The 54,025-nt window shown below is 66.3% G+C and carries 60 protein-coding genes; 41 read left to right on the forward strand and 19 right to left on the reverse strand.

The window, feature by feature from the left end; translation table 11 throughout:
- The first annotated feature begins 264 nt into the window (after window positions 1-264).
- Window positions 265-1,173 (forward strand): cupin domain-containing protein, encoded by a 909-nt coding sequence (locus AC07WJ_RS19325; RefSeq protein ID WP_494936263.1) that lies wholly within the window; start codon window positions 265-267, stop codon window positions 1,171-1,173.
- A gap of 61 nt (window positions 1,174-1,234) precedes the next feature.
- Window positions 1,235-2,044, forward strand: coding sequence for an IclR family transcriptional regulator (locus AC07WJ_RS19330; RefSeq protein ID WP_494936264.1), 810 nt, complete (start codon window positions 1,235-1,237; stop codon window positions 2,042-2,044).
- Window positions 2,045-2,120: 76 nt separating this feature from the next.
- Here AC07WJ_RS19330 and AC07WJ_RS19335 read toward each other — a convergent pair whose 3' ends face one another.
- On the reverse strand, window positions 2,121-3,344 hold the full coding sequence (locus AC07WJ_RS19335) for an aminotransferase-like domain-containing protein (RefSeq protein ID WP_494936265.1): 1,224 nt from the start codon (window positions 3,342-3,344) through the stop codon (window positions 2,121-2,123).
- Between the two features lie 591 nt (window positions 3,345-3,935).
- Between AC07WJ_RS19335 and AC07WJ_RS19340 the strand changes: the two genes are divergently transcribed.
- From AC07WJ_RS19340 to AC07WJ_RS19375, 8 genes are all read left to right on the forward strand, one after another.
- Window positions 3,936-4,931, forward strand: coding sequence for a TRAP transporter substrate-binding protein (locus AC07WJ_RS19340; RefSeq protein WP_494936266.1), 996 nt, complete (start codon window positions 3,936-3,938; stop codon window positions 4,929-4,931).
- A gap of 357 nt (window positions 4,932-5,288) precedes the next feature.
- The gene (locus tag AC07WJ_RS19345) at window positions 5,289-5,885 is read left to right on the forward strand and encodes a TRAP transporter small permease (protein ID WP_494936267.1); all 597 of its coding nucleotides are present in this window, start codon (window positions 5,289-5,291) and stop codon (window positions 5,883-5,885) included.
- 3 nt (window positions 5,886-5,888) lie between these two features.
- Window positions 5,889-7,169: a TRAP transporter large permease gene (locus AC07WJ_RS19350; RefSeq protein ID WP_494936268.1), complete on the forward strand. Its 1,281-nt coding sequence runs from the start codon at window positions 5,889-5,891 to the stop codon at window positions 7,167-7,169.
- A 34-nt stretch (window positions 7,170-7,203) separates the two neighbouring features.
- Window positions 7,204-7,986, forward strand: coding sequence for an HpcH/HpaI aldolase family protein (locus tag AC07WJ_RS19355; RefSeq protein WP_494936269.1), 783 nt, complete (start codon window positions 7,204-7,206; stop codon window positions 7,984-7,986).
- Window positions 7,987-8,020: 34 nt separating this feature from the next.
- Complete coding sequence (locus tag AC07WJ_RS19360; protein ID WP_494936270.1) at window positions 8,021-8,971, forward strand: DUF6282 family protein; 951 nt, start codon at window positions 8,021-8,023, stop codon at window positions 8,969-8,971.
- Between the two features lie 283 nt (window positions 8,972-9,254).
- The gene (locus AC07WJ_RS19365) at window positions 9,255-9,968 is read left to right on the forward strand and encodes an NAD(P)H-dependent oxidoreductase (protein WP_494936271.1); all 714 of its coding nucleotides are present in this window, start codon (window positions 9,255-9,257) and stop codon (window positions 9,966-9,968) included.
- 39 nt (window positions 9,969-10,007) lie between these two features.
- The gene (locus AC07WJ_RS19370) at window positions 10,008-10,196 is read left to right on the forward strand and encodes a hypothetical protein (protein WP_494936272.1); all 189 of its coding nucleotides are present in this window, start codon (window positions 10,008-10,010) and stop codon (window positions 10,194-10,196) included.
- Window positions 10,197-10,396: 200 nt separating this feature from the next.
- Window positions 10,397-11,245, forward strand: coding sequence for an aldo/keto reductase (locus AC07WJ_RS19375; protein ID WP_494936273.1), 849 nt, complete (start codon window positions 10,397-10,399; stop codon window positions 11,243-11,245).
- 3 nt (window positions 11,246-11,248) lie between these two features.
- Here AC07WJ_RS19375 and AC07WJ_RS19380 read toward each other — a convergent pair whose 3' ends face one another.
- Window positions 11,249-11,443 (reverse strand): hypothetical protein, encoded by a 195-nt coding sequence (locus tag AC07WJ_RS19380; protein ID WP_494936274.1) that lies wholly within the window; start codon window positions 11,441-11,443, stop codon window positions 11,249-11,251.
- Between the two features lie 346 nt (window positions 11,444-11,789).
- Between AC07WJ_RS19380 and bluB the strand changes: the two genes are divergently transcribed.
- Entirely contained in the window at window positions 11,790-12,428 is a 639-nt protein-coding gene (gene bluB / locus AC07WJ_RS19385; RefSeq protein WP_494936275.1) for a 5,6-dimethylbenzimidazole synthase, read from the forward strand.
- Window positions 12,429-12,880: 452 nt separating this feature from the next.
- Here the strand turns inward: bluB and AC07WJ_RS19390 are convergent, their stop codons facing one another.
- From AC07WJ_RS19390 to AC07WJ_RS19405, 4 genes are all read right to left on the reverse strand, one after another.
- On the reverse strand, window positions 12,881-13,750 hold the full coding sequence (locus AC07WJ_RS19390; protein ID WP_494936276.1) for an MBL fold metallo-hydrolase: 870 nt from the start codon (window positions 13,748-13,750) through the stop codon (window positions 12,881-12,883).
- A 268-nt stretch (window positions 13,751-14,018) separates the two neighbouring features.
- Window positions 14,019-14,402: a RidA family protein gene (locus AC07WJ_RS19395; RefSeq protein ID WP_494936277.1), complete on the reverse strand. Its 384-nt coding sequence runs from the start codon at window positions 14,400-14,402 to the stop codon at window positions 14,019-14,021.
- A 216-nt stretch (window positions 14,403-14,618) separates the two neighbouring features.
- The gene (locus AC07WJ_RS19400) at window positions 14,619-14,903 is read right to left on the reverse strand and encodes a hypothetical protein (RefSeq protein ID WP_494936278.1); all 285 of its coding nucleotides are present in this window, start codon (window positions 14,901-14,903) and stop codon (window positions 14,619-14,621) included.
- Window positions 14,904-15,413: 510 nt separating this feature from the next.
- Window positions 15,414-15,734 (reverse strand): hypothetical protein, encoded by a 321-nt coding sequence (locus tag AC07WJ_RS19405; protein WP_494936279.1) that lies wholly within the window; start codon window positions 15,732-15,734, stop codon window positions 15,414-15,416.
- A gap of 220 nt (window positions 15,735-15,954) precedes the next feature.
- Here AC07WJ_RS19405 and AC07WJ_RS19410 point away from each other — a divergent pair, with 220 nt between their 5' ends.
- Together AC07WJ_RS19410 and AC07WJ_RS19415 are read left to right on the forward strand one after the other, a co-directional pair.
- Entirely contained in the window at window positions 15,955-16,368 is a 414-nt protein-coding gene (locus AC07WJ_RS19410; RefSeq protein WP_494936280.1) for a VOC family protein, read from the forward strand.
- A 282-nt stretch (window positions 16,369-16,650) separates the two neighbouring features.
- On the forward strand, window positions 16,651-16,992 hold the full coding sequence (locus AC07WJ_RS19415) for a hypothetical protein (RefSeq protein WP_494936281.1): 342 nt from the start codon (window positions 16,651-16,653) through the stop codon (window positions 16,990-16,992).
- A 39-nt stretch (window positions 16,993-17,031) separates the two neighbouring features.
- Here the strand turns inward: AC07WJ_RS19415 and AC07WJ_RS19420 are convergent, their stop codons facing one another.
- Window positions 17,032-17,319 carry a hypothetical protein gene (locus tag AC07WJ_RS19420; RefSeq protein ID WP_494936282.1) on the reverse strand — a complete coding sequence of 96 codons (288 nt, stop codon included), beginning with the start codon at window positions 17,317-17,319 and terminating at the stop codon, window positions 17,032-17,034.
- Window positions 17,320-17,824: 505 nt separating this feature from the next.
- Between AC07WJ_RS19420 and AC07WJ_RS19425 the strand changes: the two genes are divergently transcribed.
- On the forward strand, window positions 17,825-18,196 hold the full coding sequence (locus AC07WJ_RS19425; protein WP_494936283.1) for a VanZ family protein: 372 nt from the start codon (window positions 17,825-17,827) through the stop codon (window positions 18,194-18,196).
- Window positions 18,197-18,259: 63 nt separating this feature from the next.
- Here AC07WJ_RS19425 and AC07WJ_RS19430 read toward each other — a convergent pair whose 3' ends face one another.
- The 6 genes from AC07WJ_RS19430 to AC07WJ_RS19455 all read right to left on the reverse strand — a co-directional run bounded on the left by AC07WJ_RS19430 (window position 18,260) and on the right by AC07WJ_RS19455 (window position 21,567).
- Entirely contained in the window at window positions 18,260-19,225 is a 966-nt protein-coding gene (locus AC07WJ_RS19430) for a helix-turn-helix transcriptional regulator (protein WP_494936284.1), read from the reverse strand.
- A gap of 219 nt (window positions 19,226-19,444) precedes the next feature.
- A complete protein-coding gene (locus AC07WJ_RS19435; RefSeq protein ID WP_494936285.1) occupies window positions 19,445-19,621 on the reverse strand; it encodes a hypothetical protein in 177 nt (58 codons plus the stop codon).
- A gap of 187 nt (window positions 19,622-19,808) precedes the next feature.
- On the reverse strand, window positions 19,809-20,366 hold the full coding sequence (locus tag AC07WJ_RS19440) for a hypothetical protein (protein WP_494936286.1): 558 nt from the start codon (window positions 20,364-20,366) through the stop codon (window positions 19,809-19,811).
- 90 nt (window positions 20,367-20,456) lie between these two features.
- The gene (locus AC07WJ_RS19445) at window positions 20,457-20,870 is read right to left on the reverse strand and encodes a LexA family protein (RefSeq protein WP_494936287.1); all 414 of its coding nucleotides are present in this window, start codon (window positions 20,868-20,870) and stop codon (window positions 20,457-20,459) included.
- Window positions 20,870-21,211: a hypothetical protein gene (locus tag AC07WJ_RS19450; protein WP_494936288.1), complete on the reverse strand. Its 342-nt coding sequence runs from the start codon at window positions 21,209-21,211 to the stop codon at window positions 20,870-20,872. The genes AC07WJ_RS19445 and AC07WJ_RS19450 overlap by 1 nt, the downstream gene beginning before the upstream one ends.
- Window positions 21,208-21,567, reverse strand: a complete 360-nt coding sequence (locus AC07WJ_RS19455) for a transcriptional regulator (RefSeq protein ID WP_494936289.1) — start codon at window positions 21,565-21,567, stop codon at window positions 21,208-21,210. The genes AC07WJ_RS19450 and AC07WJ_RS19455 overlap by 4 nt, the downstream gene beginning before the upstream one ends.
- Here AC07WJ_RS19455 and AC07WJ_RS19460 point away from each other — a divergent pair.
- The 7 genes from AC07WJ_RS19460 (at window position 21,566) to AC07WJ_RS19490 (ending at window position 25,489) form a co-directional block, all read left to right on the forward strand.
- Window positions 21,566-22,288, forward strand: a complete 723-nt coding sequence (locus AC07WJ_RS19460; RefSeq protein ID WP_494936290.1) for an XRE family transcriptional regulator — start codon at window positions 21,566-21,568, stop codon at window positions 22,286-22,288. The genes AC07WJ_RS19455 and AC07WJ_RS19460 overlap by 2 nt on opposite strands.
- A 30-nt stretch (window positions 22,289-22,318) precedes the next feature.
- A complete protein-coding gene (locus tag AC07WJ_RS19465) occupies window positions 22,319-23,083 on the forward strand; it encodes a hypothetical protein (protein ID WP_494936291.1) in 765 nt (254 codons plus the stop codon).
- Window positions 23,084-23,379: 296 nt separating this feature from the next.
- The gene (locus AC07WJ_RS19470) at window positions 23,380-23,832 is read left to right on the forward strand and encodes a hypothetical protein (protein ID WP_494936292.1); all 453 of its coding nucleotides are present in this window, start codon (window positions 23,380-23,382) and stop codon (window positions 23,830-23,832) included.
- Entirely contained in the window at window positions 23,832-24,029 is a 198-nt protein-coding gene (locus tag AC07WJ_RS19475) for a hypothetical protein (protein ID WP_494936293.1), read from the forward strand. The genes AC07WJ_RS19470 and AC07WJ_RS19475 overlap by 1 nt, the downstream gene beginning before the upstream one ends.
- Before the next feature lie 266 nt (window positions 24,030-24,295).
- The gene (locus tag AC07WJ_RS19480; protein ID WP_494936294.1) at window positions 24,296-24,604 is read left to right on the forward strand and encodes a hypothetical protein; all 309 of its coding nucleotides are present in this window, start codon (window positions 24,296-24,298) and stop codon (window positions 24,602-24,604) included.
- A gap of 233 nt (window positions 24,605-24,837) precedes the next feature.
- On the forward strand, window positions 24,838-25,182 hold the full coding sequence (locus AC07WJ_RS19485) for a hypothetical protein (protein WP_494936295.1): 345 nt from the start codon (window positions 24,838-24,840) through the stop codon (window positions 25,180-25,182).
- A 100-nt stretch (window positions 25,183-25,282) separates the two neighbouring features.
- Window positions 25,283-25,489 (forward strand): hypothetical protein, encoded by a 207-nt coding sequence (locus tag AC07WJ_RS19490; RefSeq protein ID WP_494936296.1) that lies wholly within the window; start codon window positions 25,283-25,285, stop codon window positions 25,487-25,489.
- Between the two features lie 314 nt (window positions 25,490-25,803).
- On the opposite strand, the gene AC07WJ_RS19495 is transcribed toward AC07WJ_RS19490, so the two are convergent.
- The gene (locus AC07WJ_RS19495; protein ID WP_494936297.1) at window positions 25,804-26,112 is read right to left on the reverse strand and encodes a hypothetical protein; all 309 of its coding nucleotides are present in this window, start codon (window positions 26,110-26,112) and stop codon (window positions 25,804-25,806) included.
- Window positions 26,113-26,307: 195 nt separating this feature from the next.
- Here AC07WJ_RS19495 and AC07WJ_RS19500 point away from each other — a divergent pair, with 195 nt between their 5' ends.
- The 3 genes from AC07WJ_RS19500 to AC07WJ_RS19510 all read left to right on the forward strand — a co-directional run bounded on the left by AC07WJ_RS19500 (window position 26,308) and on the right by AC07WJ_RS19510 (window position 27,515).
- Window positions 26,308-26,628, forward strand: a complete 321-nt coding sequence (locus AC07WJ_RS19500) for a hypothetical protein (RefSeq protein WP_494936298.1) — start codon at window positions 26,308-26,310, stop codon at window positions 26,626-26,628.
- Window positions 26,629-27,045: 417 nt separating this feature from the next.
- Window positions 27,046-27,198, forward strand: coding sequence for a hypothetical protein (locus tag AC07WJ_RS19505; RefSeq protein WP_494936299.1), 153 nt, complete (start codon window positions 27,046-27,048; stop codon window positions 27,196-27,198).
- 122 nt (window positions 27,199-27,320) lie between these two features.
- Window positions 27,321-27,515, forward strand: a complete 195-nt coding sequence (locus AC07WJ_RS19510) for a hypothetical protein (RefSeq protein WP_494936300.1) — start codon at window positions 27,321-27,323, stop codon at window positions 27,513-27,515.
- On the opposite strand, the gene AC07WJ_RS19515 is transcribed toward AC07WJ_RS19510, so the two are convergent.
- Together AC07WJ_RS19515 and AC07WJ_RS19520 are read right to left on the reverse strand one after the other, a co-directional pair.
- Window positions 27,512-27,823, reverse strand: a complete 312-nt coding sequence (locus AC07WJ_RS19515) for a hypothetical protein (protein ID WP_494936301.1) — start codon at window positions 27,821-27,823, stop codon at window positions 27,512-27,514. The two genes, AC07WJ_RS19510 and AC07WJ_RS19515, sit on opposite strands and share 4 nt — an antisense overlap.
- A 76-nt stretch (window positions 27,824-27,899) precedes the next feature.
- Complete coding sequence (locus tag AC07WJ_RS19520; RefSeq protein ID WP_494936302.1) at window positions 27,900-28,418, reverse strand: hypothetical protein; 519 nt, start codon at window positions 28,416-28,418, stop codon at window positions 27,900-27,902.
- A gap of 495 nt (window positions 28,419-28,913) precedes the next feature.
- Between AC07WJ_RS19520 and AC07WJ_RS19525 the strand changes: the two genes are divergently transcribed.
- The 11 genes from AC07WJ_RS19525 to AC07WJ_RS19575 all read left to right on the forward strand — a co-directional run bounded on the left by AC07WJ_RS19525 (window position 28,914) and on the right by AC07WJ_RS19575 (window position 44,239).
- Window positions 28,914-30,089, forward strand: a complete 1,176-nt coding sequence (locus AC07WJ_RS19525) for an OpgC family protein (protein WP_494936303.1) — start codon at window positions 28,914-28,916, stop codon at window positions 30,087-30,089.
- Between the two features lie 455 nt (window positions 30,090-30,544).
- Window positions 30,545-31,261: a hypothetical protein gene (locus tag AC07WJ_RS19530; protein WP_494936304.1), complete on the forward strand. Its 717-nt coding sequence runs from the start codon at window positions 30,545-30,547 to the stop codon at window positions 31,259-31,261.
- A gap of 87 nt (window positions 31,262-31,348) precedes the next feature.
- Complete coding sequence (locus tag AC07WJ_RS19535) at window positions 31,349-31,921, forward strand: hypothetical protein (protein WP_494936305.1); 573 nt, start codon at window positions 31,349-31,351, stop codon at window positions 31,919-31,921.
- 147 nt (window positions 31,922-32,068) lie between these two features.
- Complete coding sequence (locus AC07WJ_RS19540) at window positions 32,069-33,271, forward strand: MFS transporter (protein WP_494936306.1); 1,203 nt, start codon at window positions 32,069-32,071, stop codon at window positions 33,269-33,271.
- A 71-nt stretch (window positions 33,272-33,342) separates the two neighbouring features.
- Window positions 33,343-34,527, forward strand: coding sequence for a lanthionine synthetase C family protein (locus tag AC07WJ_RS19545; RefSeq protein ID WP_494936307.1), 1,185 nt, complete (start codon window positions 33,343-33,345; stop codon window positions 34,525-34,527).
- A gap of 344 nt (window positions 34,528-34,871) precedes the next feature.
- Entirely contained in the window at window positions 34,872-35,255 is a 384-nt protein-coding gene (locus tag AC07WJ_RS19550) for a very short patch repair endonuclease (RefSeq protein WP_494936817.1), read from the forward strand.
- Window positions 35,252-36,739 (forward strand): DNA cytosine methyltransferase, encoded by a 1,488-nt coding sequence (locus AC07WJ_RS19555; protein WP_494936308.1) that lies wholly within the window; start codon window positions 35,252-35,254, stop codon window positions 36,737-36,739. Before AC07WJ_RS19550 ends, AC07WJ_RS19555 begins: the two co-directional genes overlap by 4 nt.
- Complete coding sequence (locus AC07WJ_RS19560; RefSeq protein ID WP_494936309.1) at window positions 36,690-38,285, forward strand: ATP-binding protein; 1,596 nt, start codon at window positions 36,690-36,692, stop codon at window positions 38,283-38,285. The genes AC07WJ_RS19555 and AC07WJ_RS19560 overlap by 50 nt, the downstream gene beginning before the upstream one ends.
- Before the next feature lies 1 nt (window position 38,286).
- Window positions 38,287-41,181 carry a Z1 domain-containing protein gene (locus AC07WJ_RS19565; protein ID WP_494936310.1) on the forward strand — a complete coding sequence of 965 codons (2,895 nt, stop codon included), beginning with the start codon at window positions 38,287-38,289 and terminating at the stop codon, window positions 41,179-41,181.
- The gene (locus tag AC07WJ_RS19570; RefSeq protein WP_494936311.1) at window positions 41,178-42,179 is read left to right on the forward strand and encodes a PD-(D/E)XK motif protein; all 1,002 of its coding nucleotides are present in this window, start codon (window positions 41,178-41,180) and stop codon (window positions 42,177-42,179) included. Before AC07WJ_RS19565 ends, AC07WJ_RS19570 begins: the two co-directional genes overlap by 4 nt.
- Window positions 42,179-44,239, forward strand: coding sequence for an AIPR family protein (locus AC07WJ_RS19575; protein ID WP_494936312.1), 2,061 nt, complete (start codon window positions 42,179-42,181; stop codon window positions 44,237-44,239). The genes AC07WJ_RS19570 and AC07WJ_RS19575 overlap by 1 nt, the downstream gene beginning before the upstream one ends.
- 18 nt (window positions 44,240-44,257) lie before the next feature.
- On the opposite strand, the gene AC07WJ_RS19580 is transcribed toward AC07WJ_RS19575, so the two are convergent.
- Complete coding sequence (locus tag AC07WJ_RS19580; RefSeq protein WP_494936313.1) at window positions 44,258-46,972, reverse strand: hypothetical protein; 2,715 nt, start codon at window positions 46,970-46,972, stop codon at window positions 44,258-44,260.
- Window positions 46,969-47,781 (reverse strand): hypothetical protein, encoded by an 813-nt coding sequence (locus tag AC07WJ_RS19585; protein WP_494936314.1) that lies wholly within the window; start codon window positions 47,779-47,781, stop codon window positions 46,969-46,971. Before AC07WJ_RS19585 ends, AC07WJ_RS19580 begins: the two co-directional genes overlap by 4 nt.
- Before the next feature lie 452 nt (window positions 47,782-48,233).
- On the opposite strand from AC07WJ_RS19585, the gene AC07WJ_RS19590 reads away from it, so the two are divergent.
- On the forward strand, window positions 48,234-48,842 hold the full coding sequence (locus tag AC07WJ_RS19590) for a UPF0149 family protein (RefSeq protein ID WP_494936315.1): 609 nt from the start codon (window positions 48,234-48,236) through the stop codon (window positions 48,840-48,842).
- Between the two features lie 111 nt (window positions 48,843-48,953).
- On the opposite strand, the gene AC07WJ_RS19595 is transcribed toward AC07WJ_RS19590, so the two are convergent.
- The gene (locus AC07WJ_RS19595; RefSeq protein WP_494936316.1) at window positions 48,954-49,439 is read right to left on the reverse strand and encodes a hypothetical protein; all 486 of its coding nucleotides are present in this window, start codon (window positions 49,437-49,439) and stop codon (window positions 48,954-48,956) included.
- A 405-nt stretch (window positions 49,440-49,844) separates the two neighbouring features.
- Between AC07WJ_RS19595 and AC07WJ_RS19600 the strand changes: the two genes are divergently transcribed.
- From AC07WJ_RS19600 to AC07WJ_RS19620, 5 genes are all read left to right on the forward strand, one after another.
- Entirely contained in the window at window positions 49,845-50,576 is a 732-nt protein-coding gene (locus AC07WJ_RS19600; RefSeq protein ID WP_494936317.1) for an outer membrane protein, read from the forward strand.
- 259 nt (window positions 50,577-50,835) lie between these two features.
- The gene (gene queE, locus AC07WJ_RS19605; RefSeq protein ID WP_494936318.1) at window positions 50,836-51,468 is read left to right on the forward strand and encodes a 7-carboxy-7-deazaguanine synthase; all 633 of its coding nucleotides are present in this window, start codon (window positions 50,836-50,838) and stop codon (window positions 51,466-51,468) included.
- 325 nt (window positions 51,469-51,793) lie between these two features.
- On the forward strand, window positions 51,794-52,156 hold the full coding sequence (locus tag AC07WJ_RS19610) for an ArsR/SmtB family transcription factor (RefSeq protein WP_494936319.1): 363 nt from the start codon (window positions 51,794-51,796) through the stop codon (window positions 52,154-52,156).
- Window positions 52,156-52,590: an SRPBCC family protein gene (locus AC07WJ_RS19615; protein ID WP_494936320.1), complete on the forward strand. Its 435-nt coding sequence runs from the start codon at window positions 52,156-52,158 to the stop codon at window positions 52,588-52,590. The genes AC07WJ_RS19610 and AC07WJ_RS19615 overlap by 1 nt, the downstream gene beginning before the upstream one ends.
- A 229-nt stretch (window positions 52,591-52,819) precedes the next feature.
- Complete coding sequence (locus AC07WJ_RS19620) at window positions 52,820-53,926, forward strand: helix-turn-helix transcriptional regulator (protein ID WP_494936321.1); 1,107 nt, start codon at window positions 52,820-52,822, stop codon at window positions 53,924-53,926.
- Window positions 53,927-54,025: the final 99 nt, after the last annotated feature.

Here is a 54,025-nt window from a genome sequence, read left to right on the forward strand (position 1 = left end):
TCACCTCGCGTCACGGCCTCGAATATTTCCGCGCCATCGCAAAGGGCTGGACACTTAGAGACGTGTGCATGCCGTAGGCGAAGACGTGGAGGAGGGTTTGCGCGCGCCGCGCGCTTCGCTTCGTCCCCATTGGCTATTCGCCGCTCGCTATTCGCCCCTCGCCCATCCCTATCGCCGCCTTGACAAAGCGGCGGGCGGTCATGTTTCGTTGTTTCGACAACCGCTTTTTCGTTTCGCACAACAGAACATCTCGGGAGAGGACGCATGTACGACCGCAACGATCCCCGCGCCCGGCTGGCCGCCGCCACGCCGGCCGCCGCCCTGCCCGCCAGTTTCGCCGGCGGCGAATATGGCCGCTTCTACGACGACCCGCCCGGGATCGACGACACCACCGGCAAATCCTGGTTCATCCGCGGGCAGAACTTCGTGCTCGCCTTCACCGAAGCCAAGGCCGGCGCCACCTTCGCGCGCGCAACCCAGGCGGACGAATATGTCGTGCTGGTGCCGGAGCGCGGCCACGACGTCGAGATCCGCGCCGGCGAGGAGGTCAAGCGCGTCACCGGCCCCGCCCTGGTGATCGTGCCGCCGGGCCCGAGCCAGGTAAGGGCGATCGGTGCCGGTCGCATCATCCGCCTCGTCACGGCCAAGGCCGAGGACCTGGTGGCGCTCTGCCCGAACCGCGCCTCCTATGCGGAGCATCGCGGCAACATCCCGCCGTTCCAGCCCTGGCCGGCGCCGCCGGAGGGTTATCGCATCCGCGCCTATTCGCTCGATGTGGCGCCGAAGCCCGGCCGCTTCGGCCGGATCTTCCGCTGCACCACCTTCATGGTGAACATCCTGGATCCGCAGATCGGGCCGCGCGACGTCACCAAGCTGTCGCCGCACCATCACGACGATTTCGAGCAATGTTCGCTGGCGTTGGAAGGCGCCTTCATGCATCACCTGCGCTGGCCCTGGACCACCGACCTGAATGCCTGGCGCGACGACGACCATGCTCATTTCGCCTCGCCTTCGGCGCTGGTCATTCCGCCACCGGCGATCCACACCTCGCGCGGCCTGGAACAGGGCACCAACCAATTGGTCGACATCTTCTCGCCACCGCGCGTCGACTTCTCGCGCCAGGACGGCTGGGTGCTGAACGCCGCCGACTATCCCCACATTCCCGGTGAATAGTGGCGTGATCCGCCCTTCGGGGCGGCTTTCCCCACCGCCCGCAACCGCCTAGGGTCTTTGCATGCCTCGTATCTCAGGAGAATCGAGCGGGAACGGCGTGCAGGCGGTGCTGCTCGCGCTCCAGACGCTCGAGTTCATTGCCCAGGCCCAGCGCGCGGTCGGCGTCACCGAGTTGACGCGCGCCTTCGGCACGACCAAGAGCCGGATCTACCGGCATCTGCAAACGCTGGTTTCGGCCGGCTATCTGATTCAGGAAACCGAGACCGAACGCTATCGCGTATCGGCCCGGCTGATGGCGCTCGGCCAGGCGGTCAGCGAGGGTTACGAACTGGCTGGCGCGGCGCGCAGCATGATGCGGACGCTGCGCGACAAGCTCGGCCATCCCGTGGTCTTGAGCCTGCCGGAGCCGGACGGCGTGCGCATCCTGTCGCTCATTCCCGGCCGGTCCAATATCGAGATCGGCGTCAAGCCGGGCTCGATGCTGGAGTTTCACTCGAGCGCCCAAGGCAAGCTGGCGCTCGCCTTCGACGAGGTCACCTGCCAGCGCGTGCTGCGCTCGACGCTCGCCCAGTCCACGCCGGACACCCTGACCGACCCGGCGGCGCTCAAGGCCGAGATCGACCGGACACGGGCCCGCGGCTGGGCGGTGGCGCCGAATGAAGCGCTGATCGGGCTGAATGCGCTCGCTGCCCCGGTGTTCGATGCGCTCGGCGCCTTTGCCGGCTCGCTCGCCATCGTCGACTCGATCCAGCATATCGGGGCAGAGCCGACGGCCGAGCAGATCGACAGCGTGGTGGAGGCCGCGGCACGGGTGTCGGCCGATCTCGGGTTCCGGGAAGGCCGCGGCAAGGCTTTGCGGAAGGGGGCGTGAGAAGACGTAGGCGCTGATGAATCAACCCTCGCCCTCGGGGCGAGGGTCAACAGGCGGCGGCCCCCCTCGCCCCCTGCTACCCTTCCTTCATCACGTTCCCGATCAGCCGTCCAAGCCGGCCGATCCCCTCGCTGATCGCCTCGTCTCCGGCGAGCGAGAAGCTGAGCCGGATGGTGTTGCGGCCGCTGCCGTCGGCATGGAAGGCGCCGCCCGGTACGAAGGCGACACGCGCGGTCTTGATCGAGCGGGCCAGGAGTTCGGCGCCGTCCATGCCCTCCGGCAAGGTCAGCCAGACGAACATGCCGCCCTCGGGTTTCGACCAGGTCACGCCCGCGGGCATGTGGCGGGCGAGTTCGGCCAGCATGCGGTCGCGGCGGTGGCGATAGGCGGCGCGGATCTTTTCCACCTGGGCCGGAAAGGCGTTTTCGGCGACATGGTGGATCGCCATCTGATTGATGCTCGGACTATGCAGGTCGGCCGCCTGTTTCATCAGCACGAGCTTGGCGATGACCGGCTTGGCCGCGCAGATCCAGCCGACGCGCAGGCCCGGCGCCAGCGTCTTGGAGAAGCTGCCGCAATAGATCGTACGGGTCTTTTCGATGTCGCCATGCCTGGCAATATCGAGCGCCAGGATCGAGGGCACCGGCTCGCCGTCATAACGCAGCGCCTGATAGGCGGAATCCTCGATGACGGCGATGCCGAGTTCGTCGGCGAGGTCGAGCATGCGCTCGCGCGAGGCCCGGTCCATGGTCTCGCCGGTCGGATTGGCGAAATCCGGCGTCAGATAGGCAAGCTTGACCCGCCCGCCGGCCTCGGCCGCGGCGTCGGCATAGGCCTTGGGCGTGACATTGCCGAGGCCCGGGGTCAGCCGGTCGTAACGCGGCTCATAAGCGTTGAAGGCCTGCAGGGCGCCGAGATAGGTCGGCCAGGTGACCAGCGCGGTGTCCCCCGGCGACAGCAGCAGCTTGCCGAGATAGTCCAGGCCCTGCTGCGAGCCGGAGGTGATCATCACATTGTCGATGCCGCAGGGAATGCCGATCGCAGCCATCTGGCCGGCAAGCCACTGGCGCAGCGGCGGAAAGCCCTCGCTGACCGAATATTGGAGCGCGACGCCGGCGACATCCTTGGCCAGCACCGCCTGATAGGCCTCGCGGAAGGCCTCATCCGGGAACAGCGCGGGGTCGGGAATGCCGCCGGCGAACGAGATGATGTCGGGCTGCTCGAGCAGTTTCAGCAGTTCGCGGATTTCCGAAGCGCGCATCCTGTCGGCGCGGCTTGCAAACAAGGCGTCCCAGCCCATGGCATCCTCTTGAGGTTGGTTTGTTGCGCGCACCATGGGCGCGGCGACAGATTATGTCAATAATGCTGACCTAATCAGCATGCCTGCCATTCGGTGGAGGGGTGGGGTGGGCCGCGACACTCTCCGCCGATCGGGCCGGAGCCGTTCTCGGCTGTCGCCGGCAACACAACGTCACCCCCGGCCGAGGCGAAGCCGAGGGGAAGGGGTCCAGGAGTTGCAGGGCTCCACCCCAACACCGCAAAACCAGCTGAACGCATGCGTAGAGAGTGCGGTCATGCGGCCCTGGCCCCCTTCCCCCCGGCTTCGCCTCGGCCGGGGGTGACGTAGAGGTTCCTGCGCTTCCGCTCGCTTCGCTCGGCCCCGGCAAGGCAATTGCTTTGCCTTAGGGATAGCATCGAGGGCGTGCTTGCATCCCCGCACGCGTCGTCTTGCGCATTTGCCGAATGAGCCCGGCAACCCGGCTCTCCCCGCACACTTACCCCTCCTCCCGATTGTACAGCGGTTGAATGGGTCTTGACGCCTCCGATCGGCTGTAGATAATCAATTCACAGAACATCGTTTCGCCTATAAGAACACCCGCGAGGAAACTCCATGCTGACCAGACGCACTCTTTCCGCCGGGATAGCCACGGCCGCGCTTGCGAGCCCCTTCGTCGTGCGCGCCCAAAGCCCGATCCGCATGCGCCTGGCGCATGCCACCGCGGAGATCCACCCCGGCCACGTCACCGCGGTGAAATTCAAGGAAGCGCTGGAAAAGCTGGTTCCGGGCCGGGTCAACGTCCAGATCTTCGGCAACCGCCAGCTCGGCGACGACAAGCAGAACCTGGAATCGACCATCGCCGGCACCACCCAGCTGTGCATGGCGAGCGGCGTGCTGTTTCCGCTGGTCACCGGGCGCACGGCGCTCAACGCCTTCCAGCTGCCCTTCCTGCTCAAGGATTACGCCCATTTCGGCAAGATGGCGGTGAGTGACGTCGGCCAAAAAATCCTCGACGACCTCGCGCCCGCCGGCCTCGTCGGCCTGGAGGTCACCGATATCGGCCAGCGCCACTTCCTCTCGGCCACCCGCCAGGTGAAGAAGGTCGCCGATTTCTCCGGCCTCAAGACCCGCATCGTGCCGGTGCCGCTGCACAAGTCGATCTGGGAAACGGCCGGCACATCGCCGGTCGGCCTGCCCTATGGCGAGGTCTATGGCGCGCTGGAGACCAAGGTCATCGACGCCGTCGAGATCAATGTCTCCTCGATCCTCGGCGAGAACCTCTGGGAGGTCGGCAAGAACCTGACGCTGACCGGCCACTACCCCTGGCACGCGGTCATCGCCGCCAACAAGACCTTCTTCGACAAGCTGCCGGCCGAGATCCAGGCCGCCCTGCGCGAGGCCGGGCGCAGCTCGACCCAGGCCGCCCTGGACTATGCCCGCGACCAGGATCTCTCCGCCCGCGATCTCCTGAAGGCCAAGGGCGTTCAGATCTCCGAGCTCGAGGATCTTGCCGCGATGCGCGAGAAGATGCGGCCGCTGATCGCCCAATATGCCGCGCAGTCGCCGCTGATCGCCGAATTCGTCGAGAAGGCGCAAGCGGCGGCGTGAAGTAAGGGCCCGGCGGGTTGGCGGTTCTCTTAAGAGCTCGTCGCAGGACGCGGCTCGCGCGTGAAGCACTGCCCCTCACCTCTCCCCGGCGGGGAGAGGTCGACCGAAGCGCCAGCGAAGGTCGGGAGAGGGGGCGTGGCGCAAGACGGAAAGTCACCCTGCCAGTCGGGCATCGCCTTGCTTGGAAGCCTGAGTTTCCCCTCTCCCGGCGCTAGCGCGCCGACCTCCCCCGCCGGGGGGAGGTGGAGGCAGGCGGTTCGCGCCTGAACCTTGAAGGAAAGCGGCCGGACCGCCACGCGCCCGGCCCCATCGATCAAAGACCCTGTTTCCGCCCCCGCGACGCCGAGACCTGAGACCATGACACCGCCAGAACCATCCGCCGCGCCGCCGCGGAACGGCTTCGCGCAGCTCTACACCCGGGTCCTCTGGACCTTTGCCGGCCTGTCCATGGCGGCCATCGTCGGCATCATGCTGGTCCAGGTCGCCGCGCGCTACCTGTTCGGCGCCTCGCTGATCTGGGCCGAGGAACTCTGCCGCTACATCCTGATCTGGCAGACCTTCCTGCTCATCGGCATCGCCTATCAACAGGGCGAACTGGTGGCGCTCGACCTGATCGGCACACGCCTTTCGCGCCCCTTGCGCTTCCTGATCCGGCTGATCGTGTCGCTACCGGTCTGCTATTTCCTCTACCTCCTGATCGAGACCGGCCTCGTCCACGCCGGCCGGTTCAAATCCCAGACCATTCCGGCCATCGACTTCATCTGGGGCTCGCTCACCGGCCGGCCCGCCGGGCTGCCGGTCTGGTGGGTCTATGTCTCCGTGCCGGTCGGCTCGGCCATCCTGCTCGCCCATATCGTGGTCGGCCTGGTCGACGAGGTCGTCGCCCTGGCGCGCGGCACGCCTGACGCCTCTTCAGACGCCCCTCGGCCCCCCTCCTCGAACGCCCAGGCATAAGCGATGTTCAGCTTTCTCGGTCTGTTCATGACCTTCCTGCTGCTGGGCGTGCCGATCTCGCTCGCGCTCGGCGTCGGCGGCATGCTCTATCTCGCGCTCACCGACAACTGGTCGCTGGTCGGCGCCCTGCCGCAGCGGATGCTCGCCGGCGTCGACCAGTTCGTGCTCTTGACCATCCCCTTGTTCCTGCTCGCCGGCAACCTGATGAATCTCGGCGGCCTCAGCGACCGGATGATCAAGTTCGCCAATGCCCTGGTCGGCCATATGAAGGGCGGGCTGTCGCTGGTGACCGTACTCGCCAGCATCATGTTCGCCGGCATTTCCGGCAGCGCCATCGCGCAATCCTCGGCGATCGGCTCGCTGATGATCCCGGCCATGGCGCGCCAGGGCATTCCGGCAGCCTATGGCGCGGCGCTTGTCGCGATGAGCGCGGTGATCGACCCGCTGATCCCGCCGAGCATCACCATGATCATCTATGGCGTGCTGTCGGGTGCCTCCATCGGGCAAATGTTCATCGCCGGCATCATTCCCGGCCTGCTGCTCGGCATCGCCCTGCTCGGCTACGCCTATTGGAAGGCCTGGAAATATAACTTCCCGTCCATGCCGCGCGCCGGCTGGGGCGAGCGCGGCCGCGCGCTCATCGCTGCCATCCCGGCGCTGATGCTGCCCGTGATCATCGTCGGCGGCGTCAAGAGCGGCATCTTCACCATGACGGAATCGGCGGCGGTGGCGGTCGGTTACGCCTTCATCGTCGGTGCTCTGCACCGCGAACTGACCTTGAAGCGGCTGTGGGTGGCGCTCTGCACCACCGCCATCACCACGGCCGGCCTCCTGTTCATTCTGGCCATGGCCAGCATCGTCGCCTTCGCGCTGACGGTCGAGGAAGTGCCGACGCGCTTCGCCGAAAGCCTGCTCAGCATCAGCGACAACAAATTCGTCGTGCTGCTCATGCTCAACATCATGCTGCTGCTGCTCGGCAAGTTCCTCGAGCCGATCTCGGTGATGATCGTCACCATGCCGATCCTGATGAAGGTCTGCGCCATGATCGGCATGGACCCCGTGCAGTTCGGCGTGATGGTCACTCTCAACGTGGTCATCGGCATGGTCACCCCGCCGGTCGGCGTCTGCCTCTTCGTGGTCTGCGCCATCGCCGGCAAGTCGGTGCTCGAGGTCAGCCGCGAAGTGCTGCCCATGTTCTTCATCTGCCTCGTGCTGCTGGCCGTGGTCGCCACCATTCCGGCCGTCACGATGGCCTTGCCCCACCTCATGCTCGGCGCCCGCTGAGCATCGATCGAGCCAAGCCATGACCGCAAATCCCATGACAGAACGCCCACACCCCCAGGCCTTCCGCCGGCGCTTCGCCGGCGGCGACCACCTCATCGGCACCTTCATCAAGACGCCGGTGACCCATACGGTCGAGATCATCGGCTCGCTCGGCTTCGATTTCGTCGTCATCGACGAGGAACACGCCCCCTTCGACCGGGTGACCATCGACGGCGCGATCCTGGCGGCGCGGGCGGTCGGCACCGCCGCCCTGGTGCGCGTCGCCGAACCGACGCCGGCCAAGATTCTGTCGGTGCTCGACGACGGCGCCACCGGCATCCTGGTGCCTCATGTCGCCTCGGCCGAAACGGCACGCGCGGTGGTGGCGTCAGCCCGCTATCGCGGGGGAAAACGCGGCTTCTCCAATTCGCCGCGCGCCGGCGGCTACGGCGCCCGGCCGCTCTGGCAGCATGTCGACCAGGCCGACGCGGAGGTCACCGTCATCGGCATGATCGAGGATCCGGAGGCGCTCGACCAGCTCGACGCCATCCTTTCCGTCGACGGCCTCGACGGCGTGTTCATCGGCCGCGGCGACCTCACCGTCGCGCTCGGCGCTAGCGGCCCCGACGCGCCGGAGGTGCAGGAGGCTTGCGCCAGGATCTTCGCCGCCGCCAGGCGGGCCGGCAAGCCGGTCTGCATCATGGTCGGCACCGCCACCGAAGCCGCCGCCTTCCAGGCGCGCGGCGCCTCGGCCTTCATCGTCTCGACCGATCTCGGCTTCCTGCGTGTCGCCGCGAGCAAGGCCTTCGCCGAGGTCGCCGCGCTCAACCCCGCCTGATCCCGCTTTTCATCGCCAACTGGAGGTTCCCGCCATGGCTGCCCCGTCCACCTTGCCCACCATCGTCCCCTGCCCGGCCTTCGCGCCCGCGCGTGCCGCCGAGATCGCGGAGCTGCTGGTCGGCGCCGTCGACCTGCATTGCCACAGCGGCCCGGCCGCCATGCCACGCATCCTCAATCATCACGAGGCGCTGACGGACGCGGCGGAAGCGAAATTCGCGGCCCTGCTCTACAAGGATCACTTCTATCCCGGCATGGCCCATGCCCAGATCCTGGAAGGCCTGTTTCCGGACACCGGGGTGAAGCTGTTCTCGGGCGTCGCCCTCAACAATGCCGTCGGCGGGCTCAACCCCTATGCCGTCGACCATGCCATCAAGCTCGGCGCGAAAATCGTCTGGATGCCGACTTTCGCGGCGGCCAACCACATCAACGCCTATGCGGGCGCGGCCAAGAGCTTTCCCAAGACCGCGCAGAAAATGCTCGATCCGACCGCGCTCAGCGTGCTCGACGCCAACAAGAGGCTGACCGACGATACGCTCCAGATCCTCGACCTGATCGCCGAGGGCGACATCATCCTGGCCGGCGGCCACCTGCATGTCAGCGAATTGTTCGTGCTGTTCGAGGAGGCCCGCAAGCGCGGCGTCAACAGGCTGATGGTCAACCACCCGAGCTATGTCATCGGCTGCAGCGACGACGACATCCGCGGCCTTGTGGCGCTCGGTGCCGCCATGGAGCACTCGATCTGCATGTTTGTCGAAAGCCGCGCCAAGCAGCACGACATCGGCGATCTCGCCCACCTGATCGACGTCGCCGGCGTCGACCACACCATTCTCGGCTCGGATCTCGGCCTGACCCAGGCGCCGCGCCCGGTCGACGGCTTCCGGATGATCGTCGACCAGATGCTCGACCACCAGATCTCGCGGGCGGACATCAAGAAGATCACCTCGACCAATGCTGCGAAGCTTTTGGGCATCGCGGTGAATTGAGGGAAGCACGCCCCCCTCTTCCTAGCGTGCACCATCGGCGCAAAGGCCTTGTCGACCAACCCTCTCCCAGAGGGAGAGGGTGGCGCCGTCAGGCGCCGGGTGAGGGGCGTAAGCTCGAAGGACTGATACCGACCCTCACGCTGCATGCAGCCCTATCCGGAGATGGACGACCCCTCACCCGGCAGCTGACGCTGCCACCCTCTCCCTCTGGGAGAGGGTTGATTCGTCGGTGCTTTCCGCCCTCAAACCGGAGCCTGTCAACCTCGCTCCCCAGGACCTTCCCATGCACGTGCTCATCGTCCATGCCCACCCGGAGCCGGCCTCGTTCAACGGCGCGCTGACGCGGCGCGCGGTCGAGGCTTTGACCCGCACCGGCCATACCGTCACCGTCTCCGACCTCTATGCTGAGGGTTTCGATCCGGTGGCTGGCCGGCACGACTTCACCGAGATGGCCGAAACCGGCCGCTTTCACTACCAGACCGAACAGGCCCATGCGGCGAAGACCGGCACATTTTCGGCCGAACTCGCCCGCGAGCAGGCACGCGTCGCCGAAGCCGACCTGCTGGTGCTGCAATTCCCGCTCTGGTGGGGCAGTCCGCCGGCGATCCTGAAAGGGTGGTGCGAGCGGGTGCTGGCCTATGGCTTCGGTTATGTCGACGGCGCGCGTTTCGACAACGGGCTGTTCCGCGGCAGGCGGGCCCTGATGTCGGTGACGACGGGCGGCACGCCCGAGCGCTTCTCGGCCGGCGGCAGCTATGGCGAGATCGGCCAAGTGCTCTATCCGGTGAAACATCTGCTGCTCGCCTATATGGGCTATGCGGTCGAGGAGCCCTTCGTCGCCTATGCCGCGCCGCGGATAAGCGACGAGGAACGCGCCGGTTATCTCGACGCCTTCGAGCAACGCCTCCTGGCCACCGCGGCCAAGCCGACGGGCCCGCTCGCCAACCTGCATTTGCGCGACGCGGTGAGCGAGTCCGCCTGGACGCGCCAAGGCTAGGCAGACTGGCCCGAGCGTTGCTTGGGGAGAGCCCGATCGTTGCGCCTGATGCGGGAGGTGATCGCCATGCCGTCGCAAGGACTGAGCATCGTGAAGGCCGTGATGGGCTTCTGGTTCGGCGTGCAGCCTGCGCGCGAGCCCACGACCGGCCAGGCCCCGAGCGCCGCCGACCGCGAATGCCTCCGGGAAGAGCGCGACCTCCTGCTGCTGCGCCAGATGCCGCGCTGAGTCTTTCGCCCGCCCGATCAAAGGCTTGCCGGGCCGTGCGGAGGTTCTGATTCAGCGCGCGGGGGCGACATGCATAAACCCTCGCCTGCCTGCGACGGGAGAGGATACTGCGACCTCACGGCCCAGACGCCGCCCCTCACAAGCGAGCCGACATCAGGTTATGATGCCCGACCGCCTTGCCGCCCGAGGTTCGCGCCGTCATGACCCAAGCCGTCCGCACCACGCCCCTGCCCTCAGGCGCTGCTATCCCCGTGCTCGGCCAGGGCACCTGGCACATGGGCGACCGGGCCGGCCGCCGTGCCTCCGAGATTGCCGCGCTCCGGCTCGGCCTCGACCTCGGCATGACGCTGATCGACACGGCGGAAATGTATGGCGAGGGTGCCGCCGAGGTGCTGGTCGGCGAAGCCATCGCCGGGCGCCGCGACGAGGTGTTCCTGGTCAGCAAGGTGTTGCCTCACAACGCCACGCGACGCGGTACGCGGGCCGCCTGCGAGGCGAGCCTGAGGCGGCTCGGCACCGACCGCATCGACCTCTACCTGCTGCACTGGCCGGGCGGCGTGCCGCTCGAAGAGACGATCCAGGGCTTCGAGGACCTCACCGCCGCCGGCCGCATCCTGCATTGGGGCGTCAGCAATTTCGACGTCGAGGACATGCGGGCGCTGGACGAGGCCGCCGGCGGCGACGGGGTTGCAGCCAATCAGGTTCTGTACAATCTCGCCGACCGCGGCATCGAATTCGACCTCCTGCCCTGGTCGCGGCGCCACGGCCTGCCGGTCATGGCCTATTCGCCGATCGAGCAGGGCCGGCTGACCATGCATCCGGTGCTCAAGACGATCGCCGGCCGCCATCCAGGCGCCACTCCGGTTCAGGTGGCGCTCGCCTTCGTTCTGCGCCAGCCGCATGTCTGTGCCATTCCCCAGGCAGGCACCCCGGCCCACGTCGCCGAGAACCGCGCGGCGCTCGACCTGGTCCTGACCGAACAGGACCTCGCCGATCTCGACCGCGCCTTTCCGCCGCCCAGGGCAAAGCGCCAGCTCGCGATGATCTGAGCGTCAGGTCACGCTTTTTTCGAAACACCTGGCGTCGCCGTCCTCCGGTTCGGCCGCGTGCTCGGCGGAGCGATCCGGCAAGACGATCGTCGGCCCCCTCGGCGGTGGCTTGATCGACGGAGTGGCAGCGCCGGTCATACGGCGCATCGGCAAGTGCGCATCGGGCCGCGCGGCCGGAACATCCTGGAAGCGTTGCATGACTGTCTCCTCTCGGGGTTCGACAGCGATTGGGCGTCCGGGCGCATGGGACAGCCTAGCAGGAAAGGCCCCCGCGACGGCCGCGAAAATTGCGCCGCCGCCCATCCGTCCTGGGCTCCGCATGCTTCGGGCATCTTATTCCGATACGCAGGCGGCGGCCAGCTGGACCGGCTGCCCGCGATATTGACGGGTGATGCCAGCGACTTGTGACGGGTGTCGGAGATCCCGATTCAGGCTGAACGAGGCGCCTGGAGGGAATCCTTCGTCAAACCGGCGATTGACAGCCGCGGACCGCCGCGCGACGCCCACAGGGACAATATGGACCAGTTGCGAAAGGCGAGCCCCCTTGATCGATGACGTCGCGCCCTTCGATCCTGCTTTCCAGTCCGAACTCGTCCGGCTGCTCGCCTGGCGTCGCGACGTCCGCCATTTCCGGCCCGAGCCGCTGCCCGCCGGCACGCTCGAGCGGCTGGTCGGGCTTGCCGCGCTGGCGCCATCCGTGGGCCTCAGCCAGCCCTGGCGCTTCGTCAGCGTTGAAACGCCGGCGCGGCGCGCGGCGATCCGCGCCGAATTCGCCCGCTGCAATGCCGAAGCGCTCGCGGCGCAGACCAGCGAGCGCCAGGCCCGCTACGCCCGGCTGAAGCTCGAGGGGCTGGACCAGGCGCCCGATCATCTCGCGGTCTTCGCCGATCCGGCAACCGCCCAGGGCCATGGCCTCGGCCGGCGCACCATGCCCGAGACCATGGCCTATTCGGCGGTCATGGCGGTGCACACCCTGTGGCTCGCCGCCCGCGCCGAGGGCATCGGCCTCGGCTGGGTATCGATCCTGGAGCCGGCGCGGGTCGCCGCCGTGCTGGACGTGCCGGCGGCCTGGCAGTTCATCGGTTATCTCTGTATCGGCTATCCTGCGGAGGACCATGAGGTACCGGAGCTCGAACGCCTCGGCTGGGAACAGCGCCGGCCGCAAGACCTGTTGCGCAAATAGCCCGCCGGCGCATGGTCGGCACCTAAAAAAGCCCCGTCGCAAGACACGACGGGGCAGTCAATGGAGAGTGTCGGGACGACCCGGCCCACGCGCCCACAAGGGACGCAACTGGGGTCGGCCGGGGGTATCCCGTTGATGTAACGCATGAAGCGAGGAAAAGGTTCCGGGGGCGAATGGGGATGAAGCCAAGCTCGCCATGCGCCTAAACCCTCGCCCGCTTGCGGGAGGATGGCGCCGTCAGGCGGCGGGTGAAGGTTTGAAGCGGACCGGACCTGCATTTCCAGGCGCGAATGCACGGTACGGGTGGACGCAGCCATCCTCACCCGGCCGCTCATGGCATCGAGCGAACGCGAGATGCGTTCGCACTCGCCATGCGCGGCCCCTCTCCCACGAGGACGTGGGCGAACGTTTGCGCACGGCGTTTCGCATGATGCCCACTCGCCACTCGCCTCCTAACCGACCGCCTCGCAGCGGAACCCGTCGTCCCAGCGCTTGATGCGGCCGACCGAGGGGGAGGGAAAATGCGCGGTGCAGCAGAGCGTCGCCGTGTCGCAATAGCGCTCGAGAAAGGCGCGCCGCGTGGTCGCGGCTTGAGCCGGGTTGGCGTCGAAACGCATCGACATCGCGGGAAAGCGCGCCTGCAGCGGCGAATGGATGAGGTCCCCCGTCATCACCGCCTCATCGCGGCCACGGCCGAAACGGATGGCCACGTGGCCCGATGTATGACCGGGCGTCGACAGCAGCCGGACATGGTCGCCGATCTCGTGCTCCATTCCGACGAGATCGACCCGGCCGGCTTCCATCACCGGCAGGACGCTGTCACCAAAGGCCGCTACCGGCGACTTGGCGTGGGCCGCCGCCCAGTGCTGATATTCCTGTTCGCCGAAGACATAACGCGCCTTGGGGAAGGTCGGCACCCAGCGGCCATCGTCGAGCCGGGTGTTCCAACCGACATGATCGGCATGCAGATGGGTGCACATGACGACATCGATATCATCGACGCTCAGCCCGGCGGCGGCGAGCCCGCGCATATAGCGGTCATCGGCCTTGTCGTGCCAGATCGGGCGGCCCGGCCTCGGCTTGTGATTGCCGATGCAACTGTCGACCAGGATGGTGTGGTGCGGGGTGCACACGACATAGGACTGGAAGCAGAAGATCAGCATGTCCTCGGCGTCCAGCGCCTTCGGCCGCAGCCAGGACCGGTTCTCCGCCAGCAACTCCGGCGTCAGGCCATCCAGCACCTGCAGCGCCGAAAAGAACGGCACCTCCTGCTCGATGATGCGATGCACGGTCATGTCGGCGAGGCTGAAGCTGGTCGTCATCGGGTGATCCCTGCTGATCCAGGTCGAGATTACACCGCGATGGCGAAACGAGCGTAGCGAATTACGAATGGGAATGAGGAACGGCGCGCGTGGGCCGATACCGATCGCGGCATGCAAGCCGCTCCCCGACCGGCACCGGCAACCACCTCTGGCGGCGCCGGCGAACAGGCTCCGACGGACGGCAAGCCGCCACGCGATATGCGAAAATGGGCCTGGATTGCCGGGATGAGCGAAACCTCGCGGGCGGCAGAGGGGTCGCGCGCTTCCCCTATGCCCCGGCGAGCGCGATGCAGGCGAAACCGACCTTGGCCTCGGTCGGGACGCCGAAGCGCACGGTATGGCGGGCCGGCAGGCCGCCTGGGAAATGTTTCAAATATTCGGCGTTGCAGGCGTCGTAATCGCCGGGATCGGTGATCAGCATGGTCATTTGCACGATCCGCTCGAAACCAGAGCCGGCGTCATGCAGGACCTCGGCGATGACGGCGAGCGCGCCGCGCACCTCCTCGGCCGCGGTAGCGCCGCGATGGATGCCGTTAACCGGGTCATGTGGCGCCGTGCGACCGGAGACGAAGACCAGACCGGCGGCGCGGGTCGCGGCGCTATAGGGCCGCGCCGATCCAGCCGCCGGCTCGCCAATGAAATCGATGGTCATGCGGTCGTCTCCCAAGCGCCTCGCCCGTGCCCCTGTCGGACGCCGGACGTCTCGGCCTGGAAGTCTATGACCCAGATACGGATTGGCAATGTCGGGATTGACAATGTCGACGGCCCTGCCGTGCACCGGCCGGGAGGCGCGGCCCATGCCCTCGCCTCGCCCACCGCTTCGGCTCGTCATGCCATAACGAGGCCGGTCGGCGGCGCGGCGCCCGGCTCAGGCCGCCGCCTGTTCCGGCCGCCACCAGACCAGCGGACCTTCCGGCGTGTGGCCGCGGGCGCTGCGGCCGGTATTGACGGCCGATTCGGTGACGACGCGCGGCGAGCGAATGCCGAGTTCATAATGCTGCACGATGGCCAGCGCGATCGCCCGGCGAATACGCGGTTCGCCGCCCGCACTGCCGAGCTCGCGCGTGGTGGCGTCGAACACCTGTTGCATCTGAGCCAGAATCTCCGGCCCGAAGATGTCGTCGATGTCGAGATCGGCGAGAGCGCTCCGCATGATCGGCTCCTCTTCGATGGCATCCGGCTTCGGGTGGGGCGAAAGCGATCAATCGCGCTACGATCGACATCTAGCAGACAATTGGTGATGCAATGTGACAGTCAGACGTCGGGGGTCAAGCGAGGATGGGGCGGTCCGCGCAGGCACCCACCGGCAGCACGGCCCCGGCTCAGCTCAGTGTAAAGCAGTCGAATCAGGCGCTTCCCGCGCCGCAACAAGAAACGTCAAGGCAATGCCGGCCAACCATACATCACGAGAACGTGACCGTCAGGACTTTCGCTAGGGAATGAAGCGATGCGGGCATGCGCCTGGAAGGTCACCGGCCCGCGTCGCCAGCGCCCATGCCGCCGCGAGGACCGCCAGCGGCCCACCCTCTGAAAGCCCGAGTGGCCGAACCCGGAAAGACATCGAGAAGGTCACTTCGCGACAGCTGACCTTCGTCGACCTTTCCAAGGCATAGGTCGGGGCCTCACTCCCCGTTCGTAACCGGCGTCCCCGATCGACCGCTGGCTACTTTACCACTTCGAGATGGCCATAGATGGCGCCGTAGGAGACGTTCTTGCGGCGATCATCGGCAAGCACGCCGATATCCTCCAGCAGCGCCCGGATCGCGCGCTTCGGGTCGCCGTCGAATTCGGCCAGCACCGCCTCGACATCCTCATCCGTCGGCACATAGGGAACGCCTGGCGGCGACAGGCCGACGTCATAGTCCGAACCGCTTTCATAACCGGTGCCGTCCTCGCGAAACTGGCCTGCCGTCGGCCACTCGCGCTTCTGCTCCTCGGTCGCCGCGAATATCGGTACCACCTGCATCCTGGCTGCCTGAGTCATGGAATCGAATCTCCTGGCCAATGCCTTATGTTCTTGTTATGTTCTATATCGCTTCGAAATGCAAGCATGAATCGGCGAGCTTGCCCGGCCGGCGATCCTGCCTTTGCGCGCGCCTGCCCATCGCCAGCCCCCTTAGCCGACCCGTCGCTTCCGCCTAGAATGCCACCATGGCCGGCAGGGCCGGGACGGACTACGAGACACGCATCCGGGAGCGCGCATCATGCCCAAGCTCAACCGCATCATCGAGACCGCGCTTTATGTCGACGATCTCGAACGGGCTGCCCGATTCTACGAGACGGTCATGCAGCTCCGTCCGCTGCTGAAGACCAAGACGCTGTTCTCCTATGATGTCGGCGGCGCCAATGTCCTGCTGATCTTCCAGCGCGGCGCGTCGCTCCGGACCCAGACCCTCCCCGGCGGCACGATCCCACCCCATGACGGCGCCGGCCCCACCCATATCTGCTTCGCGATCGACCAGGACGCGCTCGCCTGGTGGGAGGCCCGGCTGGCCGGGCACGAGACCCCGATCGAGGGGCGCACGACCTGGGAGCGCGGCGGCCAGAGCCTCTATTTCCGTGATCCCGACGGCCACCTGCTCGAGCTGATGACGCCGGGCAACTGGGCGATCTACTGAGGCGACACGCGCGCGGGCGGCGCGCTGGGACGACCGACCCGAGCCGGCCGATGTCACGCGCACGCGACGGAACCGACACGCCGGACCAAGGCTGCCGCGTGTTCCTGGGCTCATGTCCGCAGCTGCGCGTGGCGGCAGAGCCCGCGCCCGGCCGCGCTGCCGTACCAGGTAAGGTGATCCTGCATGCTAATGTATCACATAATCGTGACCCGAGTACCTCTTGCACACCACAACGGTTGTAGCAGCATTCGAACTCAGCGGTTTGATTGCAGGTGAATCGCCATGCGGGATTGCCCGAGCCAACGCATCCTGACGATCGAAGGCACCGGCAGAAGCGGCCGCATCTACACGGCCGAGGTGAGGCTGGGAACGCTCACCGAGAAGGGCATCGTCCGCATGCTGCAACGGCTGGCCGCCAGCCATCTGACGCCCGACCAGATCATCGCCGCCTCCTTGCCGCAGAACGCCATGGGCTATCGGCCGCTGCTGGAGCCGAAGATTTCCGGTTCGCAGATCACCGTCGGCGTCATGCCGTCCTACGTCGCGACCGTCAGCCCCGGCGAGGGTGAAGACATGGCGCTCCGACCCTCGACCAAGCTACCGGCGCCGCGCCGCTGGTTCTGACCAGCCGCCTGTCCCCGGCCCCTTGATATCACACGATCTTCAGGCTCGGCCGGCACCGGCCTGGTGCCGCGGCAGCAACGCCGCGAGGCTCGTCCAGAGGGAGCGCCGCCGCACTGCCTTGCGCGCCCCGGCCAGCGCCAGGATCATCAGGCGCTCAGGATCGGTGGCGCCGGCGGCGTACCGTTCCAGGATGGTGCGGGCGAGCGCCTGATGCTGGCGGGTCTGGCCGCGGGCAAGGCCAAGATCGACGCAACAGCGGTGATAGATCGTCCGCATGGCGGCGCGATCGGCGGCGGAGAAGGAGCGCACCTGGTGAGCCTGGTCCATGCGGGCAGCCTTTTTGGATGACGCAGACACAGTAAGCTTCGAAAGCACGGCCGGCGAGGTCACCCATTGGTGAAATGCGCCCGTTCCGAAACCTTCACGCGGTCTTTTCCGCGCGGCACCGATCATTTCAACGTGATGCCCGCCGCGTGATCCGGCAGCGGAGCGGTCGGGCAGCTCCGCCGCATACCGGCCAGGGGGCTTTCATGCGCCGGCTAATGACGCCCTCGCGGGTTGTATTCGCCGTGACCATATAGCGCGAGACCCAGTCATGCGATGCCCATCCTCTTGAAATCCGCCCGATGAGTGCCAGAGCACCTTGATTCCCTGCCGTCGGACGGAGCCCTTGCTTCCGCCGGTCCCGTGGCAGGGTCGACTGACCGGTCCGCCCGCACCGCCCCATCCATGCGACCCCGCCGCCATGGATCCGCCGCATGCCAGATGCTATCCATGGCCATCACTCAGCCCCTGGAAGACATTGACGACCACCGCCCAGCCATCCCGTCTCATGCGCGCCGTGACCGTCGTGTTGCCTGTCGCGGCCTGGGGCCTGCTGGCGGCGGTATTCGTCGCCACCGTCGGGCCGATGCAGTTGCGACCGATCTCCGGCCATTCGGTCGGCCTCGAACGTTTCCTCGCCTTTGCCATCATCGGCGGCCTGTTCGGCCTCGCCTATCCGAAGCGCTGGCCAATGGTCCTGGCCCTGGTGCTGGGCAGCGCCGCGCTGTTCGAACTGATGCAGCACCTTTCACCTGGGCGGCACGGCCGCATCGCGGATTTCGCGGTCAAGGCCGCCGGCGGCCTCGCCGGCCTGGCAGTGGCCGGCCTGGTCAATCGACAGCGGGCGGATCATCGCGGGCGCAAGGAGAATGCCGGGTAGCGAACAGGGCATGATGCGAAGGGCCTGGCACCATTCGCCATTCGCCACGTCTCCCTCGCCCGCTCAGCCGCGGCACGCCGTTGGCGACGCGCCGAAGCGGCGGCGGAACGCCTGGTTGAAATAGGATACGTCGCTGAAACCGCTGGCGAGCGCGATCTCGCTGACCTTGAGCCGGTGCGCCGCCGCCGAGGCCAGCATGCGGTGTGCTGCGTTGAGACGCAGCTCGAGCACCCGCTCGCTGAAGCTCATGCCGGTCTCGTGCAGGATGTCCTGGATATAGCGCGGCGACAGGCCCAGCCTGGCGGCGAGCACGCCCGGCGAGAAATCGGGGTCAATGAAACCCGACCTGATGGCCGAGAGGATGTCCTGCAGCCGCACGGCGCGTAGCCCGCGCGCCCGGGCCAGCGCGGCGGCGTCGCGGCTCGCCCCGAACGACAGCCCGACGAGGTCGAGCAAGGTCGTGGCAATATGCCGGTCGAGCCCCGCGTCATGGCCGGCGCCGCCGAGCGCGACGACGCCCTCGACATAGCGAACGAGATGACGCACCGCGGGATGGCGGGCATCGATGGGCCGCGCGAGCAGGTCCTCGGCATCGCCGATCAAGGCCCTGAGCCGATCGCGACCAATGGTGACGGTATTGGCGTCACAGCGCGCGTCGGCGAGGATCTCGGCGGCCTCGCCATTGGTCGACAGATGTGCCCCGCCCGGCGCGACCACGACGTCGCTGCCGCGCTGGCAGATTCCGATCGGTGCCGCGCCACGGTTGAGCAGGATACAGAAATCGTCGTCGGGCCGGCGGGCGATCGCACTGCTGGTGCGGGCGATGCGACTGAAGGTGCCGCCGAATTGCGTGACATAGAGGCCGTCCAGCGGCGCCCAGTGGAAATGCGCACGGAACGGATGGCCATCGGCGCGACAATAGTCGGCCGAGCAGGTCAGCTCCTCGAAGGTCTCGTTCCAGCGCGCGAGCCGGGCCCGGTCGTCCAGGTGGACGGGAAGGTCATCGGAGGTGAAGGCAACCGCGCTCATGGTCTCCCCGCGCCTCTCGCCAAGCCGTATGTGGCCGCGCCCGGCGAAGGCTAACGCGCGTTGCGCCGCGCCGCCAAGCGGCCGGCTCGGGACAAAACGCCGCTGCCGCGCCACGCCTCCGGTCGCAGCGAAAGCGCAACCGGCATTCGTGGACGCCCCCCGGCTCCCGGAGTTCAAGTGGATTGCGGCAAAGCCCAGGACGCCGCGCGGCGGCGCACGTCACCCCACGGCGCGGTGCGCCGCACCGGGTTCAAGGCCGCGCAGGCCGATCTCGCGATTGCGCTCGGCGTCCTGCTCCGATGGCGAGGGGTTGGTCGGGTTCGACGGATAGATCTGGGTGCTCACGCAGCCGCCGAGCGACACGGAGAGGAGCAGGACGGCGAGTGCGGCGCGCATGAAAAACCTTTGGGCCCAGGCTGAGAACGATGGGCCAAGTGTAGCGGCGGATGGCGAGCGCGTCACGGCCTCGGAGGAATGGGACCAATGCCGGCCAGACGTGGCGATCGGCTGGCGCAGCATGATGCGAAGATGCGGGCGCAAGCCTTCCAGGTCATGCCCTTTGCTCATCGCGCTCCGCCGCTCCCTATCCGGCCCGCCTGCGCCCCGCGGCGATGCCGAAATGCCAGGCGAGAACCGCGAGCCCGCGGACGAGATTCGGCAGATTGCGCGCTTCGAGGCCATCGACCACGACGCTCTCCACCTCGGCGGCCACCTGATAGCCCTCGTCGCGAAGCACACCGTTGGCCTCGGCCCAGCGCCGGCGGGTGGCGCGGTCGCGCTCTTCCGGCGACCGCGTGTCGAACCCGCCGGTTCCGGCCTCGGCCGGACCGGCGGTCACCGCCATGGGCCCGGCGGGACGGCTTTTTGGGTCGGGCGCTGGCGCATCCAGCGCGCGGCGGCAGGCGGCGACCAGGATGCGCCAAGCCTTGCCGGCCTCATAGGCCTCCGTGTCGATGAGGCCGGCCATGGCCAGCCGTCCGAGCGGATCGGCGGCGCGCTCGTCGCGGAAATTGGCGAGACCGCGGCGGTGCGGCTGGTTGCGCGCCACCGCGAAGATCTCGTCCTGCCGGCCGGCGCGCGAAGGCTGACCGTTCGGCTGGCGCTTGACGTCCTTGCGCTTTCGGCCACGAAGTTTCGCCATCAGGTGACATCCTTTGCTGCATAACGGGCGAGAAATTGGACCGGGCACGCGGCCTGGAGCGGTCGGGCCTGCGCGGCCCGGCGGCGGGGCTCAGCGGCGCGCGCCGGTATCGGGGGCGACCGTTTGGCCGTCGCGTGGACCGCCGGCCGAGGCTCCAGGGCGTGGCCTGGTGGCGTCCAGGATCAGCCCCGCCACCAGCTCGCTGACCGGCACGCCTTGCGCGACCGCGCAGGCCTCGGCCCGTCGGTAAGTATATTCCGGCAAGGCGACCGGAATGGTGCCGGGCTTCGGCCCGTCCGGCACGACGGTGATGGAGCGTGCGCAGCCGGCGATCCGGCGGATCAGGCCGCGCGTCTCGAGGCCCTTGACCAGCCGGTTGATGCCGGAGAGCGAGGCGAGCCCCAGATGGCCCGCCATTTCCGTATAGGACGGCGCCGGCAGGTCGCGGGCGAGCTCGGATTTGATGAAGGCGAGCAGGTCCGCCTGTCGTTTGGTGAGGCCCATCAGATGTCCTCGGTTGACGGGGTGGGGTGGGAACGGGCGAGACACGCGCCTCGGGGCAAGATCCGGCGTCGCATCACCCCTTTCTCAAAGGGAGAGGGGGACTTCAGCGGAACCTCCTGGTGTAGCGGCCGGCGTCGCCCGAGGCGCGTCGGGTGCGGCCGCCCGCCTGATCCACTTTCGACCGCCTCGCCGTCGGCGAGGGAAAGCGCGGGAGCTTCCTCAAGCACGGCTTGCAATTTCGCCTCGGTCAGGCCGAGCAGGCGCGCCGCCGCCGGCAGTGCGAAACCGTCCGCCACCAGTCGCGCGGTCGCGGCCTTTTGCCTTGCGCCGAGCACCGTCATGACCGCGCCTCCCCGGCCGGATAGAGATCCGGCCTGAGCTCGTGACGGGCGATGCCGGTCACCTGCTCTACCGCCAGAACCCGCAAGGCCGGCACGCGCCGCCATTGCGACAGGGCTTGCGGGGTCACGCCGAGCCGGCTGGACAGGGCCAGCGACGAGCCGGCAGCGGTGATCGCGCGGGTCAGCGCCGGATCTCGCGCCGGCGGCCGGGAAGCATCTCTGACAGGGTGATCGGCGGTTTTGCTCATGCCCATCAATTTAAGTGTTGCTTTCAAAAAAATCAAGCATAACTTTGTCGACTCAATCAAGCATTGCTTTATTATGGCCAGCACGACAGGCTCAGCGGCGGTTCCCATGGCGGCTCAGGCGACAATTCCCCCCCTTGGCAGGACGACCGGTCCGACCACCCGTGGCGCCCGCATCCGGGCGGCGCGCAAGCAGCGCGGCTGGACCCAGGGCCAGCTCGGCGAAGCGCTCGGCGTGTCCTCGCAGGCCGTGTCTCAATGGGAACAAGGACGCACCGATCCGGAGATCGACCGGCTGCAGGCGGCCGCCGATCTGCTCGGCGTGCAGCGCGACTGGCTGACCTCCGGCCTCGGCCCGGATCGCTCGGAAGCGCAGGCCGCCGCTCCGGTCATCGCGCCGTTCCAGCCGGCCATCGTGCCGGGGGCCGACCTGGTCGGCGCGCGCGACTTTCCCATCTATGCCGCCGCGCAAGGCGGCGAAGGCCACCTGATCGTCACCTTCGACCCGATCGAGGTGGTCAAGCGACCGGCGATCCTGGAGGGCGTCAAGGGCGCCTATGGCATCATGGTTTATGGCGACTCCATGTCGCCGGCCTATCGCTGGGGCGACATGGCGCTGATCAACCCGCATATGCAGCCGGCGCGCGACGAGGTGCATGTGTTCTACGATCACGGCCCGAACGGCGAGGCCGAAGCGATCATCAAGAACCTGATCGGCTGGAACGACCGGATGTGGAAGCTCGAACAGTTCCGCCCCGAGAAGCAATTCGAGGTGGCGCGCGTCGACTGGCCGATCTGCCACCGGGTGGTGGGCAAGTATAACCGGCGCTAGGCACGCCGATTCGGGCGTATGGGAGGGGGAATGCTTTTCCGCTGGTTCAGGGAACGGCCGCTGCGCCGCGCGCTCGTCCGTGCCTATTCCGATGCCCGGCTGACCGCCGAGGAGCTAGCGGGGCTTGCCGCGCTGGCCGAAACCAGCGGCGTCGCGCCGGAGCGTTTCAGCCTGCTGCAACGCCGATGCGCCCAGGCGCGGATGAGCCAGATCGGTACCCAGGCCTTCCGCAAGCGCCAGCTCTCGCCGGCGGCGATCGAGGCGATCAACCACATCACGGCATCGATCGGCGAAGGCGCCGAACTCGACCCCTATGCCATGACGCTGTTCGTCACCAATTGGAACCTCGCCAATGGCGGCACGCCGCTCGCGCTGGCCGACGAGCTCGCCAAGGTCAACCTGCAGCGCGGCGAAAGTGCTTATTACGCCTGCCGCTCGACCTGGACCGAGAAGCGCTGGATCCGCCAGGAGGTCGGCCGATCCGGCCGCATCCTGGCGATCCCGGTGTTCGTTGGGCTCACCTACTGGTACGACACCTTGCGCGCGCGCTACGAGGAGGTGATCTTGCCGGCGACCGTCAGCACCGGTCGCTTCGTGGTCACCGACCGGCGCATCCTGTTCGCCGGCAGCGTCAGTTCGCTGGCCCAGAACTATGAGCGGATCATCTCGATCGATCTGTTCGCCGATGCCGTTCAGGTGGTCAGGGAAGGCGATGCGTCCTGCTATTTCACGCTGCCCAGGGCCGATGCCGCCGATGTCGGCCAACTGATCCGACATTTCCTGGAGCGGAAGTGAGGTCGCGACGCGTCGCGCGCAGGGATGAAGCCAAACCGTCGCCGCGCGCAAACCGCTCTTCCGCCGGCGGGCAAGGGTTTGAAGCAGGCCGGCCGGTCCACTTTGGGGTGAAATGCTCGTCCAGCATGGACGCGACCGCCCTCAACCGGCGCCTCCGGCGCCCCCTTCTCCCGCGCAGACGCGGGTCAGGGTTGACGCGCGGCGTTTCGCGTCATGCCCCATTCGCTCCTCGCCATTCGCTACTCGCCCTATTCCAGCCATCGATCCTTTGAACCGGTAAAGCCGCTCCGGACAAGTTGAAACGTCAAGACACCCGCCGCCATCGTCCACAGCCGTCGCCGCTCATCCGAAATTCCTGTGCTCTACGCCTGATTACCTCACCAGTCATCGATCGATCCGGGTTATTGACTTCAGCCTTTCGACCGGAGGCTCTGATGAATAGCTGGCTTTTGCATGACATCGGAATCGATGCCGTTATTTTTCTCTTCATTTTACTCTTGTTGACGATTGCCGCCGCGCTCTGGATGCAGGTCGTCGGCCTGGCCGGCCACCGCGCCCATCTGCAGGCGATCGAGGAAGCCCTGCGCAAGGCCGCCGAGCGCGACGAGGCGCGCGGGCGCACCATCGCGACCTTGCGCGGGCGGGTCGCACGGGCCGAGCAACGGGTACTGGATGAATTGGGCGAACCGCCACGGCCGGCTTTCTGGGAACAGGCGCTCGGCCGGACCGGCCGGCGAGGCGGCGCGTAATGGAACCCAACCTTGTTGTCGGCGCGCTGCCGATCGACATCAATATCGACGGTGCCCTGCTGATCGCCCTGGGTCTGCTGGCGGCGCTCGCCGGGCTTGGCTTCGCCGGCCTGCGCCAGTTGCGCGCCGAGGCCGGCGTTCTCGCCCGCCTCCGGCGCCACGCCCTCTGGCTCGGCCGGATCGACCGCGGCGGCTGAACGCGAGGGCACGACGGCCAACGCACGATTGCAGCGGCGACTTGCCAAGGGAATCGCCTATTCTCGGTTGCGCGGCCGGCTCGCCGGCAGGAGACGCCTGAACGAAACACGAAACCCGGCTTGCCCACCCCGCGCTGAAACATGGGCGGGCGAGAGATGGAGACAGACCCGCGGGATCCAGGCTTTCCCGCCCCCTCCGCATCGTGCCGGCCCGATCGCGGGAACCCGAAGCCACCCATGACGTTGCTCGACGAGGAGACCCATTCATGCGCCTGACCACCGCCCCGCTTCTCGCCTGCCTTGGCCTCGCCGCTCTCGGCCTCTCAGCCTGCCAGACCGCCGCCCCGCCCCCGCCACCGTCCGAACCCGCCATCTGGGGCCGCGCCGATTGCCAGCGCGCAGCCGGCCGGCAGGACCTGATCGACGATTTCGCCAATGCCAAGCAGGTCTGCGGCATCGGAGCCGAGCCTTATCAGGCGAGCGGCGTGCAATGCATGGCGCAACGCGGCTATCTGCACCGGCCGCGCTCGGCGCATGATCGGGCCTGCGTCGGCGTCGCACCGCGCGCGCGCTGAGTTATCCCTTCGGATGGGAGGACATGGCCGGCGCAAACGCGTGATCCGACGCGTCTACCCGCCGGCGACAGGGGGGCCGCGGCCGCGCTCGGCCCTGATCCAGCGCCCGGTTTCGGCGAGCTTCGCGGCGTCGATGCCGGTCGTGATGCCCCGCCCTTCGAAGAAGGCCACCAGCGCCTCGGACGCCACATTGCCAGCGGCACCGGGGGATGCCGGCGCGCCGCGCCAGCGCCATGACGGGGACGAAGCGCTCGAGGCTCTCGGCGATCGAGCAATTGGTGTTTTTCCGGGCGAAGAGCCGCATCGCGCGGGCGAGCGAGGTGGCGCTGAGCCAGCTCGGCCGCTTCGGCCTGGAGACCTTTTCCGCGCCCACCGGCGGCTATTATATCTGGCGCCGGATCCCGGCCGGGCGCGACGACGCCAGCTTTTCCAAGTCGGCGGCGGCCGAGGGCATCTTCATCGCGCCGGGCACCATGTTCTCGCCCGACCGCTCGGCCCATTCGGGCCATATGCGCATCAATGTCGCCTATGCCGACGATCCGCGCTTCCTGGGCTTTCTGAGCCAATGCGGCCCATGACCTGTTGCCTGCGGGCTTGACGGCGTGGGCTGCTTGGGCGAACGGGAACGCACCGGCAGCGACGCCTCGCTCGAGCCGGCGGCACGCGAGCTTGCAAACCTTGTCATCGTTCAAGAAGCGCCAGGCGGCGAAACGGCGGATCCGCGCCGATGCCGACCAGTTGATCCGGGATTTCCAGGCGAAAGCCGTGGACGAGGCACGCTCGCGTGCCGCGGCGGCGGAGGCAGCGGCGGAAGCCGACGAGACGCGCGATGCCTGGCACTGGGAACGGGTGGCGCTGGAGATCGAGCGCCGCGAGCGAGGGTGAGAGCGGAGATGGGGAGACGATTCTCGGATCGCGCCGGGAACCTCGACGTCCCCCGGCGCCCGAGCGTCGCGAGGGCGGAAAGGGGGGCCAGGAGTTGCAGGCCACCTCCCCCAACGCGGCCAAACCACCTGGACGCATGCGCCGAGAGCAGAGTGAGGCGGCTCCTGGATTCCCTTTCCCTCACTCGCCCTGGCGGGCTCGCTCGGCCGGGGATAACGTATGGTGCGCTGCAATGACCGGCGACTGGCATGCCGTGCGCTCCGGTGTTCATCCCTGCGCGACATCTCAGCGCCCGGTCCCATAGGCCTGCCCCTTCACGCCGCCAGAACCTCGTCCGGCGGCGCGCCATAAACCCCTAAGATCACCGCGGCGAAATCGCCGGTCTCCGGGTCGCCGGTGCGGGCGAAGGCGACCGCCGCCCCGCCCTGCGCCGCCACTCGCTCGGCCTCACGGCAGGCCGCCTCGGCGGTCTGCCATTCGCGCGCATCGCGCTGGATCATCCGGCCCTTTTTCGACCGTTCATAGGGCTGGACCACAAACCAGGTCGCCACCATCATGCCGTCCTCGCTGCCTGCAATATCACCGCTGTCTCGGTCTCGCGTCTCACGCATCAGGGCCGGCATCATGACTCCAGCGAAGGGAACAAATCAAGAACAAAGCTTGGAGTTGTGGACAATCCGGATCACCGCGCAAGCCGAGTGAAAGCGATGCGACGTCAAGCGGCGCCTGGCCTTTTCGTAGTTTCACCAAAGTTTCTCTTGATCAAAAATTCAAGCAATGCTTTCATTTTGCCAAGACGTCATTACCCCGGAGACCGGATGCGCCGCCACCTCGAGCTCGCCCTGGACGAACTGCCCGTGCTGCCGCCGGTGACCGGCGGCGACGGCCGCGCCCATGACGTCCACCTGTTCGCGCATGGCTCGGCCGACGTGATCTTCGACGCCGAGGGCGCCTGGCAGGTGGCCGAGATCTATCTGGAGACCTCCGAGGCCCTGGCGCTCGCCGGCGGCCGCCTGACCCGCCGCTTCACCCGGATCGAGCCGGCCGCGCCGCACTGGTCGCTGATCGAACAGGCGATCCGCCGGGCGCTGACCGAGCGGGTGGACGCCGAAATCGGGGAAAGGCGGGGGACCGGGTGAATAGGGGGGTGGCGAATAGCGAATAGCGAATAGCGAATAGGGCATGCTGCAAAACGCGCCGCGCATAAACCCTCGCCCGCTCGCAGGAGAGGGTGGCGCCGTCAGGCGCCGGGTGGGGGTTTGAAGGGCGCCGGCCCATCAATTCGAGGCGGGAATGCACGGTGCGGCGGACGCGCCCCCCTCACCCGGCCGCTGCCGCGGCCACCCTCTGCCGCGCAGACGCGGGCGAGGGCTCGCGCTGAGCCTTTCGCAGCATGTGCCCCATTCGCCATTCGCTCCTCACCCCTACCCCCCATTCGCCAATCGCTACCCCTCATTCGCCTCTGCAAGCTTGACGCAATGAAGCGCATCCAGAAGGGGGGCGGCCGTGCCGGATCCGTCATGGCCGCGCCCTCACCAACAGCCGATGGAACCGACATGGCCTGGCATCCGCATTCGCAATTCCGCCCCGGCGCCGGCCGGACGCCGCCTTCGCGCATGGAACGTTCGCGCTTCTGGGCCTTCGCCATCGTGGCGGCGGCGATCGCCGCCGGGCTGTTCACCCTCTTGACCGCGCCGACCGCGCCCTGAGCCGCGCCCGGACGACACGGAGCTGTGACCCGCGCGACCGGTGCGATCCGGCGCCGCGGCCACCACGTAAGAAGCATGGTCCGTCAACGGCATCCCACTGGTACCGCTTAGGGAGACCCAACATGTCCTGGCCGATCCCGCTGCATCATCCGCACCACGCCCCGGCTCCGGCGCCGCGCAATCCGCTCGGCCTCGGCCGGCTGCCGGTATCGCGCCGCCAGCGCCTGCATTTCTGGCTGTGGGCGATCATCGGCGCGCTGCTCGCCGCAGGCTTGGTGACCTTCGTCACGACAGCCGCGGGATGGCCGGGCGCCTAAGGTTTGCCGCTCCTTTTGGCGGCGCCGGGTTTCACCGTCGCCTTGGCACCCTTGGCGGTACGGTCCGGCAGAGCGTTGGCCGCCGCGTCGGCGCCCCGGTCCTGGCCGGTGACGCCGCGCCGCAACACCTTGGTCGCTGCCTTGTCCTTGGCTTTTGACGATGTGGCGATGGGCGCGGTTTCGCGGGTCGCCACCAAGCCGACATCGTCGGGCTTCTTGCCGCCCTTGCGCGCGGCCGCGCCAAAGGTGGCGAGGCTCTCCGGCTGCTGACCGTCGGTCTTGCGGCTGCTTGCGGCTTTCGTGGCCATGACGCGCTCCTCCTCGAGCCCTCCGACCCGAGGCCGGCTGCCGGAACAACCGGGCCGCCCGCGCCTTGTTCCCCGCTCAGCGCCGTTCGTTCAACAGCTCGAACACATAGGCCGCCAGCGCGCCGTAGAGCGTGTGGCCGATCGTGCTCATCAAGGTGAGCTGGCCGCCCCAGGCGAGCAGCAGGAACGGCAGGCCGGCCAGCGGCGCGAAAATGCCCAGCGCGATGAAGGTGGTGAACAAGCCCCAGAGCCAGCCATCGACCGGCCGGCCGATGCTGACGCCGTTGCGGGTGAGCAGGAAATAAGCCAGCGGATAACCGATGACGCCGGTGACATAGTGCAGCGCCTTAGCGACCACGTCGGACGGCTCGAAACCCAGGCGATAGGCAAACAGCGCCTTGATCAGCGCCGGCGGCTCCAGCGGCCCGCCGGCGATCAGAGGCGTCGGCACCGACGCCCAGATCTCCCAGAGCCCGAGCCCGGCGAGGCCGCCAATGGCCAGCGCGTAAAGCTGATAGCCGGTGGGAACGGCGAGGCCGGCGAAACGCGCCGGCGCGGCCGGCAGCCCTGCATTCATGCTGGTCTCGGCGCTCATGGCATTTCTCCCGTTGGCTTCGGCGCCGGTTGCGCCGTCGAGATGCCATTCGCAAGGCGGAGGCCGGCGTTACCGGCGAGGCCATCACCAAAACGTGAGGGGAGGCGGACCGGACGGCGAATGGCCAGTGGAGATGATGTGACGCGGGCGTGACGGCTCCCGCGCCGAATCCATTGAAAAACTCAACGCGATCAACCCTCTCCCAAAGGGAGAGGGTGGCAGCGTCAGCTGCCGGGTGAGGGGTCGTCCCTCCCCGGAAGGGGCAGCATGCGCGACGAGCCTCGGCCCAATTCTCGACGCTTACGCCCCTCGCCCGCCGGCTACGCCGGCACCCTCTCCCTTAAGGAGAGGGTTGATTGCGTTGAGCTTTTTGCGATGCGCGAGGCGCATGGCCTCGGTCGTGCTCGCCAAAAACCCATCCCCGTAACGATCAGCCCGCCGTCAGCGAAACCGGCCTAAGCTCAGCCTCGAGCCGCATCGGACACCGCCGGCCTCATGACATCCCTTCCCGCGACGCCGCCAAAACGCCTGCGCGACAGACGCCTCGACCTGTTCCGGGGTCTCTGCATGCTGATCATTTTCATCGCCCATACGCCGGACAATCCCTGGCTCGCCTGGATCCCCGCGCGTTTCGGCTTTTCCTCGGCGACCGAGCTGTTCATCTTCGGCTCGGGTTTCGCCAGCGCCATTGCGTTCGGCCGCACCTTCTTCACCGCCGGTTTCTGGAACGGCACGCTGAAGATCTCGCGCCGCATGTGGCAAATCTACTGGGCGCATCTCTGCCTGTTCGTGGTGCTGGCCGGCATCACTGTCATCGCCGCCCCGCCGGGCAGCCACGCCATGCAGGCGCTGGCCTATGTGGTGAGCGCGCCGGCCCAGGCGATCGGCGGGCTGGTCACGCTCAGCTATGTGCCCATGCTGCTGGACATCCTGCCGCTCTATATCGTGGTGCTGGCGCTGGTGCCCGCCATGATCGCCGGCCATCGCCTGCACCCGGTCCTGCCCTTCGCGCTCTCGGCCGCGCTCTATCTCGCCACCTGGACCTTCGGCCTCGCCATGCCGGGCCGGCCGGACAATGGCCAGCCCTGGTTCTTCAACCCCTTCGCCTGGCAGCTCTGCTTCTTCTTAGGATTTGCGATCGGGCTCGGCTGGTGGACGCCGCCGGCCCTGAACCGGCCGCGCCTGGTGGCGCTCGCCGCGGCGATCGTCATCCTCTCCGTGCCATTCAACTTCTGGGCCTTCACCGACCACCTGCCCTGGCTCGTCGACATCCAGGTGGCGACCTTGCCACTCAACACCTGGACCAACCTGCACCCGGTGCGGCTGATCCACTTCCTGGCGCTCGCCTATCTCACCCTGTCGCTGCTGGAGCGCGCGCGCTTCCTGCTCGACACCGAGGCCGCCAAGGTGCTGACCCTGGTCGGCACCCAGTCGCTGCCGGCCTTCCTCGCCTGCACGGCGCTCGCCTGGATCGGCGGCATCGCGCTGGATCTCTGGGGCCGCGACGCCGGCACGGTGGCGCTGGTCAATCTCGCCGGGCTCGCCGGCGTGGTGGCGGCCGCCTGGATCAGCAAGTTCTACAAGAGCGAGCCCTGGGCCAAGCCGAAACCGGTGGTGGCGCCGGCGAGCGAGGCGCAGGCGGCCGCCGAGGCGCCAGCCTTGGACCGGTAAGGCCGCGCACGGGAACCCCGACGTCACCCCCGGCCGAGCGAAGCGAGGGGAAGGGGGGCCAGGGGTTGCAGGGCTCCGGCCGCGGGACAGTGAAATCACCCAAACGCATGCGCTGATGGCGCGGCGAAGCGCCCCTGGACCCCCTTCCCTCGCCTCCGCAGAAGCCAGGGCTTCTGCGGAGGCTCGCCGGGGGTGACGTCAGGTGGTTCCACGCGAAGCCAAATGAGCTTGAGCACCAACCTGCGAGACCGGGCCGCCGGATGCCGATGAGGCATGAGGCATGACGCCTTGCCTGCGCCATCGGCGACAGTTGCGCCCGCCATCGCGACAACTTTAAATGCTTGTTGCCGCCCTTGGCCGGGCCAGCCCGGCCGGCGGCGGCTTGCATGCGGAAGGCCTTGGCGAATGGGACGATGGGCTGTTGGCGTTGAGGGGCGGGCCGGGGAAGCCGCGGCATGACCGGGTCCGTGCCGCCCCATGCAGCGCCCGATCCGATGGGCGACTGGGCCGAGATCCGCAGCACGCAGGAGAGCCCGGCGCCGGCCGCCGCGCCGCAACCAAAGCCCTCGCGGAACGGCGCGGCCGAACCCGAACGCAAAAAGCTCCTGACCATTGGCCTCGCCATGATCCTGGCGGCGCTGGTCGGCGCGGTGATCTATGGCGTCGGCCTGTCCGGGCCACCCGATCCGCCGGCCCCGCCGCGGCCGGCGACCGCCGAACGGCCCGCGGCACCAGCGCCGGCGCCGCCGGCTGCCCCCCGCGCAGAGCCCACGGCCGGCACCATGCAGGCACCGCCCGTGGCCATGCCGGGCCAGCGCCGCGCCAGCGCGACCTTCAACGCCTTGCCCGCCTGCGACGAGCCCCTTCTGCAACAGGAGCTGGCGGGGCTCGTGGGCGCGATACCGGAGCTGGTGAAAGCCGGCGAGCGGACGACCGCCATCCAGCGCATGGCGGCCAATGGAACGGCCAGCGACGGCACGCGCGCCTGCCGGGCGGACCTTCAGACGAGCGACAATCTCTACCAGCTTGCCTTGTCCCTGAAGACGGTTGACGGCTTCGTCGAGGTAACCTTCCTGTCGCTGCGCAAATATGTCCGCGGCCAGCCCGGCGCCGCCCGCGCGCTGAAACCGGCTCATGTCGTCTCGACCAGCCTTGCCGTGGTCCGGCGCTAGGCGCGGCGCATAAGCAGCTGACCCGACTATCGCACGCCGCCGCCATCCCGCAGTTTCCCCAGAGATAACGCAAGGGAAACGCTCGCCATGGACGTGCTGATCACCGCGGACCCGGAAAAGCTGCCGCCCGAGATCCGCGCGCTGGTCGACGCGCAACGCCCGGTGCCCGCCGACGTGGATTTCTTCGAGCAGGCCTTCTCGATTCAGGGCCTGGTGTTTCCGGCCATCATCGGCGTGACGCTGGCCGTTCTCGGCGCGCTGATGCTGGTCATGGCGCTGGTCATGCTGGCCACCCTGCGGCGCAACACGGTCTATGACTCGCTCACCGCTGAGATGTGGCTCGGCGGCGCCGGTGTCACCTTCCTGTTCGCCGGCTGGATGATGCTCGGCTCGCTGAAGACCCGCTACCGCCTGATCGGCCGGCAGAAGGCCGGCGAACGCACCCGCTACGGCCTGTTCCTCACCGGCGACAACCTGGTCAGCAACAGCCTGTTCCAGACCACCGTCATCCCGCGCCCGGCCTTCCGGGGCCTGAGCGGCGGCGCCTTCCGTTATGAGTTCAAGGGCGAGGTGAAATCCGAGACGTTGCCCGGCGCGCTGGTCGGCCGCGACCGGCCGGCGCTGGAGGCGGCGATCCGGCGCTGGGCAGATGTGGGCTGAACGGGCGCGCCCCTGAACCGTGCACGCGAGCGCAAGAGCCCTGCCCCCCGCGAAACCGTATGGCCCGCATGCGCCGCTCGCCGGTGCGCCCGCGCGCCATGCGGTGTTGACTGCCGGCCCCTTGGCTCGCGACGGACCGGCATGACCATGGACAGGCTTTCCCCCGCGACACGCACGCCGGCGCCGGCAGGCGCCACCGGCTGGCCGGCGGTGGCGCTCACCGTGCTGGTCAGCGTGGTAGCGGCCTTGCAGGTGGGCAAGGCGGCGATCGCGCTGCCGCAATTGCAGGCCGATCTTGGCCTGTCGCTCGCCGAAGGCGGCTGGGTGATGGCGGTGTTCGCGCTGATCGGGGTTGTCGGCGGCATTCCCGTGGGGGCGCTGGCCGGCCGCTTCGGCGACCGCCCGCTCATCCTCGCCGGCCTTGCCGCGCTGACGCTCGGCAGCACGGCCGGGGCCTTTGCCGGTGGGCTCGGCGGGCTGATCGCCAGCCGTATTGTCGAAGGCCTGGGCTTCCTGCTGGTGGTGACGGCGGCGCCGGCGCTGCTCGGGCGGGTGACCGGGCCGGCGAACCGCGACCTCGCCTTCGGCCTCTGGGGCACCTTCATGGCGGTGGGCATCGTCATCGCCATGCTGGCCGGCCCGCTTTTTCCGAGCTGGCGCAGCCTCTGGCTCGCCAATGCCGCGCTGGTGCTTTCGAGCGCGCTCGTCTTCGCGCTTGCGGTGAAGCCCGGGCCGAAGGCGAGCGAGCCGCTGTCGCCGGCGCGGCTTGCGCGCGACACCGCCACCACCTTGCGCGACGGCCGCCCCGGCCTGCTGGCGCTCGCCTTCGCCGCCTATAACCTGCAGTTTTTCGCAGCCGTCGGCTTCCTGCCCATTCTCCTCACCCAACGGCTCGGCGTGTCGGTCGCCGCGGCCGGCGCGCTCAGCGCTGTCGCCATCGGCGCCAATACGCTCGGCAATGTGGCGAGCGGCCCGCTGCTTGCCCGCGGTGTCTCGCGCGCCGCGCTGATCGCGGTGGCGAGCGGCGTCATGGGGCTGACCGGCCTGTTCCTGTTCCTCTCCGCCACCCCGCCACTCCTGGTCTTCCTGCTCTTCGTCGTCTTTTCCGCCGTCGGCGGCCTGCTGCCGCCGACCGTGCTGGGCGCCGCCCCGGAGGTGAGCGCCTCGCCCGCGCTCGCGCCCATCGCGCTCGGCCTGATCATCCAGGGCAATAATCTCGGCCAGGTGCTGGGCCCGGTGGTGGTGGGCAGCACGGTGGCCGCCTTCGGCTGGCCGGCCGCCGCCGTGCCGGTGGCGCTGGCGGGGCTTGCCGGCGTCGGGCTCGCCTGGGCCTTGCGGGCGCGCGGCTGAGGGTGCTGAGGGTCTTGCCTTGGGGCGGCGAAGGCCGATGATGTGGCGCCCTTCCGTTCAGGCCGCCCACCATGATCGATGCCGCCCGCCACCGCCCCCTGCTGCCGCTCGCCTGGGATGCGGCGGCGGCTGAGGCCACGATCGAAGCGATCGTGGCGGATGCGCTCGCCGCCTTCGATCCCGACGGCTTCTGGCCGGCCCATCCCCAGGACGACGGCGTCGAGGATGGCGAGGCCAGCCTCTATTGCGGCGCCGCCGGCATGATCTGGGCGCTCGACTATCTCGCGCGGGTCGGCGCCACCACGGCGCGGTCCGACTTCAGCGCCGTGCTGCCGCGCCTGCTGGCGGCCAACACGGCGGCCTTCGCCCGCATGAACTATGCCGCCCATGGCTCGCTCTTGTTCGGCGACATGGGCGCGGCGCTGGTGGCCATGCGTATCGCGCCCTCCCCCGCCACCGCCGACCTCGTTTTCGCCCGCGCCGAGGCCAACACCGCCTTGCCGATCCGCGAGCTGATGTGGGGCCTGCCCGGCTCCCTGCTGGTCGCGCTGCACATGGACGCCCTGACCGGCGAGCCGCGCTGGCGCCGGCTGTTCGAGGCCCAGGCCGCCCGCCTCATCGACGCGCTCGAGGACACGCCCGACGGCCGGCTCTGGACCCAGGACCTCTATGGCCAGCACCGGCAATGGCTCGGCCCCGTGCACGGCTTCGCCGGCAACATGATCCCGCTGATGCGCGGCTGGCATTGGCTGAACGCGGCGCAGCAGGCAACCGTGGCCGAGGCCGCGACGCGCACGCTGGCCTTGACCGCGCTGACCTCGGAGCACGACGCCACCTGGCCGCCGCAAACCCGGCCGACCCGCCCCGTCAGCCTCTGCCAGCACTGCCACGGCGCGCCCGGCATGGTGACCAGTTTCGCCGCCGCGCCCTTCGCCTCTGCCGAACTGGACGCGCTGATGGCGGCCGGCGGCGCCTTCACCTGGGCCGCCGGCCCGCTCGCCAAGGGCTCCAACCTCTGCCACGGCACCGGCGGCAACGGCTATGCCTTCCTCAGGCTTTACGAGCGGACGGGAGAGGAGCTGTGGCTCGATCGGGCCAGGGTGTTCGCGATGAACGCGATCGGGCAGTGGCGGGAAGCGCGGGAGGCGGTGGGGCGCGGACGGTATTCGTTGTGGACGGGGGATGTCGGGTTGGCGGTGTATTTGTGGGATTGCGGGAGGGGTGTGGGGGCGTTTCCGGTGGTGGATGTGGTTTAGGGGGCGGTTATCAGGCCCCAAGGCGCGGGGCGGCGCCGCGCCAAAATCCGACCGGCAATCCTAGGCAAATTTTCTTCCTGAAATTGCCAGCTGCGGGTTCACGGACCGAATCTGACCTGGTACGATTGATCTCGACGCACTCTGACTTGGCCTGCCGATTTCCAGAGTAACATTCTTGGAGCAGCAGTGGCTGACCGCAAAATAACCCGTCCAAGTTCTGCCGGTGATCAGGTGACGTCACTGGCGGTCTGTTATCGCGACCAGGGGCCTTGTCATCTCCTCAAGCCGACATCGGCCAGGTAGCCGCGATGGACATCGTCGATCACAAGACCCGCTCGCGAATGATGAGCGGGATCCGCGGCAAGAATACCAGACCTGAAGTCGCCGTTCGCCGCGTCGCCCACGCACTTGGTTATCGCTTCCGCCTTCACCGGCGTGATCTGCCGGGCAGCCCCGACCTTGTCTTTCCCGGCCGACGCAAAGTCGTCTTCGTCCATGGATGCTACTGGCATCGGCACCCCGGTTGCAGGTTTGCCTATTTTCCCAAATCCAACATCGAATTCTGGACGCGAAAATTCGAAAACAATGTCAGGCGCGACGCTGACAGCTTGACGCAGTTGCGCGAACTGGGGTGGGACCCACTCATAATCTGGGAATGCGAGTCTGGTGATTCGGAAACCGTAGCCGCACGCCTGTCGGCTCACCTTGGGCGAAGTGACGACCGATGAAGATCAACGCGATTGCGCGACAAGAAAAGCTGGCGAGGCTGCGGGCAGGAGGCCGTCCGAGGGTGCTCGAGTTGTGCTCCGGCTGTGGAGGGCTGTCCCTTGGACTGGCCGCTGCTGGCTTCGATCTCGTCGCACATGTCGAAGCCGACGAAACGGCTGCCGCCAGCTATGCACTGAACTTTCAGGCGCCCTCGCCCGACCACCGGCAGGCCTGGGCGCAGGCGCGTGACATGATCGCCTCGGATCCCGCATCGTTCGCCTCCGACATCGGCCTGGAAGGCGGAATTTCCGACCATTTCGACGTGCTGGCCGCCGGCCTGCCATGTCAGGCATTCGCCAGAATCGGGCGTTCCAAACTTCGCTCGGTTACCGGAGACGATGAAGCGTTCAAGAACGACTCGCGCGCTAAGCTCTACCAGCGCTTCCTTCAATATGTCGAAGCGGTTCAGCCGACGGCGATCCTGATCGAGAACGTTCCCGACATTCTGAATTTCGGCGGCCACAACGTTCCCGAGGAAATTTGCGAGACACTTGAAGAGCTCGGCTATCGCACACGCTACACCCTCCTGAATGCGGCGTTCTACGGCGTCCCCCAGATGCGCGAACGGCTGTTCCTGATCGCCATCGATCAGTCCCTCGGCGTGGATCCCAGCTTCCCAATGCCTACGCATGCCGCCAAGCTGCCGTCTGGTTATGTGAGCGCCAGAACCGTCGCGCTCAAGCACGTCCCAGCAAACGGCTCACGCTTCCATCCTATCCCAGTAGCCGGCGAGGATCTTCCCGTTGCTGTCACAGTCAAAGCCGCGCTCTCAGGCCTGCCAAGGATCACCGAGCATTTCAGCGCCCCCTCCAGCATGAGACGACGCAAGACGACTGACGAACTCCCTTACATCAGTTGCCGCGACGCGAATACTTATTCGACGACGATGCGCAACTGGCCGGGTCTCCCCAGGATGGAGACGGGCACGGACGGTCATGTTGTTCGTCTGACACCTCGCGATTTCCCGATCTTCGGCCGCATGAAACATGGCGGTGACTACCCTCATGCTTGCCAAGTCGCACAGGCCCTGTTTCAGGAACGCCTTGCTCAACAGTCGCCGCAGTTGCTCGAAGGCAGCGATGCCTATGAAGAGCTACGCAAGGCATGTATCCCACCTTACGATCCAGGCAAATTCCCCAACAAGTGGTGGAAACTCGACCCTGCCATGCCGTCGCGCACGCTGACGGCGCACATGGGCAAGGATACCTACTCGCATATCCACTGGGACAGCACGCAAAAGCGGACTGTGTCTGTCAGGGAGGCCGCCCGGCTTCAGTCCTTCCCCGACGGTTTCAGGTTTGCTGGAGCTATGAACGCAGCGTTCCGCCAAATTGGCAATGCGGTCCCGCCGCTTCTGGGCAAAGCAGTTGCGCAAGCACTTAAGCAGCAAATCGATGCTGGGATCGCTTCAATTGCTGCCACAACTGACCTCGAAGCCGCCTGATCGCATGGAAGTCACCGCAATCGCACCGGAAGAGAATTACGATCACGCTCCGCCCGCCGCGAGCGCAATGCTAGAGTCCTTGCGCGGCATCGGATATTCTCCTGCCGCAGCGATAGCCGACCTGATCGACAACAGCATTGCGGCCGGCGCGACGCGCGTGCGGATTGATTTTGAATGGCGCGGTCCTGCCTCGATCGTCCGCATCAGCGATAACGGTCGCGGAATGGATCAGAAGGCGCTGGTTGAAGCGATGCGGCCTGCCGGACGACATCCGCTCGTACCGCGGGGGCCCAACGACCTTGGCCGCTTTGGGCTGGGCCTCAAGACCGCGTCCCTCTCCCAGGGCAGTCTGCTCGCCGTCGCATCGTGTGTCGAGGGTGGTGAGATCGAGGCGCGCTACTGGGACTTGACACATGTCGCCCGCGTCGATGCTTGGCAGCTCCTGCGAGGCATGCCTGCCGAGATTGCGAGTGATGGCGATTTGCTTTGCGATCGACCGCACGGCACGGTGGTTATCATCGCGCGCCTCGATCGTATGCTCGGGCGCGAACTGACAGGCGATGCTACTGATCGGCAGCGTTTCTATTCACTCGCCCAAGCTGTGGAACGACACCTATCGATGACCTTCCACCGCTATCTGGAGGGAAACAGCCCGCGTCTGATTATTACCTTCAACGGCGACGACGATGCGCAACGTGTAATCCCCTGGGATCCGTTCATCTCAAAGCACAAGGCGACCTCTCCGACGCCGGTCGAGACGATAAGGCACAGTGGCGGCGCAATAGAGGTGCAAGGATTCGTGCTGCCGCATCGCGACCGGCTGAGCAGCGCGGAATTCGGCAAGGCTGAAGGCCCCGCAGGCTGGCAGGCGCACGAAGGTTTTTTCGTCTATCGTGGCGAGCGACTGCTTGTACCGGGCGGTTGGCTTGGCCTGGGCCCAGGCCGTGGCTGGGCGCAGAATGGCATCCACCGCCTCGCTCGAATCAGGCTCGACCTTCCGACCAGTGGTGATCAGGATTGGAAGGTCGATATCCGCAAGTCGATTGCAATCCCACCTCCTTCGCTGCGCAAGCGCCTGCAGGTGCTAGCAGAGAGTGTCAGGCATGATGCGCGCGAGATCTTTGCGCAGCGTGCAGGTACGAGTAAGCGCAAGCAGCGAGAACAACTGGTTCGAGCCTGGGCACCGGTACATACCAGCCGCGGTGTGTCCTATCGGGTAGACAGAACGCACCCTTCTGTCCGTCATGCGCTTGATTCGGTGGGTGAAAAGCGGCGAATCATCGAGGAAATGCTCGCCGTCATCGAAGCGACTGTACCGGTCCAGAGGATCTGGATCGATGTTAGCGAGACAGTCGACTCCACCGCACCCAAATCAGGGCCAATGCTCTCGACCGACGAAGCTGCGGCACTGTCGTCCCTTTACCAGCACATGCGGACCGGGCTGAGGTTGGGCGCCGACGAGGCCCGCGCACGACTGATGACGCTTGAACCCTTCTCGTCCTACCCTGAGGCCATCAGGAAGCTGCCGGACGAGGTTCCGAGCTGACATGGCCGTCAATCCCGATTTTCAGCTCGAACTCGTCCAGATGGCTCAGCTCAGGCTCTCTCAGCGCGCCATCGACGTTCCGTTGTCGCGCGAAGAGATCGGCGCCACGCTTGACCGCCTTCTCGCCGCGTTTCCCGAGTGGCGCGATGAAACGTCGCTCGACGCCGCGATCGCGCAGCTCTCAACGATCTTCAGCACTTTCATCGGGGAGGAATCAGTTCTTCGCGCGAACGACGGCCACGTGCCGTGGCTCAACGAGCGCCGCGACGAGATTCGCTGGAAATTCTGGGAGAGGTACAGAAGTTACCTGATCCGGCGACAGCTGCCACAGCCGGCGATCAACTCGCTCAACCGCATCACCGATCGCATTCTCGATTTATGCGGAAACCCGGAGCAGGAGGGGAAGTTCGACCGGCGCGGGATGGTTGTCGGCGAGGTGCAGTCAGGGAAAACCGGCAACTATACCGGTCTCATCTGTAAGGCGACCGACGCCGGTTACAAGGTCATCATCGTTCTGACCGGCCTCAACAATAATCTGCGCAGCCAAACTCAGATCCGGCTTGACGAAGGCTTTATTGGCAAGATCAGCGTGCCGATCGGTGAGAAGAGCTCACGCGTCATTGGCTCCGGTCAGATCGACCCCTCGGCAATTGTCGACTGGGCGACCAACCGTACAGAAAAGGGCGATTTCAACTGGAAGACGATGTCGCAGTTTGGCGTCCATCCAGGCGGCCGCCCGCTGTTGCTCGTTGTCAAGAAAAACGGCAGCGTGCTCGACGGCGTGCTGGAATGGATCCGTCTCACGGCCAACTCCATTGACCAGGGGCGGCCCCGCTTCACAGGCATGCCGCTTCTAGTAATCGACGATGAGGCGGACAATGCGTCCGTCGATACGCGCCAACAAACTTTCACGGGCGGCGTTGCGGATGCCGACCACAAGCCAACCGCGATCAATGCAAAGATCCGGCAGATCGTCGGCAGCTTCGATCAGGTTTCATATGTTGGCTACACTGCAACCCCGTTTGCCAACATTTTCATTCATCCCGACGCCGAAACCGGAAAGGAATTTCAAGATCTTTTCCCCCGCGATTTCATCGCCAACATGCCAACGCCCGACAACTATATCGGCGCCTCGCGCATATTCGGGCATGCCCGCGAGGATCAGGACGGAGAGGAGGTGGCCGCCGGTCTTCCCGACCTGATCATTCCGATCGAGGACCACGCCGCGAGCCTTTTAAGGCGCGAGTCGCTGGGCTGGATGCCGCCAGTGCACAATGCCCTCCATGTGCCGAGAGTGGATGGCGAGGACGTCGTTCCGGGATCCTTGCTCACCGCGATGCGATGTTTTGCGCTTGTCGTCGCGGCGCGGCGCGAACGCGGCCAGAGCCGCGAGCACAACAGCATGCTCATCCACGTCACCCGTTTCCAGGCGGTCCAAAAGCGCGTGATCGCGCAAGTCCAAGAAATGCTCGATACGCTGACCAATGGCGTGCGCTACGGCGGCGAGACAGGGCTCTCGCCTTTCAGGGCCTTGTGGGAGAGCGAGTTCGAGCCGGTTACGCGCAACCTTGGCCTCGAAGACTGTCCGCCGGTTGCTTGGGAGCAGTTAGAGGCGGCGTTACGGGCCACGATCAGTTCGATCAGCGTGCGCGAGATCAATGGCAGTTCGGCAGACGTTCTCGACTACGACCTGAACAAAGACCGAGGCCTCAATGTCATCGCGGTCGGCGGCGACAAGCTTGCCCGTGGACTGACGCTTGAAGGGCTATCGATTACCTATTTTTTGCGCGGATCGACCATGTACGACACGCTTATGCAGATGGGTCGTTGGTTCGGCTATCGACCAGGCTATCTCGATCTGTGCAGGCTGTTCACGACACAGGATCACGTCGACTGGTACGGCCACATCGCGCAGGCCAGTGACGAGCTTCGCCGCGAGTTCGACCGGATGGAAGCGATCGGCTCCGACCCGACCCAGTTCGGCTTACGTGTCCGCAACCACCCCAGCCTGACTATCACATCGCGTGCCAAAATGCGGCACGGCACCGAATTGCAGGTGTCATTCGCGGGCGACATTTCAGAAACGACCGTCTTCTCCACCAACCAGCGTGTTCTCGATCAGAATCAAGCCGCTGCGTCGGGTTTTCTGGGACGGCTGGCCGATGACGGCATTATGCATATTCCCAACCCCGAACAGCGACGACCGAGCGGCCGGCCCAATCGCTGGAAAGGCTCGCACCTGTGGAGCGGTGTTCCCGTCGGACATGTGCTGTCGTTTCTCGATATGTTTTCCACGCACGAGGATGCAGCCCGAGCGAACGCACCTGTGCTCGCACGATATATCCGCCAGCAGAACCAGCGTGGCGAACTAGCCGATTGGAATGTCCTGCTGGTCGGCGGCGATGGCGAAGACAGCGCGACTTTCGGGCCGTGGAGTGTGAACTGCGTCATTCGCCAGCCAAAGGGTGGCTACGGTCCAGACCTGTCGCGTCCGAGGGTAATCAAGCCGGGCGAGCGGTTCGTTATCCGCCGCCTGCTCAACCCGCGCGACGAAGCCGTCGATCTCGAGTCCGAAGCCTATGCCGCTGCGATGGCCGATACGCTCGCAGCTCCACCCAAGCGCACTCGCAAGACGGATAAACCTCCGGAAGCGCCGTCCGGCGCCTTCCTTCGCAAGTACCGCCCCGCCACGCGCGGTCTACTATTACTTTATCCGCTGGCCTGCCGTCAGGAGATCGACGTTGATGGCCAAAAGTTCGATCACGTCTTTCTCCCGATCGGCACCGCGCCTGTTGGTCTCGGGATCAGTTTTCCGGCCAGTTTGAACGCGCAGTCCGTGAGCTATGTTGTCAACAGCATCTATGGAGCTGGAGACGACGATGATGGTGATGCATGACCGCTATTGAGGACACATGGGCGGTGTTGCGCGCCGAGCGGCGATCCGAACCGGGCTGGCATCTTCGCCGGATTCACCCCGAAGCGCCCTGTGAAATCTCTGCCGGGCTTCATCAGCCCGATGGCACGCCGGGTCTTGTCGTCGAGGTGGACGCATCGGCGATATCGTCCACGGTCCGCATGCCCAAGTCAGCTGGCTTTCACGTCGACACGACGCTGCTTGGACACAGCCATACAGGGCGGGTGCGGATCGCCTTGTCGCTAGCCCATGCCGCTTATGCGGCGGTCTTCGCAGTCCTGTGTCGGGACACCGCAGGATATGCCGCAGAACAGGCAAATCAACGCTCAGCGGTTTCCAGTTTCGTAGGCCGTCTCCATGTGTGGCAGGCATTCATGGCGAAGCACGGCCCCAATGGCCTTTCCGGAGCAGCGATGATCGGACTGATGGGCGAGCTACACGTCCTCACCCATTACATTGCACCACTTCTCGGCTTTGAGCGCGCTCTCGGCACTTGGGTTGGGCCGCGGGGCGAGCCCAATGATTTCACCCTGGTGGGCGGATATTTGGAGGTTAAGGCAACTGCGCGGCAGGCGCCGAGTCGCCTTTCGATATCGAGCGCCGATCAACTTGATATCGAGCGCGGCCGGATTCTGCTCGCACATCTTCGCTTCAGCCCTTCACCCAACGGCGAAACACTGACCGAGATGGTCGAAGCTGTCCGATTGCGCCTTGTCGAAGACGCACCCCATGCGATCCCACAGTTCGCCGCGCTGCTTCTCGCCGCGGGTTATGTCGACGCGCACCGGGAGAACTATGCGCTACGCCTCGAGCCCGACGACTTGAAGCTATTCGACGTTACGGCCGATTTCCCACATATATCCCCGAGCGAACTTCGTTCCGGAGTTCTGGATTGTTCCTACGAAATCGACCTTGGCATATGCGCCCCATGGGCAGTCCCTCCGACGGCCCTTGCCTCGCTCACCCGGGTGGCTAATTGATGGTGGAGGATCGTGATCTCCCCAGATTCGCTTCAGAACTTCAGTCCGAAGTCGCGGATCGCGCGCTTGGCGACCTGGACGGGGGCGACTTCACCGAGAATGCGTTTGTCGACGTCATCGCCGAGCATCTCGCCGACATCGGGATGATCGAGAACCCGGTGACCTGCCATTTCTCTGGCAAGGCCGGGACTGGCCACGTCAAGGTGAACGGCTACGCAGTTCCTGATGATGGCGAGCGAATTGATATACTGGTCGCCATCTTCAACGCCACTGAAATTCCGTCGACGATCTCGACGTCGGAAGTGGCACGCGTTGCAGGTCAAGGTGCACGTGCCCTAGTCGCGGCCAGTCGAAGCATCCACCTCGAACTCGAAACGGCGAGCGATCGCTTCGCCATGATGCAGCGCATGTCTGAGCTTCTTGCCGCGGGCACTAGACAGGCCCGTGTCATTGTCATCACGGATGGTCTAACGGCCACGCGGACGCTCAATGCAGCGACGGTAGCAGGCGTCGATACGACGTTCGAGATTTACGACCTCCGCCGCCTGATGCGAACGATGCGCTCGGGCCAGACCCGCGAGGTTATCGACATCGACTTAGCGTCGCTTGGTATGCCGCCAATTCCATGTGTTGCCATGCCGGCGGGCGCAGAGCCCTATGAAACCCATCTCGCCATTTTCTCGGGCAATACGCTTTACGAACTCTATGAGGCTTACGGGCCGCGTATTCTGGAATTCAACGTTCGGGCGTTTCTCCAGGCAACGGGAAAGGTCAACCGTGGCATCCGAGATACTATTCGCGACCAGCCAGGCCACTTCATGGCATATAACAACGGCATCTCGGTTACGGCGGATGAAGTGCGCACAGCTGTGGTGGACGGCTCGACCGTAATCATCGGCTTCAGGGGCATGCAGATCGTTAATGGCGGCCAGACGACCGCTTCGATTCATCGTGCCCGCAAGCGCGACCGCCTCGATCTGTCCCGAGTTCACGTGCCTGCAAAGATCACCCGCCTGCGACCCGAGAACGTGGAGGAGATGGTTCCTCAGATCTCTCGCTACGCCAACACGCAGAACGTCATCCAGGAAGCAGACTTCTCATCCAACGAGCCGTTCCACATCGCAATGGAGAGACTATCGAAAGATATCTGGGCGCCGGGCGAACGCACACGCTGGTTCTACGAACGATCACGCGGACAGTATCAAACCGCGTTAAGCAGCGAGGGAACGAGCGAAACGCGCGCGCGCGCGTTCCGCGAAAGAACCCCACCCGCAAACCGGATTATGAAAACCGACCTGGCCCGCTACCTCAACAGCTGGAGCCGGCTGCCGCACGTCGTCAGCGGTGGCGTACAGAAGAACTTCATCGCCTACATGCGGCGTATGCGGGACAGCCGCGGCAACAAATGGGAGCCAGATGAGGCCTTCTATCGCGATGCGATCGCACAGGCGATCGTATTCCTCGCGGCACAGCGTATCGTCCGACGCGAAGGCTTTCCGGCATACCGCATCAATATCGCCACCTACCTCGTTTCCTACTTGTCGCACCGGACCGGTGGCAGATTGCGGCTCGACGTAGTCTGGCAGCGCCAATCGCTGAGCGAAGAACTGGAGGCGCTGATGCGCGCATGGTCGCATGCCGTGGATCGGCAGATTCAATCCAGCGCCGTGGGTCGGAATGTCACAGAATGGACAAAGAAGGAGGCGTGCTGGACTGCCGTTCGGCAGCTAAACCTGCCGATTGAAGGCGCGCTACCGGCCGAGTGGGGCAGCGACGATCGGTCCACCTCTACAGAAGAGTCCTCGTCGCAGGATGATCACGCCTCGTCCGCCGCGTGCATGCGCCTGTCGGCAGAGCAATGGTTTGCGATTCATCTCTGGGGCACGCGGACCGGTCACCTCGCCAAGTGGCAAAGCGGTATCGCCCACACGTTTAGCAGCTACGCGGGCAATGGATGGGAACGGGCACCAACCGCCAAACAGGCCAAACATGGCGTACGGATTCTTGAGATCGCCGCCGAACAAGGTTTCAACAGCGGGTCAGCTGGACCGGAGATGTAAGACCCGCCATCACTATTCTCAGTTAGACGCGGCGTTCTTCTCCTGAAGACGCCGAAGGATGTGGATATCATCTGCGTCCTTGGGAAGACCATAGGCGTTTAGGACGATCTCGTTCAGGCGCTGCATTGCCGGCAACCCATCACTCACGCGATGCGCCTCCTTCCAGCTTCCTGCCGGCTGGCTGCCGAGCGCACGTGCTATGTGCTGCCCGATCTCCCACGCTAGCTCGCCCACGATGGACGGCGCGCCGTCCGCAACCAGAGCCGGCAGACTGCCCTCCTGGTCGACAATGCGAAATGGTTCGGCAAGTGGAAAGCCGCCAAAGGTATTGGCAACAGAGAATCGGGCCATCCAGCTGCTTGCGGCCGGCAGTGTTGCGCGCGCCCAGACCGCGAAAACGCGAGAGCGGAACAGTGCAGGCACAGCCAGATCGCCATCAATGATGAAGAGGTCCTGGACCGGCACCTCATCGTCTCGCATTTCGAGCAGAATGATCGGGACGCTGCCATCAACCATCGCATAGCGCTGGAAGCCGCGTGACGGTGGCGTCCAGCATTTGATCAGATCCCGAGATCGTTTCATTGGTCGAAAATCCGGAAACTTCTTGCCATGCGACGATATCAGTGAAAGCAACCTTCGGGCCGCCGGATCAGACCCGAGGACATAGTCCCGCACGAGAAGATGATCGTTGTCGTGCTCGCCATAGGGCCTTGTAGCTGAGCGCAGGGGGCGCGCGTTCCGGCGCGCCGCAGCGCGTTCTGCTGCGGGCAGACCATCGAGCCATTCGGACAGAAGATCATAACTGACGCGAACAACATCGCGCTGATCGATGCCACGCGTAGCTAAGCGTCGATTGATCTCGTGGGAACGGATCGGCCCGATATCGATTTCATCGGGGAGGGTGATCGCTTCATCCGCTGCTTCGGAAAGCTGTCGCAGCGTCGAGCTGTCAGTGTATCGCGCTATTCTCCAGCCAAGCCGGTGCGCCTGCTCAACAGCATCCAGCGATGGCGCCTCTCCCGTCACGGTAAGGTTGAACTTGTCGCCGAATTCATGGCCGATGGTAAATGCACCGGCATATTCAGGAGCTCGCAGCACCTGTATCACCTGATCCGGAACATAGGCTATTTGTTCCATCCGCGACGCGGCTCCGAACGCCCGCTTGTTTCGGCGACCAAGAATTGGCGCAAGTACCCGACCCGCGAATTCAGGGAACCGATTTTCACGCCTACGCCCCTCAACGATCAACTGCGTATCGTAGCTGAAGCTATCGACTTCTTCCGGATTGATACGGACCGAAAATAGGACGGCAGGATCGCTTCTTTTTGGATCGCCTGCGACCCAGCTGGCCTCTGACCCGAGACGCAGGTCGCCCGGTTCATCAAACAGCGATTCCTTGTCGCCCGGGCGAGGAGTGACGCCGACCGACAGAATGGGGATGAGCTCCTCCGGTCGCCGTTCAAGCAATTCGCGCCGAACGATTGGCGACTGCGCCACTGATATGGCGAGCTGAAGAACGTCAGAAATACGCCGATCAAATGAACGCTTAGCTTTCCCCCACCAAAATGGCGATCGTGCGACAGCTGTGTCCAGTATTGCATGAATCACCGGTGTCCGGCCCCATCGCATGCCGCGATCATCGAACAGCGTCGATGGCCGCAGCTCCGGCAATGCAGGCGCAAGCAGGATGAGCGCGCCTGATTGCGCCTGTCGCTCAAGAAAACGCTCAAGGTCAGGGGGAAGATAGGCGGAACCTTTCTCGTCCTCTCCGAGAACCAATGCGATGACGGTCCTCGCGCGGCCTTCCACGGGAATAGACACCGTGGTTCGGGACGCCAAGACTATTTCCCATCCTTCGTCACCTGGACGGATGTCACGCTCCGTCGCGGATCGAAGGTGGTTGACGACATCTCGGGCGCGTTTTCCCACTGCGATGACGAGCACCGGCATACCTTCCCGGTATACGGAGCTTGAAGCAGCGGTCGGAGCGATATCTCCTTTCGGCAAGGCCTTCGCCGCCAGCGTGACCGTCGCACGATCGGGCATGGAGGCCAAAGAGGCGCCGAGAAGCGCCGCAAGCCGCGCTACGGGCGCGATCGTACCCATGACCGCCTCCCTCGATAGAGCAGCAGCGACCGCGAGAGCCTCTGGCAAATCGAATGTCAGGACATCTGGGTTTGCCTCGATAAGACTGACGGCCTGAAACAACGCATCATCTTGTTGCTTATCGGCTAGCGCTTGTCGAAGGGCAACTTCAGCCTGCTGGCGCACAAACTGTCGCCGCCAGCTCCGCGCATGCGAATCACCAAATCTCTGCCGGACGAAACCATGGGCAGCCAGCGCTAAATCGGCGACTTCCTTGCGGCCCGCATGGACTGCGAGATCAAGAAGACTGAGGGGGGCCCTCGCTTCGACGTCCGGGTGAAAGGGCGTCAGCTCAGCCCAGAGCTGCTCAGGCGTTCCAACATAGGCCGCGTCATTCCAAAGGAACACGTCACGCCAAGCTTCGCCGACCTCGACCGCAACAGATTCTCCATGGGGAAGCCGCCGCTGATCATCAACATCGACCGGCTCGAAGGCCTGGATCGTGCCGTGGTGATCGCCGGATATCGAGCAGCGGGCGACATAGAGCGTGTTTGCGCCTTCGCTCTGACCGTAGAGCGGCATGGCAAAGCCATGCCCGGCGCACCGGTAATATCCGATCAGGCGGAGGCTTAGCGGTTTGTCGCTCATAGCTGGTGACATGCGGCGAGATGTTCACGCACCAGCGCGTTGATTTCGTTATGAAAGTCGGCCGGCGCGCGGTTCGCGCGCCATTGGTACGTTTCCCAGGCAATCCCGGCAGCCGTCAATCTGTCAATCATGTCGGTGTTAGGGCCATGCGGGTCCTCAAGAAATTGATAGGGAAAAATGGCGAATTTTACTTCGCTCAGCGAAACATGCCGACTATAAGCGACTTCGATAGCTGATGCTCGCCGATCAGGCCGATTGCTTCCGACCGACGCTAGGCTGGATATCTTGGCAAATGTTTTCGCACCCGCGTCCCAATCTGGTATATTCTTCGCGAAATCGGGCTTCAGCTTCCCGTCATAGTAGTCGGCCGGTGTCCCGAACGCCCACTCGATATGATCGTTGACCGCCTGCAAGGTCTCTTCGAGTGCATAATCTTCGAGAAATACGGCAGGGCTTGCACCTTCGTCGAACACGCCTTCTAGAGCGCCGCCAGTATCGAACGGGTAGACATGATAAGGTGCGCCTATATTCTCAGTACTGACCAGAAAAACAAGCGGGAAAAAATCCAGGATGTCGTTCTTTCTATCCGCGTCGCGCAATTTGTATGCGGGTCTCATGGCGAAGAAGTAGATGAGATTCTCACTCAGAACTTTGCAGGCCCGGGTCTCAATCTGTCCGGCCCGGATGATCTCGCGCCCAATCCCGACGGCCGTGACATGGATTAGGTAGAAGTTCCTTGGCGCGGCATTCGCACGACCTCGCAGGGAGAAGTTCGCATCGCCGCTTGTTCGTCGCCTTAGTACTGCCACGCAATCCGTTCCCTAGACACCAGCCATTGGCGTGATCAGTCATCTGCGAGAAACGGTTGTGGTGTCAATCGCGGTTCGCGTGGGCGGGGAATGTGGGCCGCGAGGGTCGGGCGTTCCGGCCTCGGGCTGGAAGGCGAAAGGCCCCTCACTCGCCGGCTCCGCCGCCCCCGAGGTCGAGGATTGGTTGCGTTCGCCTAGCCGCCCGTGCGATTCGGCCGCGGGTCGATCAGGACCGGCTGTGCCGCCGGTGGCGGCGCAAAGGCCTCACTTCCCCCCCCATCTCGACCTCGCCGCCGATCTCGGCCATCCTCTCGGCCTTATCGCCCCTCGCCGGCCCACCGCGCCGCCGCCCTCCCCCTCATCCCTGGACACCGCACGCCGGAGCCGTTGAACCGTCTGGAACTGCTGGAGCAGGAGCTCTACGTGCTGCTCGATGGCGGGCGCGTGATGCGATGAGCCTCAGCCAGTTGGACGGCTTTCTGGCCGCCATCGTGATCTGTCCCGAAAAGATCGAGGCGAATGTGTGGATGCCGATGGTCTGGGGGGCTCCGCCCGGGGACAAGGAGCGGATCTTCGACGACGAGGGGCAGGCCGAGAGGCTGTTCCGGCTGGTGCTGGAGCATTGCAACGGCACGGCGGCGCTGCTGGAGCAGCAGCGCGAGGCCTATGAGCCGATCATCGATACCGACGAGCCGAGCGGCGAGATCCTATGGGAGGTCTGGATCGACGGTTTCGAGACGGCGATGATGCTGAGGCCGGAGGCCTGGCGGCCGCTCATCGAAGCCGATGTCGATGCGAGCTATGCGCTCAACGTCCTGATCACGCTCGCCGATATCAACCAGCGCCGGGCGGCGCCGGGGGTGAAGGTCGAAGCCCTGACGGAGGAGGCACCGGTGCTCATTCCAGGATTGGTCAGGTCGATCCATGCGTGGCGGCAGGCCCAGCGGGGTGCGGGTGAGAGCCGGGCGAAGGTGAAGCCCCGCGCCGCCAAGCCCGGGCGCAATGATGCTTGTCCGTGTGGCTCGGGGAAGAAATACAAGCGGTGTTGCGGGCTGAATTGAGGGGATGGGGTGGAGTGCGCGGCTGTCCTCACCCGGCGCCTGACGGCGCCACCCTCTCCCGCGCTGCGGGAGAGGGTTACGCGCGAGGCGGTTGCGCCTCCCTCCTCCCCCTCAATCGTCCAGTGCCTGGCAGAACCGGTAATTCTCGCCATCGAGTGTCAGGCTGCGCTGCGACAGCACGCGGATGGCGCGGGTGATCGCGGGCTGGTCGGTGGCGGCGGCGTCCTCGCCCTCGCGGCAGGTGGCTTCATAGGCGCCGGGGCGGCCGGCGACGGCGCGCACGGTGCAGGCCATGCGGTTGGTCGAGATGCCGCGGGTGTCGATGTTGAACACCTCGGTGGCGGCGTCCTGGTGGCCGCAGCGCACGGTAGCGGGGAGATAGAGGCCGGGCTCCAGCGGCAGGGCGGCGTCGGCCGCGAGCGCCGGGGCGGCCAGGATCGGCCAGGCCAGGATCGCTCCCGTCAGCATCGACCCTGCCAGCATCGGGCCGAGGGCGAGACGCGGGAGGCCGGCGCGGGCCGCGATCGAAAGGCCGGAGCCGGCGCGGCGCGCGGCGGCGGGCCCGGCGGCCGGCTCGGCGGGCAGATCTCGGGTCATCGGCGTCTCCTGGCCTTCAACGGAACATGGCCCTGATGGTGCCGCGCCCGCCCGCCCCGGCCAAGGCCGCGGGCGGCACGGCTGCCGCGCGGACCGACCGCGGACGGCCATTCCGGCGGGTTGGCGGCAAAAATGAGCCGGATCGGGCCCGAACAGCGGCCGAAACGGCCGTCTGTGCCCCATTGGCCACAGCGTCGGGCGAAACACTTTGAAGCTGTCGCGCCACGGAACCGCCACGCAATCCCCGCGTTGTCCGCACATTCCGGGTTCCAGATCCGGTCATGTCGCGGGGCATGGTACGCGCCGCGCCGGGCCGCTTCCGGGTCCACGGGGAAAGGCTCAGCCGAGGGTATTTCGCCACAGTGCCGCCGGCTTTCGTATTGAGGTTACAGAAGGGACGACATCATGAAGAAGCTTCTCCTCGCGGGCACGGCTCTCGCAGCCCTCGCCTCCGGCGCCCAGGCCGCCGATCTCGGCGTCCGGCGCGTCGAGGTGCCTCAGGCGATCATCGCGGTTCCCGCCTTCACCTGGACCGGCTTCTATGTCGGCGCGCATATCGGGTGGGCCGGCGCGCGCTCGAACTATACCGATCCGTCGCTGACCGCCTTCAGCAGCGGCCTGAGCACCAACGGCGTGTTCGGCGGCGTTCAGGCCGGCTATAACTGGCAGATCAACCAGTTCGTCCTCGGTGTCGAGGGTGACGTTTCGCTCGCCAGCAACAGCAAGACGGTGTTCGCCGATCCGGCCGGCGCCTTCGCCGGCGACGCGCGCCGCTCGTCGACGCCGTTCCTCGGCTCGCTGCGCCTGCGCGCCGGCTATGCCTTCGACCGCGTGCTGATCTACGCCACCGGCGGTCTCGGCTTCGCCACCTTCAACGACCGCTATTCGTCGATCGCCGTTCCGGCGCTCAATATCGCGAGCAACTCCACCCGCGTCGGCTATACCGTCGGTGGCGGCGTCGAATATGCCTTCACCCCGAACTGGACCGCCAAGGTCGAATATCTCTATTACGGCTTCGGCGATCGTACCAACGTCTTCGTTCCGGGCGACCGCGTCAGCCAGAACATCCACACCGTCAAGCTCGGCGTGAACTATCTGTTCAACACCGGCGGCGGTTCGGTGTTCGGCCGTTATTGATCGCTTCACCCCGCGGTGAATGCCTTGAGCGGGCCGCCTTCGGGCGGCCCGTTTGCTTTTGGGCGAATGGCGAATGGAGCGCGCGGCGCGCGCGGCCCGGCCGCCCGCCATTTTGGGGTCGCGCGGCGGGCACCGGGCTGCTAGAAGGCCCCGGCCTGGGCTGTCCCGGCCAAAAACCCATTCCCCATCACGCCCACCCCATCCTGCAGGACAGGCTCGTCTCGCCTATGCCCCGTCTCGCCGCCCCGGACCCGACCTCATGAGCTATGCGGTCAAGGAGATCTTCCTGACGCTGCAGGGCGAGGGCGCGCAGGCCGGCCGCGCGGCGGTGTTCTGCCGCTTTTCCGGCTGCAACCTGTGGTCCGGCCGCGAGGAAGACCGGGCGAGCGCCCAGTGCCGCTTCTGCGACACCGATTTCGTCGGCATGGACGGCACCCGCGGCGGCCGCTACGGCACCGCCCAGGCGCTGGCCGCGGCGGTCGCGGCGGAATGGCGCGGCGCGCGCGAGCGGCGCTTCTGCGTGCTGACCGGCGGCGAGCCGTTGTTGCAGGTGGACGAAGCCTTGATCGGCGCCTTGCATGCCGAGGGCTTCACCATCGCGGTGGAGACCAACGGCACGATCGAGGCCCCCGCCGGGCTCGACTGGATCTGCGTCAGCCCCAAGGCCGGCACCACGCTGAAACAACGCCGCGGCGACGAGCTGAAACTGGTGTTCCCACAGCCGGACGCCATGCCCGAAAGCTTTGCCGGGCTGGATTTCGGCTTCTTCTGCCTGCAGCCGATGGACGGGCCGGAGGCCGCCGCGAATATGCGCGCGGCGGTGGCCTATTGCCTGGACCATCCGCAATGGCGGCTCAGCGTGCAGACGCATAAGGCAATCGGGATCAGGTAGGCGAGTGGCGAGTGGCGAGTGGCGAGTGGGGCGTCATGCGCCACGGGCCGCCGTCACCCCAAAAAGCTCAACGCGATCAACCCTCTCCCAGACGGAGAGGGTGGCCGCGGCAGCGGCCGGGTGAGGGGACGTCCCTCTCCGGACATGGCCATGTGCGCGACGCGCACCGGCATCAGGTCTGAACGCCCACGCCCCTCACCCGGCGCCTGACGGCGCCCCCCTCTCCCTCTGGGAGAGGGTTGTTGGCGCTCGGCGCATCATGCCCTATTCGTCATTCGCCATTCGCCCCTTGACACCGTCCCTTCCCCGCCCCACGCTTAACCCTATGGTTAAGTTATCCGACGCGGCTCTCGACCGCACCTTTTCAGCGCTTGCCGATCCGACCCGCCGGGCCTTGCTCGCCCGCATGGAACAGGCCGACGGCCTGTCGGTGTCGGAGCTCGCCCGGCCCTTCCCGGTGTCGCTGCCGGCGATCATGAAACATCTCGACGTGCTCTCCGACGCGGGCCTGATCAGCCGGGAGAAGACCGGCCGCACCGTCGCCTGCCGGCTCACCCCCGGCCCGATGGAGGAGGCCATGGCCTGGCTCGCCCGCTACGAGCGCTTCTGGTCCGAAGGCCTCGACCGGTTGGCGGCCCTGCTCGACCAGGACGAGATTCCACCCGGCCGGACCGGCGAGGTGGCGTGATGATCGGCACACCCAGCCTGACCTTGCGCCGCCATTTCAAGGCGCCCCCGCCCAAGGTGTGGGCTGCCTTCACCGATCCAACCGTGCTGGTGCGCTGGTGGGGTCCGCACGGCACCGTCGGCGCAAGCGCCGAACTCGACATCCGGGTCGGCGGCCGGTTCCATGTCATCAGCCGCATGGCCGATGGTGAGCGCCACCAGATCGGCGGCCTCTATCGCGAGGTCGCCCCGCCGGAACGGCTGGTCTTCACCTGGGCCTGGCATTCTACGCCGGAGCGGGAATCGCTGGTCACCGTGACCCTGTCGCCGGATGGCAGCGGCACGCTTCTGACCCTGACCCATGAGCAGTTCCATGACGAAGCCGCGCGCGACCGCCACCATCACGGCTGGAGCGCGGCGCTGGACAGGATGGCGGGAGTGCTGGACGGCGAATAGGCCATGATGCCCAAGTCGCGTGAACCTTCGCGCTTACGAGAGAGGGGTCGCGCGTCTCGCATCATGGCCTGCTCGCCATCGGCCGTTCGCCTCTTCCCCCGCCCCGCCCGACGCCGCCATGCGCAAAGCCCCCGGGTACTTTGCACAAAATGAGACGACATCGACCCGACTCCATGGCAGCCTTCCGCGAGCCGGGCGTCCAATGCTCCGGCGTGTCGAAGGTCTGGACATGCTGGCACGGGGCGCATCGCCTGATGACGAAGGCGAACTGATCGACCGGATTTATGAAGCAGCGGCCGTGCCTGAGCTGTGGCCGCGCACGCTCGATACGCTGGCGACGCTCGCCGATTGCCGCGCCGCGGTGCTGATCGCCACGGATGGCGCCGAGGTCAATGGCTGGATCGGCAATCCCCTGATCGCGGAAGCCATGGATATCTATACGCGTGACGGCTGGGGCGCGCGCAATCCCCTGTCGGACCGGGCGATCGCCCGTGGCCTGCCGGACTTCATCGGCGAATATGACGTGTTCGACGAAGCCGAACTCGAGGGTTCGCGTTTCTACCTTGAATTCATGCGGCCGAACGGCCTGGCCTGGACCGCCGGCACGGTGATTTCCGGTCCGACCGACACCCATATCACCGTCTCCGTGCATCGGCCTTATGTGATGGGCCCGGTGGCGCGCGACCGGATGGAGCGGCTGACCAACCTTCGGCCGCATATCGCGCGCGCCGCCTTCCTGGCGGCCCGGCTCAGGCTGGAACAGGCGCGCGCCGCGGTGCAGGCGCTGTCGGCGATCGGCCTGCCGGCCGCGGCCCTTTCCGCCGAGGGCCGGCTGAAGGTCGCCAACGACCTGTTCCAGACGCTGCTGCCCGATGTCGCGCGCGACTGGCGCGAGCGGTTGAAATTCAACGACCGGGAGGCCGACAAGCTGTTCGGCCTGGGGCTGCAGGCGCTGCGTTCCGGCGTCTCGGGCCTGACCTTCCCGGTGCCGGCGGGGCCCGACATGGCGCCCATGGTGGTGCACCTGGTGCCGGTCGCGGGAGCCGCCAATGACATTTTCTCGTCGACCCGCTGGCTGCTGGTCTGCGCCCCCGTCGCCCGCGCCGGCCGGATCGAATCGGGCGTCCTGCAGGGCCTGTTCGATCTCACCGCCGCCGAAGCGCGGGTCGCCAAGGGCCTGGCCTCGGGCGATACGCTCGACGGCATCGCCACCCGCCACGGCCTCGGCCGCGAAACCATCCGCAGCCAGTTGAAAGGCGTCATGGCCAAGACCGGCACGCGCCGCCAGGCCGACCTGGTGCGGTTGCTCGTCGGCACGGCGAGTTGGGGGAAGTAGCGAGGGGCGAATAGCGAATGGGGAGTGGCGAATGGGGCATGATGCGAAACATGCAGCGCCCCGCCGCTCTCCGATGAGGCACTCGTAACCCCGCCGACG

The sequence above is a fragment of the Phreatobacter sp. GW821-FHT04C01 genome, assembly GCF_059420385.1.

Excerpts from the sequence above, each read along its gene's own strand:
- AC07WJ_RS19365 (WP_494936271.1), top strand. The coding sequence starts at position 9,255 with ATGCACGTGCTCATCGTCCATGCCCACCCGGAGCCGGCCTCGTTCAAC.
- AC07WJ_RS19520 (WP_494936302.1), bottom strand. The coding sequence starts at position 28,418 with ATGAGCGCCGAGACCAGCATGAATGCAGGGCTGCCGGCCGCGCCGGCG.
- queE (WP_494936318.1), top strand. The coding sequence starts at position 50,836 with ATGAGCTATGCGGTCAAGGAGATCTTCCTGACGCTGCAGGGCGAGGGC.
- AC07WJ_RS19595 (WP_494936316.1), bottom strand. The coding sequence starts at position 49,439 with ATGACCCGAGATCTGCCCGCCGAGCCGGCCGCCGGGCCCGCCGCCGCG.
- AC07WJ_RS19555 (WP_494936308.1), top strand. The coding sequence starts at position 35,252 with ATGAAGATCAACGCGATTGCGCGACAAGAAAAGCTGGCGAGGCTGCGG.
- AC07WJ_RS19530 (WP_494936304.1), top strand. The coding sequence starts at position 30,545 with ATGACCGGGTCCGTGCCGCCCCATGCAGCGCCCGATCCGATGGGCGAC.
- AC07WJ_RS19575 (WP_494936312.1), top strand. The coding sequence starts at position 42,179 with ATGGTGGAGGATCGTGATCTCCCCAGATTCGCTTCAGAACTTCAGTCC.
- AC07WJ_RS19355 (WP_494936269.1), top strand. The coding sequence starts at position 7,204 with ATGACAGAACGCCCACACCCCCAGGCCTTCCGCCGGCGCTTCGCCGGC.
- AC07WJ_RS19565 (WP_494936310.1), top strand. The coding sequence starts at position 38,287 with ATGGCCGTCAATCCCGATTTTCAGCTCGAACTCGTCCAGATGGCTCAG.
- AC07WJ_RS19620 (WP_494936321.1), top strand. The coding sequence starts at position 52,820 with ATGCTGGCACGGGGCGCATCGCCTGATGACGAAGGCGAACTGATCGAC.
- AC07WJ_RS19360 (WP_494936270.1), top strand. The coding sequence starts at position 8,021 with ATGGCTGCCCCGTCCACCTTGCCCACCATCGTCCCCTGCCCGGCCTTC.
- AC07WJ_RS19390 (WP_494936276.1), bottom strand. The coding sequence starts at position 13,750 with ATGACGACCAGCTTCAGCCTCGCCGACATGACCGTGCATCGCATCATC.
- AC07WJ_RS19435 (WP_494936285.1), bottom strand. The coding sequence starts at position 19,621 with ATGCGCGCCGCACTCGCCGTCCTGCTCCTCTCCGTGTCGCTCGGCGGC.
- AC07WJ_RS19550 (WP_494936817.1), top strand. The coding sequence starts at position 34,872 with ATGAGCGGGATCCGCGGCAAGAATACCAGACCTGAAGTCGCCGTTCGC.
- AC07WJ_RS19540 (WP_494936306.1), top strand. The coding sequence starts at position 32,069 with ATGGACAGGCTTTCCCCCGCGACACGCACGCCGGCGCCGGCAGGCGCC.
- AC07WJ_RS19590 (WP_494936315.1), top strand. The coding sequence starts at position 48,234 with ATGAGCCTCAGCCAGTTGGACGGCTTTCTGGCCGCCATCGTGATCTGT.
- AC07WJ_RS19460 (WP_494936290.1), top strand. The coding sequence starts at position 21,566 with ATGGCGGCTCAGGCGACAATTCCCCCCCTTGGCAGGACGACCGGTCCG.
- AC07WJ_RS19570 (WP_494936311.1), top strand. The coding sequence starts at position 41,178 with ATGACCGCTATTGAGGACACATGGGCGGTGTTGCGCGCCGAGCGGCGA.
- AC07WJ_RS19475 (WP_494936293.1), top strand. The coding sequence starts at position 23,832 with ATGGAACCCAACCTTGTTGTCGGCGCGCTGCCGATCGACATCAATATC.
- AC07WJ_RS19560 (WP_494936309.1), top strand. The coding sequence starts at position 36,690 with ATGCTGGGATCGCTTCAATTGCTGCCACAACTGACCTCGAAGCCGCCT.
- AC07WJ_RS19535 (WP_494936305.1), top strand. The coding sequence starts at position 31,349 with ATGGACGTGCTGATCACCGCGGACCCGGAAAAGCTGCCGCCCGAGATC.
- AC07WJ_RS19420 (WP_494936282.1), bottom strand. The coding sequence starts at position 17,319 with ATGGACCAGGCTCACCAGGTGCGCTCCTTCTCCGCCGCCGATCGCGCC.
- AC07WJ_RS19440 (WP_494936286.1), bottom strand. The coding sequence starts at position 20,366 with ATGGCGAAACTTCGTGGCCGAAAGCGCAAGGACGTCAAGCGCCAGCCG.
- AC07WJ_RS19395 (WP_494936277.1), bottom strand. The coding sequence starts at position 14,402 with ATGACCATCGATTTCATTGGCGAGCCGGCGGCTGGATCGGCGCGGCCC.
- AC07WJ_RS19485 (WP_494936295.1), top strand. The coding sequence starts at position 24,838 with ATGACGGGGACGAAGCGCTCGAGGCTCTCGGCGATCGAGCAATTGGTG.
- AC07WJ_RS19505 (WP_494936299.1), top strand. The coding sequence starts at position 27,046 with ATGGCCTGGCATCCGCATTCGCAATTCCGCCCCGGCGCCGGCCGGACG.
- AC07WJ_RS19350 (WP_494936268.1), top strand. The coding sequence starts at position 5,889 with ATGTTCAGCTTTCTCGGTCTGTTCATGACCTTCCTGCTGCTGGGCGTG.
- AC07WJ_RS19580 (WP_494936313.1), bottom strand. The coding sequence starts at position 46,972 with ATGAGCGACAAACCGCTAAGCCTCCGCCTGATCGGATATTACCGGTGC.
- AC07WJ_RS19525 (WP_494936303.1), top strand. The coding sequence starts at position 28,914 with ATGACATCCCTTCCCGCGACGCCGCCAAAACGCCTGCGCGACAGACGC.
- AC07WJ_RS19600 (WP_494936317.1), top strand. The coding sequence starts at position 49,845 with ATGAAGAAGCTTCTCCTCGCGGGCACGGCTCTCGCAGCCCTCGCCTCC.
- AC07WJ_RS19430 (WP_494936284.1), bottom strand. The coding sequence starts at position 19,225 with ATGAGCGCGGTTGCCTTCACCTCCGATGACCTTCCCGTCCACCTGGAC.
- AC07WJ_RS19510 (WP_494936300.1), top strand. The coding sequence starts at position 27,321 with ATGTCCTGGCCGATCCCGCTGCATCATCCGCACCACGCCCCGGCTCCG.
- AC07WJ_RS19445 (WP_494936287.1), bottom strand. The coding sequence starts at position 20,870 with ATGGGCCTCACCAAACGACAGGCGGACCTGCTCGCCTTCATCAAATCC.
- AC07WJ_RS19380 (WP_494936274.1), bottom strand. The coding sequence starts at position 11,443 with ATGCAACGCTTCCAGGATGTTCCGGCCGCGCGGCCCGATGCGCACTTG.
- AC07WJ_RS19450 (WP_494936288.1), bottom strand. The coding sequence starts at position 21,211 with ATGACGGTGCTCGGCGCAAGGCAAAAGGCCGCGACCGCGCGACTGGTG.
- AC07WJ_RS19500 (WP_494936298.1), top strand. The coding sequence starts at position 26,308 with ATGCGCCGCCACCTCGAGCTCGCCCTGGACGAACTGCCCGTGCTGCCG.
- AC07WJ_RS19335 (WP_494936265.1), bottom strand. The coding sequence starts at position 3,344 with ATGGGCTGGGACGCCTTGTTTGCAAGCCGCGCCGACAGGATGCGCGCT.
- AC07WJ_RS19495 (WP_494936297.1), bottom strand. The coding sequence starts at position 26,112 with ATGCCGGCCCTGATGCGTGAGACGCGAGACCGAGACAGCGGTGATATT.
- AC07WJ_RS19545 (WP_494936307.1), top strand. The coding sequence starts at position 33,343 with ATGATCGATGCCGCCCGCCACCGCCCCCTGCTGCCGCTCGCCTGGGAT.
- AC07WJ_RS19340 (WP_494936266.1), top strand. The coding sequence starts at position 3,936 with ATGCTGACCAGACGCACTCTTTCCGCCGGGATAGCCACGGCCGCGCTT.
- AC07WJ_RS19325 (WP_494936263.1), top strand. The coding sequence starts at position 265 with ATGTACGACCGCAACGATCCCCGCGCCCGGCTGGCCGCCGCCACGCCG.
- AC07WJ_RS19345 (WP_494936267.1), top strand. The coding sequence starts at position 5,289 with ATGACACCGCCAGAACCATCCGCCGCGCCGCCGCGGAACGGCTTCGCG.
- AC07WJ_RS19615 (WP_494936320.1), top strand. The coding sequence starts at position 52,156 with ATGATCGGCACACCCAGCCTGACCTTGCGCCGCCATTTCAAGGCGCCC.
- AC07WJ_RS19515 (WP_494936301.1), bottom strand. The coding sequence starts at position 27,823 with ATGGCCACGAAAGCCGCAAGCAGCCGCAAGACCGACGGTCAGCAGCCG.
- AC07WJ_RS19375 (WP_494936273.1), top strand. The coding sequence starts at position 10,397 with ATGACCCAAGCCGTCCGCACCACGCCCCTGCCCTCAGGCGCTGCTATC.
- AC07WJ_RS19410 (WP_494936280.1), top strand. The coding sequence starts at position 15,955 with ATGCCCAAGCTCAACCGCATCATCGAGACCGCGCTTTATGTCGACGAT.
- AC07WJ_RS19415 (WP_494936281.1), top strand. The coding sequence starts at position 16,651 with ATGCGGGATTGCCCGAGCCAACGCATCCTGACGATCGAAGGCACCGGC.
- AC07WJ_RS19400 (WP_494936278.1), bottom strand. The coding sequence starts at position 14,903 with ATGCGGAGCGCTCTCGCCGATCTCGACATCGACGACATCTTCGGGCCG.
- AC07WJ_RS19330 (WP_494936264.1), top strand. The coding sequence starts at position 1,235 with ATGCCTCGTATCTCAGGAGAATCGAGCGGGAACGGCGTGCAGGCGGTG.
- AC07WJ_RS19405 (WP_494936279.1), bottom strand. The coding sequence starts at position 15,734 with ATGACTCAGGCAGCCAGGATGCAGGTGGTACCGATATTCGCGGCGACC.
- AC07WJ_RS19455 (WP_494936289.1), bottom strand. The coding sequence starts at position 21,567 with ATGGGAACCGCCGCTGAGCCTGTCGTGCTGGCCATAATAAAGCAATGC.
- AC07WJ_RS19480 (WP_494936294.1), top strand. The coding sequence starts at position 24,296 with ATGCGCCTGACCACCGCCCCGCTTCTCGCCTGCCTTGGCCTCGCCGCT.
- AC07WJ_RS19610 (WP_494936319.1), top strand. The coding sequence starts at position 51,794 with ATGGTTAAGTTATCCGACGCGGCTCTCGACCGCACCTTTTCAGCGCTT.
- AC07WJ_RS19465 (WP_494936291.1), top strand. The coding sequence starts at position 22,319 with ATGCTTTTCCGCTGGTTCAGGGAACGGCCGCTGCGCCGCGCGCTCGTC.
- AC07WJ_RS19425 (WP_494936283.1), top strand. The coding sequence starts at position 17,825 with ATGCGCGCCGTGACCGTCGTGTTGCCTGTCGCGGCCTGGGGCCTGCTG.